Annotated in this window: 48 protein-coding genes, 1 tRNA gene and 1 pseudogene; 30 read left to right on the top strand and 20 right to left on the bottom strand. The window is 66.5% G+C overall.

The window, feature by feature from the left end; translation table 11 throughout:
• Positions 1 to 82: 82 nt before the first annotated feature.
• Entirely contained in the window at positions 83 to 511 is a 429-nt protein-coding gene (locus tag ACR652_RS12165; protein ID WP_434506751.1) for a Rieske (2Fe-2S) protein, read from the top strand.
• Positions 512 to 534: 23 nt separating this feature from the next.
• Here the strand turns inward: ACR652_RS12165 and ACR652_RS12170 are convergent, their stop codons facing one another.
• Entirely contained in the window at positions 535 to 2793 is a 2259-nt protein-coding gene (locus tag ACR652_RS12170; protein WP_434506752.1) for a transglycosylase domain-containing protein, read from the bottom strand.
• 216 nt (positions 2794 to 3009) lie between these two features.
• Between ACR652_RS12170 and dnaN the strand changes: the two genes are divergently transcribed.
• Positions 3010 to 4128: a DNA polymerase III subunit beta gene (gene dnaN / locus ACR652_RS12175; protein ID WP_434506753.1), complete on the top strand. Its 1119-nt coding sequence runs from the start codon at positions 3010 to 3012 to the stop codon at positions 4126 to 4128.
• A 49-nt stretch (positions 4129 to 4177) separates the two neighbouring features.
• Here the strand turns inward: dnaN and ACR652_RS12180 are convergent, their stop codons facing one another.
• A complete protein-coding gene (locus ACR652_RS12180) occupies positions 4178 to 5692 on the bottom strand; it encodes a rhomboid family intramembrane serine protease (protein ID WP_434506754.1) in 1515 nt (504 codons plus the stop codon).
• 157 nt (positions 5693 to 5849) lie between these two features.
• Here ACR652_RS12180 and ACR652_RS12185 point away from each other — a divergent pair, with 157 nt between their 5' ends.
• Positions 5850 to 6815: an OmpA family protein gene (locus ACR652_RS12185; RefSeq protein WP_434506755.1), complete on the top strand. Its 966-nt coding sequence runs from the start codon at positions 5850 to 5852 to the stop codon at positions 6813 to 6815.
• 157 nt (positions 6816 to 6972) lie between these two features.
• On the top strand, positions 6973 to 9423 hold the full coding sequence (locus ACR652_RS12190) for a glycogen/starch/alpha-glucan phosphorylase (RefSeq protein WP_434506756.1): 2451 nt from the start codon (positions 6973 to 6975) through the stop codon (positions 9421 to 9423).
• 87 nt (positions 9424 to 9510) lie between these two features.
• Here the strand turns inward: ACR652_RS12190 and ACR652_RS12195 are convergent, their stop codons facing one another.
• The 4 genes from ACR652_RS12195 to ACR652_RS12210 form a co-directional block, all read right to left on the bottom strand.
• On the bottom strand, positions 9511 to 10014 hold the full coding sequence (locus ACR652_RS12195) for a bactofilin family protein (protein WP_434506757.1): 504 nt from the start codon (positions 10012 to 10014) through the stop codon (positions 9511 to 9513).
• A gap of 95 nt (positions 10015 to 10109) precedes the next feature.
• Positions 10110 to 11906, bottom strand: a complete 1797-nt coding sequence (locus ACR652_RS12200; protein ID WP_434506758.1) for a PHA/PHB synthase family protein — start codon at positions 11904 to 11906, stop codon at positions 10110 to 10112.
• Positions 11907 to 11976: 70 nt separating this feature from the next.
• Positions 11977 to 12963: a ribose-phosphate diphosphokinase gene (locus ACR652_RS12205; RefSeq protein ID WP_434506759.1), complete on the bottom strand. Its 987-nt coding sequence runs from the start codon at positions 12961 to 12963 to the stop codon at positions 11977 to 11979.
• On the bottom strand, positions 12960 to 14009 hold the full coding sequence (locus ACR652_RS12210) for an alpha/beta fold hydrolase (RefSeq protein ID WP_434506760.1): 1050 nt from the start codon (positions 14007 to 14009) through the stop codon (positions 12960 to 12962). Before ACR652_RS12210 ends, ACR652_RS12205 begins: the two co-directional genes overlap by 4 nt.
• 86 nt (positions 14010 to 14095) lie before the next feature.
• On the opposite strand from ACR652_RS12210, the gene ACR652_RS12215 reads away from it, so the two are divergent.
• The 5 genes from ACR652_RS12215 (at position 14096) to ACR652_RS12235 (ending at position 20269) form a co-directional block, all read left to right on the top strand.
• Positions 14096 to 15124, top strand: coding sequence for a hypothetical protein (locus ACR652_RS12215; RefSeq protein ID WP_434506761.1), 1029 nt, complete (start codon positions 14096 to 14098; stop codon positions 15122 to 15124).
• Positions 15112 to 15768, top strand: a complete 657-nt coding sequence (locus tag ACR652_RS12220; RefSeq protein ID WP_434506762.1) for a phosphoribosyltransferase — start codon at positions 15112 to 15114, stop codon at positions 15766 to 15768. The genes ACR652_RS12215 and ACR652_RS12220 overlap by 13 nt, the downstream gene beginning before the upstream one ends.
• A 103-nt stretch (positions 15769 to 15871) precedes the next feature.
• Complete coding sequence (gene ppsA / locus ACR652_RS12225) at positions 15872 to 18322, top strand: phosphoenolpyruvate synthase (protein WP_434506763.1); 2451 nt, start codon at positions 15872 to 15874, stop codon at positions 18320 to 18322.
• 125 nt (positions 18323 to 18447) lie between these two features.
• Positions 18448 to 18732, top strand: a complete 285-nt coding sequence (locus tag ACR652_RS12230) for a hypothetical protein (RefSeq protein WP_434506764.1) — start codon at positions 18448 to 18450, stop codon at positions 18730 to 18732.
• A 226-nt stretch (positions 18733 to 18958) separates the two neighbouring features.
• Positions 18959 to 20269: a carbohydrate porin gene (locus tag ACR652_RS12235; RefSeq protein ID WP_434506765.1), complete on the top strand. Its 1311-nt coding sequence runs from the start codon at positions 18959 to 18961 to the stop codon at positions 20267 to 20269.
• Between the two features lie 57 nt (positions 20270 to 20326).
• On the opposite strand, the gene ACR652_RS12240 is transcribed toward ACR652_RS12235, so the two are convergent.
• On the bottom strand, positions 20327 to 21895 hold the full coding sequence (locus tag ACR652_RS12240; RefSeq protein WP_434506766.1) for a 2-isopropylmalate synthase: 1569 nt from the start codon (positions 21893 to 21895) through the stop codon (positions 20327 to 20329).
• A gap of 416 nt (positions 21896 to 22311) precedes the next feature.
• On the opposite strand from ACR652_RS12240, the gene ACR652_RS12245 reads away from it, so the two are divergent.
• A complete protein-coding gene (locus ACR652_RS12245) occupies positions 22312 to 22833 on the top strand; it encodes a GNAT family N-acetyltransferase (protein WP_434506767.1) in 522 nt (173 codons plus the stop codon).
• Positions 22834 to 22901: 68 nt separating this feature from the next.
• On the opposite strand, the gene ACR652_RS12250 is transcribed toward ACR652_RS12245, so the two are convergent.
• Positions 22902 to 23462, bottom strand: coding sequence for a hypothetical protein (locus ACR652_RS12250; RefSeq protein WP_434506768.1), 561 nt, complete (start codon positions 23460 to 23462; stop codon positions 22902 to 22904).
• A 342-nt stretch (positions 23463 to 23804) separates the two neighbouring features.
• Between ACR652_RS12250 and ACR652_RS12255 the strand changes: the two genes are divergently transcribed.
• The 8 genes and pseudogenes from ACR652_RS12255 (at position 23805) to ACR652_RS12290 (ending at position 29003) form a co-directional block, all read left to right on the top strand.
• Positions 23805 to 24821 carry an FAD-dependent oxidoreductase gene (locus tag ACR652_RS12255; RefSeq protein ID WP_434506769.1) on the top strand — a complete coding sequence of 339 codons (1017 nt, stop codon included), beginning with the start codon at positions 23805 to 23807 and terminating at the stop codon, positions 24819 to 24821.
• The gene (gene thiS / locus ACR652_RS12260; RefSeq protein ID WP_434506770.1) at positions 24784 to 24981 is read left to right on the top strand and encodes a sulfur carrier protein ThiS; all 198 of its coding nucleotides are present in this window, start codon (positions 24784 to 24786) and stop codon (positions 24979 to 24981) included. Before ACR652_RS12255 ends, thiS begins: the two co-directional genes overlap by 38 nt.
• Positions 24982 to 24992: 11 nt before the next feature.
• On the top strand, positions 24993 to 25787 hold the full coding sequence (locus ACR652_RS12265) for a thiazole synthase (protein WP_434506771.1): 795 nt from the start codon (positions 24993 to 24995) through the stop codon (positions 25785 to 25787).
• An 80-nt stretch (positions 25788 to 25867) separates the two neighbouring features.
• A pseudogene (locus ACR652_RS12270) lies at positions 25868 to 26467 on the top strand (thiamine phosphate synthase); the annotation flags it as partial.
• 24 nt (positions 26468 to 26491) lie between these two features.
• Positions 26492 to 27244, top strand: a complete 753-nt coding sequence (locus tag ACR652_RS12275; RefSeq protein WP_434506812.1) for an N-acetylmuramoyl-L-alanine amidase — start codon at positions 26492 to 26494, stop codon at positions 27242 to 27244.
• Positions 27241 to 28131, top strand: a complete 891-nt coding sequence (locus ACR652_RS12280) for an SDR family oxidoreductase (protein ID WP_434506772.1) — start codon at positions 27241 to 27243, stop codon at positions 28129 to 28131. The genes ACR652_RS12275 and ACR652_RS12280 overlap by 4 nt, the downstream gene beginning before the upstream one ends.
• A 102-nt stretch (positions 28132 to 28233) precedes the next feature.
• On the top strand, positions 28234 to 28626 hold the full coding sequence (locus ACR652_RS12285) for a VOC family protein (RefSeq protein WP_434506773.1): 393 nt from the start codon (positions 28234 to 28236) through the stop codon (positions 28624 to 28626).
• Between the two features lie 98 nt (positions 28627 to 28724).
• Positions 28725 to 29003 carry a hypothetical protein gene (locus ACR652_RS12290; RefSeq protein WP_434506774.1) on the top strand — a complete coding sequence of 93 codons (279 nt, stop codon included), beginning with the start codon at positions 28725 to 28727 and terminating at the stop codon, positions 29001 to 29003.
• A 1-nt stretch (position 29004) separates the two neighbouring features.
• Here the strand turns inward: ACR652_RS12290 and ACR652_RS12295 are convergent, their stop codons facing one another.
• Positions 29005 to 29409, bottom strand: a complete 405-nt coding sequence (locus tag ACR652_RS12295; protein WP_434506775.1) for a surface-adhesin E family protein — start codon at positions 29407 to 29409, stop codon at positions 29005 to 29007.
• Positions 29410 to 29495: 86 nt separating this feature from the next.
• On the opposite strand from ACR652_RS12295, the gene ACR652_RS12300 reads away from it, so the two are divergent.
• The 7 genes from ACR652_RS12300 (at position 29496) to ACR652_RS12330 (ending at position 35734) form a co-directional block, all read left to right on the top strand.
• Positions 29496 to 29771 carry a hypothetical protein gene (locus ACR652_RS12300; protein WP_434506776.1) on the top strand — a complete coding sequence of 92 codons (276 nt, stop codon included), beginning with the start codon at positions 29496 to 29498 and terminating at the stop codon, positions 29769 to 29771.
• A 168-nt stretch (positions 29772 to 29939) separates the two neighbouring features.
• Positions 29940 to 30419, top strand: coding sequence for a Csu type fimbrial protein (locus ACR652_RS12305; RefSeq protein WP_434506777.1), 480 nt, complete (start codon positions 29940 to 29942; stop codon positions 30417 to 30419).
• Positions 30420 to 30605: 186 nt separating this feature from the next.
• On the top strand, positions 30606 to 31040 hold the full coding sequence (locus ACR652_RS12310; protein ID WP_434506778.1) for a Csu type fimbrial protein: 435 nt from the start codon (positions 30606 to 30608) through the stop codon (positions 31038 to 31040).
• A 339-nt stretch (positions 31041 to 31379) separates the two neighbouring features.
• Positions 31380 to 32096, top strand: coding sequence for a fimbrial biogenesis chaperone (locus ACR652_RS12315; protein WP_434506779.1), 717 nt, complete (start codon positions 31380 to 31382; stop codon positions 32094 to 32096).
• A complete protein-coding gene (locus ACR652_RS12320; protein ID WP_434506780.1) occupies positions 32071 to 34578 on the top strand; it encodes a fimbria/pilus outer membrane usher protein in 2508 nt (835 codons plus the stop codon). Before ACR652_RS12315 ends, ACR652_RS12320 begins: the two co-directional genes overlap by 26 nt.
• Before the next feature lie 118 nt (positions 34579 to 34696).
• Complete coding sequence (locus ACR652_RS12325) at positions 34697 to 34969, top strand: hypothetical protein (RefSeq protein ID WP_434506781.1); 273 nt, start codon at positions 34697 to 34699, stop codon at positions 34967 to 34969.
• A gap of 363 nt (positions 34970 to 35332) precedes the next feature.
• Positions 35333 to 35734, top strand: coding sequence for a helix-turn-helix domain-containing protein (locus tag ACR652_RS12330; RefSeq protein ID WP_434506782.1), 402 nt, complete (start codon positions 35333 to 35335; stop codon positions 35732 to 35734).
• A 494-nt stretch (positions 35735 to 36228) separates the two neighbouring features.
• On the opposite strand, the gene ACR652_RS12335 is transcribed toward ACR652_RS12330, so the two are convergent.
• A tRNA-Thr gene (locus ACR652_RS12335) sits at positions 36229 to 36303 on the bottom strand.
• 319 nt (positions 36304 to 36622) lie between these two features.
• Here ACR652_RS12335 and ACR652_RS12340 point away from each other — a divergent pair.
• Positions 36623 to 36991: a transposase gene (locus tag ACR652_RS12340; RefSeq protein WP_434506783.1), complete on the top strand. Its 369-nt coding sequence runs from the start codon at positions 36623 to 36625 to the stop codon at positions 36989 to 36991.
• Positions 36992 to 37058: 67 nt separating this feature from the next.
• Here ACR652_RS12340 and ACR652_RS12345 read toward each other — a convergent pair whose 3' ends face one another.
• The 3 genes from ACR652_RS12345 to ACR652_RS12355 form a co-directional block, all read right to left on the bottom strand.
• Positions 37059 to 37883: a transglutaminase family protein gene (locus ACR652_RS12345; protein ID WP_434506784.1), complete on the bottom strand. Its 825-nt coding sequence runs from the start codon at positions 37881 to 37883 to the stop codon at positions 37059 to 37061.
• 94 nt (positions 37884 to 37977) lie between these two features.
• On the bottom strand, positions 37978 to 38925 hold the full coding sequence (locus ACR652_RS12350) for an alpha-E domain-containing protein (RefSeq protein ID WP_434506813.1): 948 nt from the start codon (positions 38923 to 38925) through the stop codon (positions 37978 to 37980).
• Between the two features lie 134 nt (positions 38926 to 39059).
• Positions 39060 to 40505 carry a circularly permuted type 2 ATP-grasp protein gene (locus tag ACR652_RS12355; RefSeq protein ID WP_434506785.1) on the bottom strand — a complete coding sequence of 482 codons (1446 nt, stop codon included), beginning with the start codon at positions 40503 to 40505 and terminating at the stop codon, positions 39060 to 39062.
• 214 nt (positions 40506 to 40719) lie between these two features.
• Between ACR652_RS12355 and ACR652_RS12360 the strand changes: the two genes are divergently transcribed.
• On the top strand, positions 40720 to 42849 hold the full coding sequence (locus tag ACR652_RS12360; RefSeq protein WP_434506786.1) for a carbohydrate porin: 2130 nt from the start codon (positions 40720 to 40722) through the stop codon (positions 42847 to 42849).
• Between the two features lie 9 nt (positions 42850 to 42858).
• Here ACR652_RS12360 and ACR652_RS12365 read toward each other — a convergent pair whose 3' ends face one another.
• Genes ACR652_RS12365 through ACR652_RS12375 form a run of 3 tightly spaced genes read right to left on the bottom strand, consistent with a single transcriptional unit; the run spans position 42859 to position 45169 of the window.
• Positions 42859 to 43152, bottom strand: coding sequence for a hypothetical protein (locus ACR652_RS12365; RefSeq protein WP_434506787.1), 294 nt, complete (start codon positions 43150 to 43152; stop codon positions 42859 to 42861).
• Positions 43149 to 43625, bottom strand: coding sequence for a glutathione peroxidase (locus tag ACR652_RS12370; protein WP_434506788.1), 477 nt, complete (start codon positions 43623 to 43625; stop codon positions 43149 to 43151). Before ACR652_RS12370 ends, ACR652_RS12365 begins: the two co-directional genes overlap by 4 nt.
• 44 nt (positions 43626 to 43669) lie before the next feature.
• Positions 43670 to 45169, bottom strand: coding sequence for a sigma-54-dependent transcriptional regulator (locus ACR652_RS12375; RefSeq protein ID WP_434506789.1), 1500 nt, complete (start codon positions 45167 to 45169; stop codon positions 43670 to 43672).
• A gap of 275 nt (positions 45170 to 45444) precedes the next feature.
• On the opposite strand from ACR652_RS12375, the gene ACR652_RS12380 reads away from it, so the two are divergent.
• Positions 45445 to 47280 carry a M3 family oligoendopeptidase gene (locus ACR652_RS12380; protein ID WP_434506790.1) on the top strand — a complete coding sequence of 612 codons (1836 nt, stop codon included), beginning with the start codon at positions 45445 to 45447 and terminating at the stop codon, positions 47278 to 47280.
• 113 nt (positions 47281 to 47393) lie between these two features.
• Complete coding sequence (locus tag ACR652_RS12385; protein ID WP_434506791.1) at positions 47394 to 49640, top strand: SulP family inorganic anion transporter; 2247 nt, start codon at positions 47394 to 47396, stop codon at positions 49638 to 49640.
• A 23-nt stretch (positions 49641 to 49663) separates the two neighbouring features.
• Here ACR652_RS12385 and ACR652_RS12390 read toward each other — a convergent pair whose 3' ends face one another.
• From ACR652_RS12390 to ACR652_RS12405, 4 genes are all read right to left on the bottom strand, one after another.
• Positions 49664 to 50935 carry a dicarboxylate/amino acid:cation symporter gene (locus ACR652_RS12390; RefSeq protein ID WP_434506792.1) on the bottom strand — a complete coding sequence of 424 codons (1272 nt, stop codon included), beginning with the start codon at positions 50933 to 50935 and terminating at the stop codon, positions 49664 to 49666.
• Between the two features lie 179 nt (positions 50936 to 51114).
• Entirely contained in the window at positions 51115 to 53076 is a 1962-nt protein-coding gene (locus ACR652_RS12395; protein WP_434506793.1) for a methyl-accepting chemotaxis protein, read from the bottom strand.
• A gap of 275 nt (positions 53077 to 53351) precedes the next feature.
• Complete coding sequence (locus ACR652_RS12400) at positions 53352 to 54215, bottom strand: dimethylarginine dimethylaminohydrolase family protein (RefSeq protein ID WP_434506794.1); 864 nt, start codon at positions 54213 to 54215, stop codon at positions 53352 to 53354.
• A gap of 28 nt (positions 54216 to 54243) precedes the next feature.
• Entirely contained in the window at positions 54244 to 55311 is a 1068-nt protein-coding gene (locus tag ACR652_RS12405) for an ornithine cyclodeaminase (RefSeq protein ID WP_434506795.1), read from the bottom strand.
• A gap of 138 nt (positions 55312 to 55449) precedes the next feature.
• Between ACR652_RS12405 and ACR652_RS12410 the strand changes: the two genes are divergently transcribed.
• Complete coding sequence (locus ACR652_RS12410; RefSeq protein WP_434506814.1) at positions 55450 to 55866, top strand: Lrp/AsnC family transcriptional regulator; 417 nt, start codon at positions 55450 to 55452, stop codon at positions 55864 to 55866.
• Positions 55867 to 55939: the final 73 nt, after the last annotated feature.

Raw genomic sequence — 55939 nt, forward strand, 5'->3', positions numbered from 1 at the left:
AGCAGAGCGAACACCGAATACCGTAAAGGCAAGAAAATTGCTTCCCGCCGTGGAGACACCGAACTCCGCGCGGGAGGCGCCGATGGCCGAGGAAATCTTTGCGGTTTGCCATGTGAACGATGTCGCCAAGCGGGGCGCGATCGGCTTCGTGCTCGCCCGGCGCGAGGGCGGCAAGACAATTCCCTTCCCGATCATGCTGGTTCGGCAGGGCAAGAGCTTCCACGCCTATGTGAACCGCTGCCCGCACCAGGGATCGCGGATCGACTTCCAGCCCGGGCATTTCCTCGATCAGGGGCATCGCGCCATCGTCTGCGGCAAGCATGGCGCGCTGTTCGAGATCGCGACCGGCGCGTGCACGGACGGACCCTGCGCGGGCGCGACTCTTGAGAAGGTCCCGGTGATCGTCGATGGCGAGGACGTCTGCATCGTCGGCGTCGACCTCGCCGAGGAGGACGGGCTCGACCGTCCGGAAAACGACGAAACGCCGCAGATCATGATCACCTCGGACTGAGGTTCTCCCGCCTCGCGCAGGCTTTACGGTTCGCCGAAGAGCTGCTCGAAAACATTCCGGTCACGGCCGGCCTGCTTGCGTCCGCGCGGCGGGGGCGGCGGCGCGCCCGCGTCGGGAATGTCCTCGGGCGGCAGCAGATCGTCGATGTCCCTGGGCGCGGCGGCGCGCGGGCGCGCGGCCGGGGGAGCCGTGATCGTCGCGGTCTGGTCGTCTCCTGCGCTCTGGGCGGCTCTCGCGGGCTCCTCTGGCGGAAGCGGCGGGGCCTGGCGCTGCCGGGGCGGCGGCGGCGGGGGCGCGGCGGCGCCGGTGAAGAGGCCAATCAGATCGTCGAGCGGCTTGGCGACAACCTCGTCGACGCCGCCGCCCTCGGAGCGCCAGCCGTTGGTCGACAGGCCCGCGACTGGCAGGCCCTTGTGGGCGATCGACATGTAGCGGCTCCAGATCTCGACCGGGAGATTGCCGCCCGAAGCCTTTTTCGTGGGCGAACTGTCGTCGTTGCCGAGCCACACGCCCGTGATCAGCCGGCTCGTGTAGCCGATGAACCAGGCGTCGCGGAAATCCTGGCTGGTGCCGGTCTTGCCCGCCGCCTGCCAGCCGGGAAGCTCCGCCTTGCGGGCCGTGCCGGTGAGCAGCGTCTCCTGCATCATGTCGTTCATCATGCCCACATATTGCGGGTCGACGACGCGGCCGAGGGAGGCCGGCTTGCGGGTGTAGAGCGTCTTGCCCGCGCCGGTTTTCACGCGCGAGATGATGTAGGGCTGCACGCCGATCCCGCCGTTGGCGAAAGGCGCGTAGGCCGCGACCAGCTCCAGCGGCGTCACTTCGGAAGTGCCGAGCGCGATGGAGGCGTTGGGCTGAAGCTCCGACTGAACGCCCAGCCGATGGGCGGTCTTCACCACCGTCTTCGGCCCCACTTCCATGCCGACGCGCACAGCCACGGTATTGAGCGACAGCGCCAGCGCCCTGGTGAGCGTCACCGGTCCGAAATATTCGTGGCTGTAGTTTTCCGGCGTCCAGCCCTTGATGTTGAGCGGGCCGTCCTCGCGCACCGTCTCCGGCGTCAGCCCATGTTCCACGCCCGCGAGATAGACGAAGGGCTTGAAGGCCGAGCCGGGCTGGCGCCGGGCCGAGACGGCGCGGTTGAACTGGCTTTCCGAATAGTCCCGGCCGCCGACGAGCGCGCGAACGGCGCCGGTCGGATCGAGCGAGACGATCGCGCCCTGGCTGACGCCGAATTTCGCGCCCTTTTTATCGAGCTCCTCCTTGAGCGCGCCCTCAGCCACGGCCTGCAGACGCGGGTCGATCGTCGTCGTCACGACGATGTCCTGATCGATCGCGCCCACCGTGTCGTCGAGCACGTCCATCACGTAATCGGCGGCGTAATTGATCGACCCGGCGCCGTTCTCCCTTTGCGTGCGGGCGGGACTGGCGAGCGCGCCTTTCGCCATCTTGTCGGAGATGAAACCTTCCTGGGCCATGGCGGCGACGACCTGCGCCGCGCGCTCGGTGGCGCCCTCCGGATTGCGGTCGGGCGCAAGCTTGCTCGGCGCCTTCATCAGCCCCGCCAGCACGGCGGCTTCCGAGAGCGTGGCGGTGCTGGCGCCGTGGCCGAAATAGCGCTGGGTCGCCGCCTCGACGCCATAGGCGCCGGAGCCGAAATAGACGCGATTGAGATAGAGCTCGAGAATCTGGTCCTTGGTGTATTTGTGCTCCAGCCAGATGGCGAGGATCGCCTCCTGAATCTTGCGCGAGAGCGTGCGCTCCTGCGTGAGAAACAGGTTCTTGGCGAGCTGCTGGGTCAGGGTCGAGCCGCCCTGCATGCCGCCGCGTCCCGCGACATTGCGCACCAGCGCGCGGGCGATGCCCTGCGGATCGACGCCCCAGTGCGAATAGAAACGTCTGTCCTCGATGGCGACGAAGGCCTTGGGCAGATAGGGCGGCAGATCGGCGATGCGGATCGCGGCGCCTCCCGTGTCGCCGCGATTGGCGAGAAGCGACCCGTCCGCGCCCATGATGGCGATGTTGGGCGGCCGCTTGGGCACGGAGAGCTGATCGATGGGCGGCAATTGCGAGCCGTAATAGACCGCGAGCGCGCCGCCGCCGATCGCGCCCCAGACGGAAAGCGTCAGGCTCCAGTAGATCAGGGCGCCGATCAGCGATCCCGAGCGGCGCCGTCGCTGCGGCGCGGCGCGCGCGCGCGCCGCCGGGCGGGCCTCGGCCCGGAGGTCGTCGTCCTCGTCGTCGTTGAACCTGGGTTCCCGGCGATTGCCGTTGCGCGCCATAGCACTCCCGCCCCGAGGCGTCCGCCGAGCCTCGCCTCTCGCATTCACCTTAAGAAAGGCCGTTTAAAGGCCGGTTAAGGAATCATTTCTCCACAAGGGCGGAACCGCGCCACTTGCGCATCCGCGCCTGGCTTGTCAAAGTCTCCGCCCCCGGCGCCGAGGCGCCCAAGGCCCCCGGCGCGGCGCGCCCAAGAACACGCGGACGGTATTCCGGCGATGAAGGTCACGATCGAGAGAGCGGCCCTGCTGCGGGCGCTCGGCCATGTTCACCGGGTTGTTGAGCGCCGCACGACGATCCCGATCCTCGCCAATGTCCTCATCGACGCGCGGGACGGCGCCTTGACGCTCAAGGCGACCGACCTCGATCTCGAAATCACGGAAAAGGCCGTGGCCGACGTGGGCCAGCCGGGCGGAACCACCCTGCCGGCGCATACGCTCTACGACATCGTGCGCAAGCTTCCCGAGGGCGCGCAGGTCTCGCTCGACGAGACGGGCGAGGCGGGTCAGCTCACCCTGCGCTCGGGCCGTTCGCGCTTCAATCTCTCGACTTTGCCGGAGAGCGATTTCCCCGACGTGACCTCAGGGGAGTTCAGCCATGGCTTCTCCCTGCCGCCGGGCGACCTCAAGCGGCTGATCGAGAAGACCCAGTTCGCGATCTCCAGCGAAGAGACGCGCTATTATCTCAACGGCATCTATTTCCACGCCATGGAGGTCGAGGGCCAGATGATGCTGCGCGCCGTCGCCACCGACGGCCATCGTCTCGCCCGCCTCGAACTGCCGGCCCCCGAGGGCGCCGCCGGCATGCCGGGCGTCATTCTGCCGCGCAAGGCGGTGCAGGAGGTCCTGCGCCTGATCGAGGACGCGCAGGGCGAGGTGCGCATCGAGCTGTCGGCGAACAAGATGCGCTTCTCCTTTGGCGACGCGCTGCTGACGACGAAGCTGATCGACGGCACCTTCCCGGATTACGCGCGCGTCATCCCTTCGGGCAATGACAAGCGCCTCACCGTCGAACGCGACGTGTTCGCCAAGGCGGTCGACCGCGTGTCGACCATTTCCTCCGAACGCGGCCGCGCCGTGAAACTCGCGCTCACCGAGGGCAAGCTGGTGCTCTCCGTCACCAATCCGGATCAGGGATCGGCGGTGGAGGAGATCGAGGCGGATTACGATGGCCCGCCGCTCGATGTCGGCTTCAACGCCCGTTACCTTCTCGACATCACGCAGCAGCTCGACAGCGACACGGCGCTTTTCAAGCTCGCCGACCCCGGTTCGCCGACATTGATCCAGGACCGCGACGGGGCGAGCGCGCTCTACGTGCTGATGCCGATGCGGGTCTGAGAAGACTCCGCCGCGTTCGGGGCTGCCGGAGGCGGCGGGGCGCCTGCGGTCAACCGCGCCGGGGCTTGATGAAAAGCCCCATGAACAGCCCGATGCAGAAGCCCGACAGATGCGCGGCGAGGCTCGACATGGGCAGCAGGAAATCCGCGGCGATCTGAACCAGCATGGCGACGCCGAGCGCCGTGGCGCGAAAGGCGTCGAGGCTGGCGCGGTGATGGCGCCAATCCCTGAGCCGCAGCGCGGCGGCGACGCCAAAGACGCCGAAGATGGCGCCCGACGCGCCGACATAAAGCCCGTAGCCCGCGCCGATGATCATGACCGCCAGCACGACGAAGGAAGAGAACAGCGCGGCGCCAAAATAGGCGATGAGCGTGCGCAGCGCTCCCGTCTCGTGTTCGATCTCCCGGCCGATCAGCGCCAGCATCATCATGTTGAGCGCGAAATGCAGCGGGCCGTAATGGAGAAAGGTCGCCGTGAGAATGCGCCAGCCCTCTCCCTGCAGGACGAGCGGCGCCCAGAGCGCGCCGAGCCGGATCAGGGTCGACACGTCCTGCGACCCGCCGAGCGCGACTTCCGCGGCAAACATCGCCGAATTGACGATGATGAGGGTCAGTGTGACGGGCGGCAGGCGCCAGCCGCGCGCCTGCCGGGCGCTTTCCGCCGCGACGCGCGCCGCGACGCCTTCGACGATTTCCTGCGCGCGCGGCGAGAGCGGCGGCGGCGGAGACCAGTCGCTCGCGAGCTGCCGGCGCGCGGCGATGGCCGATGGCGTCTCCCTGAGGCTCACCGCGAGCCGCTCGAAAGTCGCGCGGGCGGGCGCCGCCGCGCCGGCCTGTCGCTCGGCGACCGCGACCCAATAGGCCGTCGAGTCGGCGTCGAGGCGCATGATCCTCGTGGCGAGGTCCTCGACCTCGCGCGGGCGCCCGCCGAAGGCGAGCACGAACAGCCAGGAAAAGCCGGTCTGTTCGAGCGGCGTCGAATCCACCGAACGCGCGTAATCGCGCATCAGCTCCTCGATGCGGCCGGTTTCGCCAAGGGCGCGGAAACGGTAGCCCGCGAGCTGGCGGGCGTTTTCAGGGTTCTGCGCGAGAACGAGGGCCTTCGCCCAGTCGCCGCGCTCGGCAAGGAGACGCGTCTCGATGGCCGCCGCCTGTTCGGGGGGCGCTTCGGCCGCGAGCGCGGCGAAGGCGCGGGCCTTCTCGCGCGGATCCTCGATCGCGGCGGCGCGGGCGTAGGCGGCGGACAGGCGCATCATGGCGGTCGGATGGAAGAGGGCGGCGAGGTCGGCGCAGCGCGCGGCGGTCTCCAGACGACCCGCGCGGGTGTAGCGCGACTGGAGCGCGCCGAACGCCGCCGGCGCCGCGACCAGCGGAAAGAACACCAGCGAGGCGAGCCAGCCCGCTTCCTGCGGCCGCGCCCACAGGCCAAAGCCGCCGACGACCAGCACCAGCGCATTGACGAACGCGAAACTTCCGGGCCTTCCACGTCCCCGCCACAGCTCGAGCAGCAGGGCCAGGGCGGACAGCGCCATCAGATTGACGGCGAGGATGGTCTGAAACGTCATCTGCGGCTCGCTTTTTGAAACCTGCGGGCGAGGATGTGCGCGCTCCCCGCGCAAAGTCAACGCAAGGCCTGTTCCCCGCGGCGGCGCGAGGCTTGCGATCCCTTTTTGGGCGCCGCATTGTCTTCAAAGCGCGGCTTTTGCCCGCGACAAGGTCGCCATGCTCGATTTTCTCAGCTTTCTCTGGCCCTGGCTCGCGGCCTGCCTCGCGCTCGGCGCGGCGACCGGAGCCTTCGCGCGCGGCGGCGCGCCGCGCAGGCGGCCGGCGCGCTGGCTGATGTGGTTCGCCGCGGCCTTTGTCGCGGCCGCGATCGCCCTCTCCTTCGGCGCGGTCGAGGGGGCCGTCGCGGCGGCGATGGAAAGCGCGCTGGCCTGCTTCACGGCCTTTCTCGCCGGAGCCGCCGCCGTCGCGGCGATGCGCGGGACGCTGCCCACCCATGAGCGCTGGGCGCTGGGCCTGCCGGCCGCCGCGCTCCTATGGTTGGGCGCCGTCGCAATCGCCGGACCCGCCTATGACGCGCAGGTGCAAAAACGCATCGCCGCCCTCGCCGGGGCGGCTGGCGCCGATCCCGCCGCAGTCGCGGTCGCGGGGCGCGACGTGACGGTTCCACCCGCCATGGGCGACGCCCGGGAGCTGATCGCCCAAATCGCCGCCGCGCCCGGCGTGCGGCGGGTGAGCGTCGCGCGGGCGGCGGCCTCCGGCCCGACCGAAAAGCCAACCGATGAGGCGCCCGCGCCGTCTCCCACGCCCGCCCCGGCGGAGGCGCCCGCGCCCTCGGGCGGTCTCGACGCCGCCGCCTGCCAGCGCGCCCTCGACGCCGTCGCCGTCGCCGAGCCGGTCGCCTTCCCCCGCGCGCGCGAAATCATCGACCGCCGCGCGGCGGCGGCGCTCGACAAGGCCGTCGACGTGATCCGCCGCTGCCCCGAGGCGCGCGCCATCGAGGTGCGCGGCCACGCCGGCCAGGGCGCCGCCAATGAGGCGCTGGCGCAGCGTCGCGCGCGCGCCGTCGAGCGCTATTTGCGCCGCGAGGGCGTCGCGGGCCGCAAGCTCACGGCGGTGGGCTGTTGCGCCGGCGCGCAGGAGGCGCGGCGCGGCGACAGCGCGATCGATTACATCCTGCGCTGACCGGGCGCCTCGGACGGCTTTTGTTTACCCGCGCGAGCGCCTTGTCTAATGTCTCGCGACGCGCCCCGGCACAACTCTTGCCGTGACGAGAGCCGCGCCCTGGAGCGCTGGCCCCGCAGTCTGAGCGCGCGCCGCGTCCTGCCTGGAAAGACGAGCCTTGAACGCCATCGACCCGACCACCTCCCACGCCGCCGCCGTCGCCGCGCTGAAAAGCGAGGTGCAACGGCGCCTCACCTATACGATCGGCAAGGACAATGCGGCCGCCAGCCCGCGCGACTGGTTCGTCGCGACGGCGCTCGCCGCCCGCGACCGCCTCGTCGAAAGCTGGCTCGCCGCGACCCGGCGCAATTACGCCGAGGACCGGCGGCGCGTGTATTACCTCTCGCTCGAATTTCTCGTCGGGCGCCTGCTGATCGACACGTTGACCAATCTCGGCCTGACCGCCGCGATGCGCGACGCGCTCGCCGAACTCGGCGTCGATCTTGAGAAGCTGCGCGAGGTCGAGCCCGACGCGGCGCTCGGCAATGGCGGGCTCGGCCGCCTCGCCGCCTGCTTCATGGACAGCATGGCGACGCTCGACATCGCCGCCATGGGCTATGGCATCCGCTACGACCACGGGCTGTTCCGGCAGACCCTCAAGGACGGCTGGCAGCAGGAATATCCGGAGGACTGGCTCTCCTTCGGCAACGCCTGGCAGTTCCCGCGTCCCGAAATCACCTATGACGTCGGCTTCGGCGGGCATGTGGAAAGCGCGCGGCTGGCGGATGGGGTGCTGGCGCATGTGTGGGTTCCGGCGGAAACCATCGTCGCCGTCGCCTATGACACGCCCGTCGTGGGCTGGCGCGGCCGGCATGTGAACACGCTGCGGCTGTGGTCCGCGCGCGCGCCCGATCCCTTGCGCCTCGACGCCTTCAATCAGGGCGATCATGTCGGCGCGCTCACGGAGCAGGTGCGCGCCGAGGCGATCTCCAAGGTGCTCTATCCCAGCGACTCCACGCCCGCGGGACAGGAGCTGCGGCTGCGGCAGGAGTATTTCTTCGCATCGGCGTCCCTGCAGGATCTCATCCGCCGTCACATGAAGCAGAACGGCGACATCCGCCGGCTCGCCGACAAGGTCGCCATCCAGCTCAACGACACCCATCCGGCGATCGGCGTCGCCGAACTCATGCGGCTGCTCGTCGACGTGCACGGCGTCGGCTGGAAAGAGGCGTGGCGGATCACGCAGGCGACCTTCTCCTATACGAACCACACGCTCCTGCCGGAGGCGCTGGAGACGTGGCCGGTGTGGCTGATGGAGAAGCTGCTGCCGCGGCACATGCAGATCATCTATCTGATCAACGCGATTCATCTCGACGGGCTGCGCGCGCAGGGCGTGAGCGAGTCCAATGTGCTCGCCTCGGTCTCGCTCATCGACGAACACAATGGCCGTCACGTGCGCATGGGCCATCTCGCCTTTCTCGGCTCGCACAAGGTCAATGGCGTCTCGGCGCTGCACAGCGAGCTGGTGAAGGAGACGGTGTTCAAGGAGTTTCACCGCCTCTATCCCGACCGCATCGTCAACAAGACGAATGGCGTCACCTTCCGGCGCTGGCTGATCGAAGCCAATCCGGCCCTGTCGTCGCTTCTCGCCGAAACGATCGGTCCGGCCGTCTTCGACGATCCGACACGGCTCGCGGGACTTGAAGCCTATGCGGACGACGCGTCCTTCCAGGAGCGCTTCGCCGCCGCCAAGCGCGTCAACAAGGAACGCCTGGCCGCGACGATCTTCGACAGCGTCGGCGTGCGCGTCGAGTCCTGCGCGCTATTTGATGCGCAGATCAAGCGCATCCACGAATACAAGCGCCAGTTGCTCAATGTGCTGGAGGCGGCGGCGCTCTATCTCGACATCGTCTCGCAGCCGTCACGCGACTTCGCGCCCCGCGTGAAGATTTTCGCCGGCAAGGCGGCGGCGAGCTATCATCAGGCCAAGCTCATCATCAAGCTCGCCAATGACGTCGCGCAGGTCGTCAACGCCGATCCCGCCGCGCGCGGTCTGCTGAAGATCGTCTTCCTGCCCAATTACAATGTCAGTCTCGCCGAGAAGATCATTCCGGCGGCCGATCTCTCCGAGCAGATTTCGACGGCCGGCATGGAGGCGTCGGGCACCGGCAACATGAAATTCGCCCTCAATGGCGCCTTGACCATCGGCACGCTCGACGGCGCCAATGTGGAAATTCGCGAGCGGGTGGGCGACGACAACATCTTCATTTTCGGATTGACCGCGCAGCAGGTGGAGGCCAGTCGCGCGCAGGGCATCGACGCACGCGAGGCCATCGCCGCCAGCCCGCGCCTCGCGGCGGCGCTCGACGCCATCGCGCGCGGCCTGTTCTCGCCGGACGACAGACATCGCTACGCCCAGCTCGTCGATACGCTGACCTACTATGATCACTTCCTGGTGACGAAGGATTTCGACAGCTATTGCGCGGCGCAGCGCAGCGCGGACGCGCGCTGGGGCGACCAGACGGCGTGGCGTCGCTCCGCGATCCTCAATACGGCGCGGGTGGCGTGGTTCTCGTCGGATCGAACGATCCGGGAATATGCCGAGGAGATCTGGAAGGTCGAGGTTTAGATCGCGCAGAGGCGGAATGTCCCCTCCCCAGCCCTCCCCCGCTTCGCGGGAGAGGGGGCGCATCCGGGCCTTCACCCAAGCGCGGGATCAGCCGGCCGAGCGCCGCGGCGAGCGCAGGGCAAGGCGGGTCAGGCGGCGCGGGCCGGTGAGCGCCGGCACGGCGGCGACCGTCGCCTCCTCTTCCTCCTCGTCCTCGACTTCGACATAGGCCGGCTCGGGCAGGCGCTTTTGCGCTTCGCCGCGCTGCGCCGGGGTCGATTCCGCGACATTGGCCGAGCCGCTGAGCACGGCCCCGCGCGCGACTTCGATCGCGCCGCAGTCCCAACTGCCCTCGACGCGGCCGGTGCTGCGCACGGCCATGAGCTGCTTTGTCGTGATCTCCGCGCTGACATGGCCGGAAATTTCGGCGCTCGTCGCCGTGATCTTGCCCTTGACCGTCCCGGTTGGGCCGACGACGAGGTGGCTGCAAACGATCTCGCCGTCATAGTCGCCGTCGATCACGATGACGTCGCGCGCCCGGATCTCCCCGGTGAGCTCGACGCCCTGTCCGATATAGACCGAATTTTCCTGGTCAGGCCTGAACGTCGCCATTTCGAAATCCCTTGTCGTGCGAATCGCCTTGCCGCGAAGGTAAACATTTTTTCCTCCCCGCGCGGCGAAATTCAGACATGTCCCGCCCCGCCCGCTCAGCGCTGCCGGACATAGCGTCCCGGCGCCGGCTCCAGCGGCACATGGCCCTTTTGCTGGGAGCCCATGGGGGGCGGCGGCGTCCGCTCCGTCGCGCTGCGCTGTTCCAGCCAGGCGGCCCAGGCCGGCCACCAGGAGCCTTCGATCAGCCGTGCGCGCTCGCGCCAGTGATCCGCGCCGACATAGGGCTCACGCCGCGCCCGCACCCCGATGTGATAGCGCCGCCCGGGATGGCCGGGCTCGGAGACGACGCCGGCGTTGTGGCCGCCGTTGGTGAGCACGAAGGTCATGTCCGTGTCGGTGAACAGATGCGCCTTGTAGACCGAGCGCCAGGGCGAGATGTGATCGGTCTCCGTGCCCACGACGAACATGGGCGCGGCGATGTCCTTGAGCGTGATGACTTCATTCTCGACGGCGAAGCGCCCGGCGGTGAGCCGGTTCTCGAGAAACAGGCCGCGCAGATATTCGGCGTGCATGCGGTAGGGCATGCGCGTCTGGTCCTCGCTCCAGGCCATGAGGTCGGTCGGAGGGTCGCGTTCGCCGAGCAGATATTCCTTCACCGCCCGCGCCCAGAACAGTTCGTTGGAGCGCAGCGCCATGAAGACGCCGGCCATCTGATGCGTGTCGAGATAGCCCTGATCCCACATCATGTCTTCGAGAAAGGCGACCTGCGCCCAGTCGACGAAGAGCATCAGATCGCCCGGCTCGCTGAAATCCGTCTGTGAGGCCAGCAGCGTGATGGAGGCGAGCCGGTCGTCGCCGTCGCGGGCCATGGTCGCGGCGGCGATGGACAGCAGCGTGCCGCCGAGACAATAGCCGGTGGCGTGAACCTTGCGGCCGGGAACGACGGCGTTGATCACGTCGAGCGCCGCCATCACGCCCTGCGTGCGATAGTCGTCGAGCGCAGTGTCGCGGTCCCGCGCGTCGGGATTGCGCCAGGAGATCATGAAGACGGTGAATCCGCGCTCCACCAGATAGCGCGCCAGCGAGTGATGCGCGGCGAGATCGAGCACGTAATATTTCATGATCCACGCCGGAACGATCAGCAGCGGCTCGGCGTAAACCGTCTCCGTCGCCGGGCTGTACTGGATCAGCTCCATGAGATGATTGCGATAGATCACCTCGCCCGGCGTCGCGGCGACGTCCTTGCCGAGGACGAAGCCATTACCGTTGCCGTTCGACTGCGTGGCGGCGTCGAGAAGGTCGTCGATGAAATATTCCAGCCCGCGCACGAGATTGGCGCCGCCCTCGCGCTGCGTGCGGTCGAGCACGACCGGATTGAACCAGAACAGATTGGACGGGGAGAAGGCGTCGAGATATTTGAGCGCGAGAAAGGAGACGCGCGCGGCGGTGTTCGGGCGCATGCCCCGCGTCTCGCGCGTCGCCTTGCGCCACCACTGGCGCTGCGCAAGAAACGCCTGTTCGATGAAGAGCCAGGGGAAGGCGCCCCAGGCCGGATCGTCGAAGCGATGATCGCCGGGCTCGGGGGCGAAGGGCCGCTCGGCGCGGTCGCTGACGAGATTGTGCAAACCGAAATGCGCGAGCCGCGCGGTCGCGGCGTACGCCTCCGCCGCAAGCTCCATCTGGCGTCCGGGAGACTGGGCCAGATGCGCGGCCCAGTCGATCCAGGCCGACAGTTGCGCATGCGGCGAAATGCCATGCGTGAAGCGGGCGGCGGTCGCCTGCGCGACGCGGTCCACGGTCTCGAAGGACTGTGGCCGCAGCAGCGGCGTCAGCAGCGGCGCAGCGCGACGCTCCAGCGGACCGCCGTCGCGGCGTTTCAGTGAATTGCTCATGGCGTTCCTGTGGCTGGATCGGCGCTGCCGCGAGTAAAGCGCCCAATTGTAGCGCTTCGACGACAGCAGCCTACGGCCCGTTCGCCAACAAATCGGAAATCGAGCCGTTCCCGTGTCGCCGCCCGATCGCCTGGGCGAACAGCTCCGCGAGCGGAAGCACGGCGAGTTGATCCTGAAGCGTCAGCGCCGCCGTATCGGTCAGCGGAACGGAGTCGGTGAGGAGAAGCGCGTCGAGCCCGGCGCCCATGAGGGTTGCGGGGGTTTTTTCGGTAAAGACGCCATGCGTCGCCACGGCGTGGACGGACGCGGCGCCATGCGCGCGGCAGGCCGCGGCGGTGCGCGCAATGGTGCCGCCGCCGGCGATGAGATCATCGAGAATGATCGCGGCGCGGCCGGCGACGTCGCCGGCGAAAAGCTCGCCGGTGACGCGCCCCTCGCTGCGGGTCTTGTCCATGAAGGCTTTGGCGACCGGGCGTCCGAGCCGGGATTCGAGCTTCTGGCGGAAAAGTTCCGCGCGCTTCTCGCCGCCCAGATCGGGCGAAACGACCGCGACAGGCGCGTCGCCGAGGCGCGGGGCCAGATGGCGCGCAAACAGCGCATGGGCGTCGAGAGGGATGGTTTCGCAGCGGAACGCATTCTCGAAGGCGGCAAGATTATGCACGTCGATGGTCATGACCGCGTCCGCGCGCATGGCGTCGAAAAGCTGCGCGACGTAACGCGTGGTGATCGGATCGCGCGGCTTGGTGCGGCGATCCTTGCGGGAAAAGGCAAGATAGGGGACGACGGCGGTGACGCGCGCGGCGCCCGAATCCTTCAGCGCGCCGATGAAGAAAAGAAGCTTCAGAAGCTTCTCGGCGCTGCTCGCGCCGGCTTCGCGGTACAGGCTGAAGATGAGGTATACATCGCCGCCGCGCACGCTCGCCAGCGGGCGCAGCTTGTATTCGCCGTCCTCGAACGCGCGCTCTTCATGCGGGGCGCAGGCCACGCCGAGCCGCCGCGCCACCTCCGCGCCAAAGGCGTGGCTCGATCCAAGCGCAAAAATCAGCAAGGACTTCATGACCCCTCCTCTCGCAGCCAGGCGGCGACGCGCGGCCATTGCCGCGCGAGCGTTCGGCGCCCCATGAACAATGCGAGATGGCCGCAGGGGGCGCGGGCGGTTTCGATGTCCGCCCCAATGAGCCGCCCCGCCGCCAGCGCCTGCGCCGGCGGCGCGATCGCGTCCGTCTCGCCGACGAGCAGAAACAGCGGCTTGTCGAGCCCGCGCAGGTCGACCATTCTGCCGAGCGCCGGAAATGCGCCTCTCGCCAGCGCGTTCTCGCGGTAGAGATGGCGCACGACCTCGCAGAAATAAGGGCCCGGCAGATCGACCGTGCGACGGTCCCACGCCTGAAAGGCGGCGGCGATCGGCGCCGTCAGGGGGTCGTCGAATGGCGGCGCGAGTTCGAGCGAGTCGGCCAGCCGCGCCTCCTCGTCGGCCTCGCGCGGCCAGACATGGGCCATATGCGCGCCGCGCATGCAGCCGCCGCCGGCGGCGATGAGATGACGCAGCGTCGCCTCGGATGTTTGCGCGACGGGCGCGGACAATGCGGAGGGCGCGGCCTCGACGTCGACAGGCGTCCCGACGGCGACAAGGCGCCGGGTCTTGGCCGGAAAACGGGCCGCGTAGACGAGCGACAGCCATCCGCCCTGACAGAGGCCGACGAGATCGACCGGCGCGCCGAGATCGTCGACCACGACATTGAGCGCGGCGAGCAGATCGTCGACGCCATGACGCTCCGTCGCGGGAGTCGCCGATTTCCATTCGATGAGATGAAGGCGGCGGCAACCATTGTCCCGCAGGGCCGCCATCAGACTGTGGCCCGGCGCGAGGTCCGCGATCCGCGCGTCGTGCAACGCGAAGGGCGACACGACCAGGACCGCCGCGCCAGCGTCGTCGCCAGGCGAAAAATCCCACAGGCGCAGCGCCGCGAGCTCGAGCGCGAGACGCGCGGGCGTCGTCCATTGCGGCGGCGCCCCGAGGTCGGGCGCCAGCGCCAGCCGCCACATGTCCAGCGACGCCAGCGGCCAGGCCCAGAATTGCCGCGTCCAACTGTCCCAGGGCATCGCCTTTTTCGTCCCGCTCCGAGGCGGCCTATCATATGTCATATTTGCGGGAAGGCGACGGCGCTGAGCGCCAGCGGAGCGGCTGCATGGTGACGATGACAAAACATGTCTCTCTCGCCGACAAGGTGCGTTTTCTCGGCGCGCCCGACGCCTACGTCCCGCGCCCGGCCTCGGTCGAGGTCGTCGAGACGCATATGTCTTATGTGTTTCTGGGCGGCGCGCGCGCCTACAAGCTCAAGAAGCCGGTTCGCTATCCCTTCCTCGATTTCTCCACCATCGAGGCCCGCGCGCAGGATTGCCGCGCCGAAGTCCGTCTCAACCGGCGTCTCGCGCCCGACGTCTATCTCGGCGTCTTGCCGTTGACCGCGGACGACGGCCGGCTCGCGCTCGGGGGGCGCGGCGAGGCGGTGGACTGGCTCGTGGAGATGCGCCGTCTGCCGCAGGAGCATATGCTCGACGATCTCATCGCCCGCGACGCCGTGACCGACGCGCAGCTCGACGGGCTTTGCGACACTCTGGGGCAATTCTATCGCGGCGCCGGGCGCTCGACGATCACCGCCGCGGATTATGTCGCGAGATTCACGGGCGAGATGCGGCTCAACCGTGAGATTCTGGCGCAGGCCGAACGCCCCCTTCAGGCGCGGGCCGAGCTTTTGCTCGATCAGCTCGACGCGCGTCTGTACGCGTCGCGCGCCTCGCTCGAGGCGCGTGCGCTCGACGGTTGCGTCGTCGACGGCCATGGCGACCTGCGCCCGGAGCATGTCTGCCTCAACGCGCCCATCGTCATCTTCGATTGTCTCGAATTCAACGACGCGCTGCGTCAGGTCGACCCTTTCGACGAGATTGCGCTCCTGGGCGTCGAATGCGCGCAGCTTGGCGCGCCGCATCTGCTGGGCCGCTTGACGAGGGGCCTTGCGGCGCGTCTCGACAGGCCGGCGCCCATGGCGCTCGTCGTCCTGTACGGCGCGTGGCGCGCCGCGTTGCGCGCGAGGCTGTCCTTCGCGCATCTGCTCGAGCCCGCGCCGCGCACGCCGCAAAAATGGACGCCGCTCGCGCAGCGCTATCTTTCCATCGTTGACCGGCTGCTTGGAGGCGAGTCGTCATGGCTTTCCTGAATCGGGAAGAGGCGGGCGGGCGGCTCGCGGAGAAGCTCGCCCGGTTGCGGGGCGAGGACGTGGTCGTCTTCGCCCTGCCGCGCGGGGGCGTTCCCGTCGCGGCGCCGGTCGCGGCGGCGCTGGGCGCGCCGCTCGACCTTGTTCTGGTGCGCAAGATTGGCGCCCCCTATCAGCCGGAGCTGGCCATGGGCGCCGTCGCCGACGGCCGCGCGCCGGTCGTCGTCCGCAACGAGGACGTCATCGACGTGCTGGGCGTGAGCGACGCGCGCTTCGACGAGGCCTGCGCCCGCGAATGCGCCGAGATCGAGCGCCGCCGGGCCCTTTATCTGGGCGAGAGGCCGCGCGCGCAGGCGCAGGGCCGCGTCGCCGTGGTGGTGGATGACGGCGTCGCCACCGGGGCGACGACCCGCGCCGCCTTGCGGGCGGTGCGCGCGCAGGCGCCCAAGCGCCTGATCCTCGCCGTTCCCGTCGCCTCGACCGAAGCGCTCGACGCGCTGGCCGCCGAGGCGGATGAGATCGTCTGTCTCGAGGCGCACGACTGGTTTCGCGGCGTCGGCGGCTATTACGCCGATTTCCGCCAGACCGAGGACACGGAGGTCATCGCCCTGCTCGATCGCTACGGGTCCGGCGCCGCGCGCGGCTAAATGCCTCACGCCGTCGCGCCGGGCTTGCCAATCCCTGTCAAACTCGAGGTCTATTCAGGAACCCTGATTCAGCGCCACGCAGCTCGAACGAAGTGGTTTTCATATGACTGACACGATCCAGCCCGCTTGCACGAACCGCTATGTTCGCTTCTTTTCCGAAATCGGAATTGGGGACGTGCCGCTCGTCGGCGGCAAGAACGCCTCGCTCGGCGAAATGTATGGCGAGTTGACGGCGCGGGGGATTCTCGTTCCCAATGGTTTCGCGGTCACGGCCGAGGGGTATCGCCAGGCGCTCGACGCCGCCGGGGCCTGGTCCCCGCTGAAGGAGGCGCTCGACGGGCTCGATCCCGATAATGTCGATGACCTCGCCCGCCGCGCCAAGCGCGCGCGCGACATTGTCTACAGCGCCGGCCTGCCGGCGGAGGTCGAAGCCGACATACGCGCCGGGATGAAGCGGCTCGTCGCGGAATACGGGCCCGAATTGTCCGTCGCCGTGCGCTCCTCTGCGACGGCCGAGGATCTGCCCACGGCGAGTTTCGCCGGCCAGCACGACACCTATCTCAACATTCACGGGGAGGCGGCCGTCCTCGACGCCGTGCGCCATTGTTTCGCGAGCCTCTTCACCGACCGCGCGATCCGCTACCGGATCGACAATGGCTTCGATCACTTCAAGGTGTTCAATTCGGTCACGGTCATGAAGATGGTGCGCTCCGACCTCGCGGCCTCGGGCGTCATCTTCACCATCGACACGGAGACCGGCTTCGAGGACGTGGTGTTCATCACCGGCGCCTACGGGCTGGGCGAAAACGTCGTGCAGGGCGCGGTCGATCCCGACGAATTCTATGTGTTCAAGCCGACCTATGCGCAGGGCAAGCGGGCCATTCTGAAACGGTCGCTCGGGCCCAAGAAGATCAAGATGATCTTTTCCGATCGCGGCCGCGTGACGACGCGCAACATTCCGACGGACGACAGGGAAAGACAGAAATATTGCATCAGCGACGCCGAGGCGCTGACGCTCGCCGGACAGGCCATCGTCATCGAGGAGCATTACAGCGCCAGGGCCGGCCAGCATCGCCCCATGGATATCGAATGGGCGAAGGACGGCGTCGATGGGCGGCTCTACATCGTGCAGGCGCGGCCGGAGACGGTGGCCTCGCGCAGGAAGCGCAACGTCATTCAGGAATATCACGTCAAGTCGCACGGCGCTCTCAAGGTCGAGGGCCGGGCCGTGGGCGCGAAGATCGCCGTGGGGACGGCGCGCGTCATCGAACATGTGCGCGAACTGTCGAGCTTCGTTCCCGGTGAAATCCTCGTCGCCGACACGACGTCGCCCGATTGGGGCACGGTGATGAAATCCGCCGCCGGCATCGTCACCAATCGCGGCGGGCGCACCTGCCATGCCGCCATCGTCGCGCGCGAACTCGGCATCCCGGCAATCGTCGGCACGGATTGCGCCACCCGCGTCATCCGTACAGGCGACATCATCTCGGTGTGCTGCGCGGAAGGCGACGTCGGCAGGGTCTATGAGGGGCGCATCGCCTTCGACGTCGTCGAGACGGATCTGACCAGCCTGCAAAAGCCCGCCACCCATGTCATGATGAATGTGGGCAATCCGGAGCTTGCCTTCGGACTCGCGGCGCTGCCGAACGATGGCGTCGGCCTGGCGCGCATGGAGTTCATCATCAACGAATCCATCGGCGTGCATCCGATGGCGCTCATTCACCCCGAGGCCGTCAGGAGCGACGCGGACCGGGAAAAGATCGCGCGGCTGACGGCGCAGTACGAGAGCCCGAGCGCTTATTTCATCGAGCGCCTGTCGGAAGGCGTCGGAACCATCGCGGCGGCGTTCTATCCCAAGCCCGTCGTCGTCCGCATGTCGGATTTCAAGACGAATGAATATCGCTCGCTCATCGGCGGCGAAGCGTTCGAGGATGTGGAAGACAATCCGATGATCGGCTTTCGCGGCGCCTCGCGCTATGCGCATCCCAAATATCGGGAGGGCTTCGCGCTCGAATGCGCGGCGATGAAGCGGGTGCGTGAAGAGATGGGTCTCACCAATGTGAGGCTGATGATCCCCTTCTGCCGGCGCGTGGAGGAAGCCGGAAAGGTGCTCGCGCTCATGGCGGAGCTCGGTCTCGAACGCGGCCGGGACGGGCTCGAGATCTATGTGATGTGCGAGATTCCCAACAATGTGCTTCTGATCGACGCTTTTGCGCGAGAGTTCGACGGCTTCTCGATCGGTTCGAACGATCTCACCCAGCTCACGCTTGGCGTGGATCGCGACTCCGAAGTCGTGGCCTTTGATTTCGACGAGCGCGACGAGGGCGTGAAGACGATCCTGCGCATGGCCATCGAGGGCGCGAAGCGCAATGGTCGGCACATCGGCATCTGCGGCCAGGCGCCGTCCGATTACCCGGAGATGGCGGAGTTTCTGGTGCGTCTCGGCATCGACTCCATGAGTCTCAATCCGGACACGATCCTCAAGACCACCATGCGCATCGTCGAACTGGAGAAGACGCTCGGGCGTGTGGGAGGCGGCCGCGCTGGCGCATGAGGGCTTGAAAGACCGGCAGGCGGCGACAGTTTCCGTTGAACCGCGCACTCGTGCCGAAAGCGCGGTCTCAACGCCCGCCGCTGCGCATGCGGCTGACAGCGCAGCCCGGAAAAAGGACGATTGCCATGAGCACGACTGTCATGAGCATGCCTGTCAAACTGGCGCTTTCAACCTTGTTCGCCGTCGGCTTCGCGGCGCTTGCCGGAGGCGCCGCGTCCGCCATGCCGGTCGCGAAGGTCGGCATGGAGCCGCCCCCGATCACCGAGGACGTTCACGCCGTGCGCGTCTGCAACCGCTGGGGCCGCTGCGTCTGGTCCTATGCGGGCCATGTGCATGGCCCGCGCTACGGCTGGCGGCATCCCTATCATCGCCATTACGGCTACGGCTGGCGCCGCTATCGCCATTGGTAGGGCGCCAGAAAGTGAAAAACGGCCCGGCGGTACATCCGCGCTCGGGCCGTTTTTCTCCAGCGGATTGAACCGCCGGCTCCTTGAAGAGGTAGGCGCGGGTCGTCACATTGCAAGCGGCGCCGTCGCCCTGCTCATTTGCCTCGAAGTTGTTGCGCTGGCGCTCTTGTGGCGGGCGCAAGAAACATGCAGTCTCGCTTGCACTTACTGAAGTGCAGGGGGAGAGGTCTTGAAAAAGCGGCTGCTTGGAGCTCTGGCGACGCTCGCGGCGGCTCTTCTCCCCGCCCACGCCGACGAGCCCCAGAAGCCACAGAAACCAAAGTCCGTCTCGTTTCTCAAACAGAAATCCATCGCCGATACGCCGGGAGGCCCGAAGGAGCAGCTTCGGCGCTACGGGATCGACGCGGATGTGTGGGTGACGCAATTCTTCCAGGGGATAGCCGCGGGCGGCAACAGCGGCGTCTCGCGCTATGGCGGAAAGCTCGACGCCTTTCTCAAGATCGACGCCGAGAAGCTCGGCCTGTGGCAGGGCCTGCGCGTCAGCGCGCAATATGAGCAGTATTTCGGCCGCAACATAAACAACAAGGACTACGCGCTGCTCCCGGTGAACGCGGCCCAGGCGTTTATCGCGAATGATAATTACCATTCGGCGCTGTCGCTGGTGGTCAGCCAGCAGCTCAGCAAGGAGCTTTCGATCAGCGCCGGCAAGTTCAACCTGATGACCGTCGCCGCGCAGACGCCGCTCATCGGCGGCGGCGGGCTCGAAACCTTCATGAACCGCGCCTTCGCCCTGCCGTCGACCGGCATCGGCGTGGCCTCGCCGGGCACATTGGCGGATCGGCTGATCGTCTCGCCGCCCTATATTCTCGGCGGGGTCGCGACGCTGAAAACGCAACTTGCGACCTTCACGCTGATTGTCGCCGATCCCCGCAACGCCCAGAATCCCCGGGTGCTGGAACGGCCCTTCGAGCGCGGCGTCGGCGTTGTCGGCGGCGTCACCGCGCCCGTGCAGATCCTCGGATTGCACGGCTTTCATACGCTGCGGGGCGGCTACAGCAATGCGCGCGGTTTCGATCTCGACGACAGCGACGATCTGCGCGCGCGTCTCGCCTCGCGTCAGCCGGTGACGAAGAAGGGGTTCTGGCTCGCCTCCTACGCCGTGCAGCAATATCTCGTGCAGGACCCGGACAATCCCGACGTCGGCTGGGGCCTGTTCGGACTCGCCACGCTTTCGGACGGCAATCCCAATCCGGTCAGATGGAGCATGCTGGCGGGTCTTGCCGGCAACAATCTTCTGCCGGGCCGCGCCGACGACAAATGGGGCGTCGGCTTTTTCCACTATGGGCTGACGCAGCCGCTTCTCTCGGGGCTGGCGCAGCGCGGTCTGTACCGGCGCAGCGAAGGCGGCGTTGAGGCCTTTTACAACTGGGCCGTCACGCCGTGGCTCAGGCTCACCGGTGATTTGCAGGTGGTGGAGCCCTGGAACGCGCTGAGGCCGCGCGAGACGGTCATGGCGCTGCGGTTGCAGACAAAGTTTTGAGCCGCCGACCGGACCGCCTCTCTCCGCTGCGCGGGGAGAGGCGAGACGCGCGGAGATTTACACCGCCTGCATGGCTTCCGGCTTGGCGCGGCCGCGCTTCACCATCAGCTTGTTCAAGGCCGACACATAGGCGCGCGCCGAGGCGACGAGCGTGTCCGGATCGGCGCCGCGGCCGGTGACCGACTTTCCGTCCTCGGACAGACGCACAGAGACTTCCGCCTGCGCGTCCGTGCCTTCCGTCACGGCGTGGACCTGATAGAGTTCCAGCGTGGCCTCATGCGGCGCCAGCGCCTTGATGGCGTTGAAGATGGCGTCGACGGGGCCGTTGCCGGTGGCCTGATGCGTGACCTTGTCGCCTTCGATGTCGAGCGTCAGCGCCGCCGATTGCGGGCCATGCGTGCCGGCCATCACCATCAGCGCCAGAACCTTGATGTGATCATGCGCGGTCACGATCTCGTCGTCGACGAGCGCGATCAGATCCTCGTCGTAGACGAACTTCTTGCGGTCGGCGAGATCCTTGAAGCGGTTGAAGGCGTCGTTGAGCTGGTTCTCGCCCAGATCATAGCCCAGCTCTTTCAGCTTCTCGCGGAAGGCGTGGCGACCCGAATGCTTGCCCATGACCAGCGAGGTCTTGGACACGCCGACGCTCTCGGGCGTCATGATCTCATAGGTGTTCGCATTCTTGAGCATGCCGTCCTGATGGATGCCGCTCTCATGCGCGAAGGCGTTCCGGCCGACGATCGCCTTGTTGTACTGCACCGGGAAGGACGTCACCGCCGACACGAGCTTCGAGGCGCGCGTCAGCAGCTTCGCGTCGATGTTCGTGTGATAGGGCAGGAAGTCGTGACGCGTCTTCAGCGCCATGACGACTTCCTCCATCGCGGCGTTGCCGGCGCGTTCGCCCAGACCATTGATCGTGCATTCCACCTGACGCGCGCCGCCGCGCACGCCCGCCAGCGAATTCGCGACGGCGAGGCCCAGATCGTCGTGGCAATGCACCGAGAAGATCGCCTTGTCGGCGTTGGGCACGCGCTCGCGCACGGCGCGGAAGAGCTGTTCATACTCCTGCGGCGTCGTATAGCCGACGGTGTCGGGAATATTGATCGTCGTCGCGCCGGCCTTGATCGCGGTCTCGACGCAACGGCACAAAAAATCGAGTTCCGTGCGCGTGCCGTCCTCCGCCGACCATTCGACGTCCGCGACATGATTGCGGGCGCGGGTCACGGAGGAGGCGACCAGCTCCAGCACCCGCTCGGGCTCCATCTGGAGCTTGTATTTCATGTGCACGGGCGAGGTGGAGATGAAGGTGTGGATGCGCGGGCGCTTGGCGTCGCGCAGCGCCTCGGCGCAGCGGTCGATGTCCTTTTCGGATGCGCGGGCGAGGCCGGCGACGGACGCGTTCTTCACGCGCCGCGCGACCTCGGCGACGCTCTCGAAATCGCCGGGGCTGGCGATGGGAAAGCCCGCCTCGATGATGTCGACGCCCAACTGGTCCAGGAGGTCGGCGACCTCCAGCTTTTCTTCCAGCGTCATGGAGGCGCCGGGCGATTGTTCGCCGTCGCGCAGGGTCGTGTCGAAAATGACGACGCGCTCGCTGTCCTTGGAGCCGTTCGCGGGATGGGTCATGTCGGAAACTTCCTGAAAGCTGCTTGCGCCCGTCTCGGGCGTGATCGTGGTTGCGTCTGATCCCCTGACGGCCTGGGCGCGAACCCTGCGGGCGGTCAGGGGCGACGAAGCAGCAGCAGGCCCGCGCGCAAGCGCGTCTCGAGCGTCGCGACGCGCAACGCGGACGCAGTGTCGGCTCTGTCTGTGGCGGCGGCGACGGCCACGATTCGAAGTCCTCGCAAGACGGCGGAAAGCCGGATCGCCCAAGGATAGGCAAAGCCGCCCGCTCAGGCAAGCCGCAAGGCCGCCCAATCGCACGGCGCCAGGAAGGCTCTTCGGACATTAAGAAAAGTTAAGCCTTACCGCATTTGTTTTTTATCGTTTTTGGCCGATGGGGGCTCTTGCCCTGGCGCCGACATGAGCCCTAACATCCCTCCATGGTCAAAACCGCTTTCTCCATTCGCCACGCCCGACCCGGCGACGCCGAGGAAATCGCCCGCGTCCATGACGCGTCCTGGCGCGACGCCTATCGCGGCGTGATTCCGGGAGTCGAACTCGAAAAGATGATCGCGCGGCGGGGTCCGGCGTGGTGGCTGTCGGCCATCGAGCGAGGGACGGGCCTGCTGGTGCTCGACTTCGACAACAGGATCGCGGGCTATTCGACCTATGGGCGCAACCGCGTGCCGTCCATGCCCTATTCAGGCGAAATCTTCGAAATCTACCTCTCGCCGCAATATCAGGGGGTCGGCCTCGGACAGCGTCTGTTCGGCGCGGCGCGGCGGGAGCTGGCCGAGCACGGCTATCTGTCGACCATTGTCTGGGCGCTCGCCGACAATGAGAAGGCGCTGGCCTTCTATCGCAGCCTCGGCGGCCAGACCGTGCGCCGCGCGGAAGAGCGCTTCGGCAATGACATGCTCACCCGCGTCGCCTTCGGATTCGTCTCCGCCCCGGTGCGCTGACCTCTCGGCGCGTCAGGCGGCGGAGCCCGCCCTCCCGGAGGAGGACGGGTCTGCGTTGAAGCCTGGCGTCACTTGCCCCAGTTTTCGACGCTCGGATCGCGCTTGGCGTGCTGAAGATCGTCGGCGAACTGGGAATATTGCTGGTTCATCTTCTCCGCGGTCATGGCCGCGCCGCCATCGGACATGATGGCGATTTTCATCTGCTCCGTGGCCATGTGATCGAGCTCGTTGATCCACTGATTGACGTTCGTCAGGAGCTTGTCCTTGCGCGCCTTCTGGGACTCGCCGGGCGTCGTGTCGGAGGCGACGGCGATCTCGGCCCTGGTCTCCTCGATCTGCTTGTCGAGATCCTTGACCTTGGCCTCCGTCGCCGGGCTCTTGTCCTTCTCGAAGGCGGCCTCGGCCTCTTTCTTCGCCTTTTCGAGATTGTCCAGGCCGTTCCTGAGCCAGCTCGCCTGAATGTTCAACAGCGCGTCGCGGGCGACCCCGTTCAGGTTGAAGCCATTCGGGATCGGGAAATAGGGGCCGAGCTTGGCGGCCTGGGCCGGCGCGGAAAGGCTGAGCCCGCCGGCGACGAGCGCCGACGCCAGCGCGAGGCGGAGGCCGCCCGTCCTGATGGCAAAAAACATCTGTTTTCTCTCCCCTATGTGCGCGCCTGCCTGTTGTTTATGGCGCGCGTTCTGCCGGAAGGTGGGCCATCCCTCTCTTTCTTGCAAGGGCGCAGGCGGCCACAGACGCGCCAATCTCCGCCGCCGGGCCGTCCGACGCGGCGCTTGACGGGACGGGGCGTTTCGCGCGACTCTTGCGCCCGCCGGGGGAGCCCCTCCCGGCGGCGTGCGACGCCGCCACGGGGCTGAGAGGCTGCGGGGGCGTCGCACAGGGGCGCCGGGCGTCGCGACCCTTAGAACCTGATCCAGTTCAAATGCTGGCGGAGGGATGGTGTTTCGCTTTTCACGCTTCAGGGGCGGGCCATGCGCGCGCGGGTGATCGGTGCCGGCGTCGCCGGACTCTGCGCCGCCTTCATGCTCGCGCGTGAGGGCGTCGCGGTCGAACTCGTCGAGCGCCAGACGGCGGCCGGGCTGGGCTGCTCGCGCTTCGCGGGCGGCATGATCGCGCCATGGTGCGAACTCGAAAGCGCCGAGCCGATCGTCGCCGAGCTTGGCCGCGAGGCGCTGGAGTTCTGGACACGCGACGCGCCGGCCGCCACGGTGGCGGGCAGCCTGGTCGTCGCTCCGCCGCGCGAGCGCGCCGAGCTTTTCGATTTCGCCCGCCGCACGGATCATTACGAGCGGCTCGACGCGGCCGGGATCGCGGCGCTCGAGCCCGACCTCGAAGGACGCTTCGACGACGCCCTGTTCTTCCCGCAGGAGGCCCATCTCGATCCGCGCGCCACCATGGCCGCGCTCGCGGCGCGTCTGGCCGAAATGGAGAATGTGACGCTGCGGTTCGGGCAGGAGCCCGAGGCGCTGACGACCCGCCCGGACTGGACAATCGACTGCCGCGGCTTTTTCGCCCGCGACGCGCTGCCCAAACTGCGGGGCGTGAAGGGCGAGATGATCCTGCTGCGCAGCGCGGAGATTTCGCTCGCGCGGCCGGTGCGCATGCTGCATCCGCGCCGCCCGGTCTATGTCGTGCCGCGCGGGGAGGGGCTGTTCATGGTCGGCGCGACCATGATCGAGAATGAGGAGCGCGCGCGGGTGACGGCGCGCTCGGTGGTGGAGCTGGTCAACTCGGCCTTCGCCATTCACCCCGCCTTCGCCGAGGCGGAAATCGTCGAAACGGGCTCGGACGTGCGGCCGGCCTTTCCAGACAATCTCCCCCGCCTTATCCGGCGCGGCCGGACGGTCTATATCAATGGGCTCTACCGGCACGGCTTCCTGCTCGCTCCGGCGCTGGCGCGCCGCGCTGCGGAAGCAGTGGTGCGCGGGGCCTATTTTCCGGAGGTCATGGATGCGGATTCAGGTGAACGGGCGCCCGCGGGAGGTTAACGCCACCACGCTGGAGGCGCTGCTGCGCGAACTGGGCTACGAGAACCAGAAAATCGGCACGGCGGTGAACCAGGAATTCGTGCGCGACAGGGATCGTGAACAGACCCTGCTGCAGGAAGGCGACGCCGTCGAGATCGTCACGCCCCGGCAGGGCGGCTGAGGGTCGAGCCGATGCCGCCAACCGACCTGCTGACGCTCTACGACGTCGCATCGCGCTCCCGCCTCCTGCTCGGCACGGCGCGCTTCCCGTCGCCCGCGATTCTCGGCGACGCCATTCACGCGTCGGGCTGCGAGATCGTCACCGTCTCGCTGCGCCGCGAGGCGGGCGGCTCGCGCGCCGGGGAGAGCTTCTGGAGCCTGATCCGCGCGGCCGGCGTGCGGGTGCTCCCCAATACGGCCGGCTGCCGCACGGCGAAGGAAGCGATCGCCACGGCGCAAATGGCGCGCGAGGTGTTCGAAACCGACTGGATCAAGCTCGAGGTCATTGGCGAGGAGGACACGCTGCAACCCGACGTCTTCGGCCTCGTCGAGGCGGCGAAGACGCTGGCGGCGGACGGTTTCAGGGTCTTCCCCTACACGACGGACGATCTGGTCGTGGCCGAAAAGCTCCTCGACGCCGGCTGCGGCCTGCTCATGCCCTGGGCGGCGCCGATCGGCTCGGGGCGGGGCGTCAACAACCCCTTCGCGCTGCGGGCGCTGCGGGCGCATTTTCCCGGCGTTCCCCTCGTCGTCGACGCGGGGCTGGGGGCGCCCTCCCATGCGGCCGCGGTGATGGAGATGGGCTATGACGCCGTGCTGCTCAATACGGCGGTGTCGCGCGCCGGCGATCCCGTGACGATGGCCCGAGCCTTTGGCCAGGCCGTCGAGGCCGGACGGCTGGCGTTTCGCGCCGGCGCCATGACGCCCCGCGACATGGCCGAGCCCTCGACGCCGGTGATCGGCCGTCCCTTCGGGGGCGCCGCCTGAACGAGGCTTCGGGGGGCATCCCCCTCAACCCGCCATTCCCGGCCGAACGCCTGTCCGCGCCCGCGCTCCAGGAGCCCCCTTTGATCGCACAGAGCCTCGATCCCTTCTATCTGATCGTCGATGATTCGGACTGGCTGCCGCGCCTGCTGCCGCTCGGGGTGAAGCTCGTGCAGTTGCGGGTGAAGGATCGCCCGGAGGCGGAGGTCCGCGCCCAAATCCAGCGCGCGCGCGATCTGTGCCGCGCGGCGGGCGCGCACCTTGTCGTCAATGACTACTGGCGGCTCGCGATCGACGAAGGCTGCGACTTCGTTCATCTGGGGCAGGAGGATCTCGACGCCGCCGACCTTCCGGCCCTGCGCCGTCACGGCGTCCGTCTCGGCGTCTCCACCCATGACGAGGCGGAGCTCGAGCGGGCCCTGTCCGTTTCGCCCGATTACGTGGCGCTCGGACCTGTGTGGCCGACGCTGCTGAAGCAGATGAGATTTGCGCCGCAGGGGCTGGGAAGGCTTTCGGTCTGGAAGCAGCGCATGGGCGACATCCCCCTCGTCGCCATCGGGGGCCTGACGCCGGGGCGCGCCTGTCTCGCGCTCGCGGCAGGGGCGGATAGCGCCTGCGTCGTCACCGACGTCCTGCGCGCCGCCGACCCCCCGTCACGCGCCGTCGAATGGGTCGCGGCGACCGCCCCCTGGCGCGACGCGCCGGAGCTGACGCGGCGGTTTCGTCCCGATTACGCCCGGGCGGAGGTTCTCGCCTCGCCCAACCACGGCCCGCGCACGCGCCCGATTTCCGCGCTGGTGCTGCATTATACGGGCATGCCGACGTCGCAAGGGGCGCTCGAACTCCTCTGTTCGCCGATCCATGAAGTCTCGGCCCATTATGTCGTCGAGGACGACGGGCGCGTGTTGCAGCTCGTGCCGGAGGAGCGGCGCGCCTGGCACGCCGGCCAAAGCTACTGGGCCGGGGAAATCGATCTGAATTCGGCGTCCATTGGAATCGAGATTGTGCATCCGGGCCACATTGATCCGCGTCCCTACCCGCAGCCGCAGATTGACGCGGTGATCGCGCTGGCGCGGGATGTCTGCCAGCGGCGCGGGATCGCGCCCGAGCGCGTGCTGGCCCATTCGGACATTGCGCCGCGCCGCAAGACCGACCCCGGAGAGTTTTTCCCCTGGACCACGCTGGCCCGCGCCGGGATCGGCGTCTGCGTCGAGACCGCGCCCGTCGGCGGCGCGGCGATGGAGCGGGACATGTCGGGCGAGGCTGTCGCGCGGCTGCAACGGCGGCTTAACCGGTTCGGCTACAAGCTCATCGAAACCGGGATCTATGACGAGGACACGGTCACCGCCGTCGCGGCGTTTCAGCGCCACTACCGGCCGCAATGCGTCGACGGACGGGCCGACGCCTCGACGGTCGAGGCGCTGACGCGCCTTCTCGAACGCAGGGGGAATGTCGAATGAGCGAGGACGTGAAACAGGCGGTGGTCGTCACCGGCGCGTCGACGGGGATTGGCGAGGCCTGCGCCAGGCTGCTCGTTGAAAGGGGCTTCTTCGTCTTCGGCTCCGTTCGCAAGGAGGCCGACGCGAAGCGTCACGCCGCGCAATTCGGCGAAAATTTTGCTCCGCTGCTGTTCGACGTGACCGACGGCGCGGCCGTGGCGCGCGCCGCGCAGGAGGTCGAGGCCTGGCTCGGCGGCCGGACGCTCGCCGGACTGGTCAACAACGCCGGCGTCGCCGTGCCGGGACCGCTGCTGCATGTGCCGATCAGCGAGCTGCGACGCCAGCTCGAAGTCAATGTCGTCGCCCAGATGCAGGTCATCCAGGCCTTCGCGCCGCTCCTCGGCGCCCGGGCGCCGCAGGGCGGGCCGCCCGGGCGCATCGTGAACATGAGCTCGGTCGCGGGCCGCGTCGCGCAGCCGTTCTTCGGCTCCTACAACGCCTCCAAATTCGCTCTCGAAGGCCTGTCCGACGCGCTGCGCCGCGAACTCATGGCCTACGGGATCAAGGTGATCGTCATACAGCCGGGCATGATCTCGACGCCGATCTGGGACAAGGCCGAGGACGCCGGCTTCGGCGCCTTCGACGACACGATCTACGGCCCGGCGGCGCGGCGCGTCCAGAAATGGGCCGTGGAGAACGGCCGCGCCGCCGTCGGCCCGGAACATGTCGCGGAAGCCGTCTATCGCGCGCTGACCGCGCCGCGCCCGCCCTTGCGGATCTCCGTGCTGGGGAAGCGCGCTTTCGGTTCGATCGTGCAGCGCCTGCTGCCCGCGCGCGTCCTCGATTGGCTGGTGGCGCGCCGCCTGGGATTCGACGAGATCCGCAAGAGCCTCTCGAACGCGCCCTGACGCGCGTTGCTCCGAACCGGCCACGCCCTTTCGAAAGGCGCAATCGACAGTGCGCCGCCAATGGCTAAACTGCCTGCGAGAGGGCGGCGCGGGGAGGGAAAGATGGCCGATCAAACGCCGGCGACGCATGGCGTCGTGTGCTGGAGCGAGCTCAACGTCCACGATGTGGCGCGCGCCCAGCAATTCTATGCGGAAACACTGGGCTGGCGCTATGAAGCGATGACCATGCCCGACATGACCTACTGGATCATCCTGTCGGACGCGGCGCGCGTCGGCGGCATGTTTGAAATGAAGGGCGCCGCCTTCGAGGGCGCGCCCGAGCACTGGATGACCTATATCGCCGTCGACGACGTCGACGCGCGTCTGCGCAAGGCCGTCACGGCCGGCGCGCGCATCTGCAAGGATGCGTTCGATATCCCCGGCGTCGGCCGCATGGCGGTGCTCGCCGAGCCCGGCGGCGCCATTGTCGCCTGGATGACGCCCCGCCCGGCCTGATGGGCTCCTGGCGAATTTTGGCGGGATCGCGGCCACGGCGGCGCTATGCCGCCGCGCCGCTTCCTCCTACAGTCGCCGCCGGGAGGACAGCCCGACGCATGTTCGACAAGATTCCGCAGCACCTGCAAAAGCCGATCGGCATGGCGCTCGGCGCCGCCTTTTTTCTGCTCTCGCTGCTCGCCATCCCCTTGAGCGTGGTCACGCTCATGCGCTGGTTCGGCCTGTCCTGGTGGCTGGCGCTGATCGGCGTCTTTCTGGCGACGCTCATCCCTTACGCCGGGCGCTTCGCCTATCTCGGGCTCGCGGTCATCGGAGCCTATTACGTCATTGACGCGGGCTTCAGCCTGCCCGACGCCGCCGGCCGTTTCATCGACTGATTCATTCGCCTGCGCAGGCTCTCGCGAGGAGGCTTGCATAGAAGGACGGAACTTTCGACCACCCGGGCTTTCCGGGATAGTCGCTTCTGACGGAGCCCGTCGCCATATGCCCCGCAAACCAGCTTCCGCCCTCCGAGCGATAGGCGCCCTTGGCGCAATCGAAGACGGCCGTCTCGATTTCGGAGAGGCCTTTCTCCGAAAGCCCGAACGGCGTCGCCTGCGCCGATGCGGGATCGTAATCGGTGAGCGCGCGCAGGACGATCACGCCACCGGCGAGCAGGCGACGCGAGGCGGGATCATAATAGATCGTCGAGAAGTCGTCCTGTCCGGCAAGGCGCCATTCGGCCAGCGCGGGCGACGCGCACAGCAGAAACGCGACAAGCGGAGAGAGGGGGTGTGCACGCATGCCATGATGTCCCGGCTCAATCATCGCAGTTTGTCATGCGGCGCCGAAAAGACAAGCCTGTGTGACGAAGCGGGGAGCGGCCGCCCGTGAGAGCTTCGCTCAAGGACCTGGTCGTCGCGATCTTCAACGGCGCGCCATCGGCGGAAGCGGCGCAAGCCTACAGCGCGCAGGCAACCGCGCTGATCTCCCTCTACATCTGCTTCGTCGCCGTCTTTCTCATTGCCATTTATATCCGCGCGACAAAAAGGAACGCCGCGCTGCCCGCCGCAGTGCAACTGTTCAGGGTGTGGATCGCCGCCGCGCTGATGATGGCGGTTGTGATGATCGCGGCTGTTGTGACCTGGTTTTATCTGTCGCTGTGACAGGGGCGCCGCCGCGCGGCCCTTCTCTAAAAATGATGTGTCAAGGCCTGACGGGAGACGGCGACGGCGCGCCCGCCTGAAATTTTCTTTTTGGGTTAACCCTGCCTTAAATGCTTCAGCTTAACTGTAAACACGACGCTTCGAGAGCGCGGTTGACAGGAGTGAAACATGCACAAAACATTGCGTATTATTCTGGCGGCGGGAATCTTTGCGGGCAGTTGCGACGTCGCTGGGGCGGTCACCACGGTGACGGGTCAGTTCAACGTCACCATGACGATCAACGCCGCTTGCGCGATCTCGGCCGCCACCGATCTGGCGTTTGGTTCGTCGGGCATCATGAGCGCCGACGTCACGCAGAATTCGTCGCTGACCGTCAAATGCACGCAGGGCACGGCGTATCAGATTGGCCTTGGGGACGGCAATAATTTCCTCAGCCCCACCCGCCGTATGGTCAATGCCGCGGACAACACGAAATTCATCACCTACGAGCTTCTCAAGCCCGACAACTCTCCCTGGACGTCGACCAGCACGGTGAGCAGCACCGGTACGGGCGTCGACCAGACGTTCACCGTGAAGGGCCGCGTGCCGCAGCAGTCGGTTGCGCCCGGCAGCTATTCGGACGTCGTCCAGGTGGTCGTCACCTATTGACGCAGTCGACCTCAAACGCCGGGCGCGGCCCCAAGTCCGCGCCTGGCGCTTCTCGCGCGATCAGATGCGCTCGCGTTGAAGCCCTGTAAAAGATGTTCTCTCCTCACAAGCCGTGATCGCCCATCGGCGCGCTCAAAACGGAGCGAAAGAATGCGCGGCGGCCTTCGATGTTTTCTGACATCCGTGATGTTCGCCGGCTCTTGCAACGCCGCCATCGCGCTGCAATCCATCACGCGGCCGTTCAATGTGAGCATGGACATCATCACCTCCTGCGTCGCCTCGGCGCAAGGCAATCTCGCATTCGGCGCCTTCACCATCATATCTGCCCAGATTTCCCGGACGCTTCAGATCGCCGTCAAATGCACGCGCGGCGTCCCCTATCGCGTCGGTCTGGGGGACGGCTCTCATTTCGCCGGCGGAACCCGCAGGATGCAGTCGGCCGCGGGCAATTACGTTACTTACACTTTGACCTATCAGAATGCCCCCTGGGATCTCGCCAACACCGTCTCCGGCGTCGGCGCCGGGGGCAACCAGATTTTCCGGGGCGCCGGCGTCGTGCCGTTGCAGAATTACCGGCCTGGCGTGTTTTCCGACGTCGTCCAGATCGTCGTCTCGTATTGACCCATTCACACTGAAGTCTCGCCTCACGGATCGCGACGACGCGTCGCGCCCGCAGGCGTCTCCTTGGATGGATGCAGCAGGACCGCCGCCTCGCGCGGATCGTTGTCAAGCGCCGCGCGCGCAAAAATGATCAACATGCTTAACCCGGCCTTAAAAACTTGAGCTTAACTGTCAACAGGAATCTTCGGGAGCGTCCTGTTGCAGGAAACTGAAGATGAAGCGGGGAAGTCAATCGGCGCGGCCGGCGACAGCGCCGGCGGTTGCGGCCGTCGCGGTGGGGGCCGGACGGCGATGCGGCTGCGAGGCGCCGTCAAAAGAAACCATCCCAATGGAGGCGATATGAAATATGCGACGTTAGTCTATTCGGGACTGCTGGGTCTTGCCGTGATGGGCGATGCGTCGGGCGCGGCGTTGCAGGTCTCGCCCGTGTCGGTGACGGTGGCGGCGCCGGGCACGACGTCGTCCGTCACCTTGCAAAACATCGACGAGCGCCCTCTGTCGGCGCAATTGCGCATCTACAGGTGGCGTCAGGTCGATGGTCATGACGTCTACGAAGAGACCGACGCCGTCGTGGCGAGCCCGCCGCTCGCGGAGCTGTCCTCCAGACAGAATTACACTGTGCGCATCGTGCGCACCGATCCGACGCCCGTGACGCAGGAAGAAGCGTATCGCCTGATCGTGGATGAATTGCCGGCGCCCAACTCCAGGCCGTCCAGCAACATCACGCTCGCGATGCGTTATTCGATCCCGGTCTTTTTCAGCAACGCCGACTGCGCGCCGCCGAATCTCGTCTGGAGCTTCCACAAGAACAATGGCCGCATTGTTCTCAAACTGCGTAACGACGGGGATCAGCACGTGCGCATCTCGTCGCTCAAGTTGAGAGACGCCAAGGGCGCGACCGTGTCTTTCGGGGGAGGGCTCATCGGCTATGCGCTCGGGCATTCCGAGGTCGAGTTCACCTCGCCCCCGACGAAAGGGTTTTCGGGCGGCTCGGCGACGGTGATCGCCGAGAGCGATCAGGGTCCGATCGATGCCGCGACGGTTGCAGATCACTGACGCGCCCGCCAGGACCCGTTTTTTCCTGTCGCTCCTGATAGGTCTGCTGACGGCCGCGCCCATTGCGGCCGCGGCGCAGGAGGGGCAGGCGCCTCTCGCGGCTGCCGGGAGGTCGCTGCAACTCGAGGTCATCCTGAACGGCCGCCCGCGCAATCTTATTGCTGAATTCGTGCTGGGCGGCGATGGGCGCCTCGCCTCGACGCGCGCCGAACTCGAGGGAATCGGCGTGCGCGCGCCGGGGCAGGGCGATCCGCAAGAGGAGATCGCGCTCGCGGACATCGACGGCCTGACCTATGACTATGACGAACCGGCGCAGAAAATTCGGCGGACTCTCGCGCAGGGCGCCCTGGCCGAGCGCGTGTATGAGGGGCTCCCGAGTCATGAGGCGGCGCAACCATCGTCGCTCGAGGCCTCACTGGGCGGCGTGCTCAACTATCATCTGCGCACATCGGTGATGAAGGACCCGCGCGGGGGCATTGATTATCAGGGCGGGTCGATCCTTCTCGACGGCCGTGTGTTCTCCGAATATGGCACCGTGAAATCGGGCGCGATCGTGGGCTCCACCCTCGCGAACCGATTCACGCAGGTGCGTCTGGACACCAACTGGACGTACGCCGACCCCGAGCGGATGATCAACTATGTCGTCGGCGACACGATCACGTCGGGACCGGCCTGGGCGCGGCCGGCGCGATTGGGCGGCGTGCAGGCGCAGCGCAATTTCGGCCTGCGGCCGGATTTGATCACGGCGGCGCTCCCGTCCATCAGCGGCTCCGCGGCGGCGCCGACTACGGTCGACGTCTACGTCAGCAATACGCTCGCGCTGTCGCAACCGGTCGACGAGGGCCCGTACCGCATCAGCGGCATTCCCGTCTCGGGCAATGGGACGACGCGCATCGTGACCCGCGACGCCACCGGCCGGATCATCGAGACCGCGACGCCTTTCGTCGTGAGCAGCAAAATTCTGAGGAAAGGGTTGTGGGACTGGTCCTTCGAGGCCGGCTTCCCGCGGCAGTATTACGCGCTTCAGTCCGATCATTACGCACGCACGGCGGTCGCGTCGGGCTCCTTGCGCGGCGGCGTCGCGGACTGGGCGACGCTCGAGGCGCATGGCGAAACCTCGTCCTCGGGGCTCGGCAATGCGAGCGCGGGCGCAAATCTGCGCATCCTCGATCGCGCGGTGATGACTCTCGCTGGCGGCGCGAGCTACTGGCGCGGCGACATCGGCGCCCTTGTCTACGGCAGTCTCGAAACGCGTCTCTTCGGAGTGACCGTGTCGCTGTCGTCGCAGCGCTCGTTCGGCCTTTACAACGATCTCGTTTCCGTCACCTCGCCCAACACCAACGTATACGGGCAGTTTCTCTCCCTGAGCTTCCCCTATAATTATTATCCATATTACCCGACCAACGCCTTTTCGGGGGGCTCTTTCCAGGGCTACGCGCGCGCCTTCTACAATAGTCAGCGGCCCGCCCGGGCGCTGGACCGCGCCTCTGTCAGCTTTCCCTTGCCCCTGGACGACAAGACCATGATCAATATCGCGCTGGCCAATGTGTCCCAGGGGCCAGGCGCGCTCAACTCGCAGATGGTCAGCGTCGGCGCGACGCGCACCTTCTTCGACTCGATCACGGGCTATGTCGCGGTCACCTATGATTTCAAGAATCCCTGGCAGCGCAGCGTCTTTGCCGGATTTTCCATGCCGCTCGGCAAGACGGACGGGAGCTCGATCTCCTCGTCCTTCGCCATGCGCGACAAGAATCCGCTGCTGATGGTCGACGCCGGGCGGACGATTGGACAGGAGCCGGGCGCCTGGGGGTGGCGCGTGCGCAACGCGGGGCCTCAGGGCTCGGGCGCCTATCGTGAGGCCTCGCTCGGATACCGTCATGAATATGGTCGGGTCGAGGCCGGGGCGTCCCAGATGGGTCGGCGGCTGGGCGGCTACGCCGAAGCGGAAGGCGCGCTGGCCGCCATTTGGGGCGCCGGCGTTGGTCTCGGCAATCGCATCAGCGACGCTTTCGCGCTGGTGAACGCGGGCGCGCCGGACGTTCTGGTGCTGTCCGAGAACCGGCCGGTCGGGCGGACGAACATGCTGGGCACGCTGCTGGTGCCCAATCTGCGCGCCTTCGAGCAGAATCGGCTGGCGATCGACGTGAAGACCCTGCCCATCGATCGCATGGTCGCCGAGTCGGAACATGTCGTTCGACCCGCGCGCGGCGCCGGCGTCGCCGTGGATTTCGCCGGCAAGCGCCGCCAATCCGGCGTCGTCGTGATCGTCCGGGACGAGAAGGGCGCCTTTCTTCCGGCCGGAACGCGCGTGACCGTCGCCAATTCCGGAGAAGCGCTGATCGTTGGCTATGACGGCCGCCTGTGGGCGCCGAACCCGGAGCCGGACAATGAACTCGTCGCGTCTCTGGGCATGAACGAGTGCCGTGCGCAATTTTCCTATCCGCCGGAGGGTGGCAAGAGCATCCCCGTGGTGTGTCGGTGAAGCCGCGCGCCGCGCATGGGCCGAGGCGCGCGGACCAAAGCTTGTCGGTGCGAAATTATTCAAATACGATATGAACTTGTGCGATGTTCGCGCCTCCCGCAGCTCGACTGGAGCCATCATGCAGGCCTATCTGAAACTGTTTCTCTGTGCGGGGCTCGTCACCGCCCTTGCGAGCGAGGCGGCCGCCGAAGCGGTCTTTGTGCGCAGGCCAATCAAGCCGGGTCCGACAGCGGTGGCTGTGCCCGACGCGGGCGCGCCGGGCGTCGGCGTTCGCCCCGGCCTCGGCGCAGGCGCGCCGGGCGTCGGACTTCAGCGTGGCGTTGGCGTCGGCGCGCGCGGAGTTGGCGTTCGGCCGGGCCTGGGCGCGGGCGCGCCGGGCCCCGGTCTCTGAAGCGATTCCCGGTCTGATGGACTGAGACCGGGCATGACCGCCGCATGTCGGGTCGGTTTGCCGAAGCGCGCCGGAGGGCGTTACATTCTCAGCCTCCCGCGACGCTGAGCCAATAGCGAAGGTCAAGATTGAAAGGCTAGAGCTTTGCCTTGCAATCTTGATCTTGACCATTATCAGCGCCCAAATTGGGCTCCCACAGTTTGGCTGATTCTTGGGAAAGCCTCGACCGACTATGTGCTTATGCTGACTTTTCGCGAGACCGGACAGCTCCAGATAATTCAACGGCCAAGCTTTTCGGCCCGCGTGCGCCTGACATAACCTCGCCCATGACCATCATTCTCTGGGCAAGAGGGGAATTGTAACATGGCCGCGCTTGATCTTACCGCTCTCTCGCTCGTGAAACTGCGAGAGCTCAGTCATCGGGGACCGGAGTCGGGCGCGTGCGGCGTTATAGACTTTAACGCGGTGCTTCTTCTTGTCTCCATGCTGTCGGAGTTTTGCGAACTCTTCGACAACGATATTCAGGAAACGCTCATCCTCGCCCTCATGCAGCGCCAATATTTGCGAGACGCGCTTTCCTACGCCGGCGACGCGCCCGAGCCGAAGACCTTCAAGCTCTCTGATTTGGCGCACAAGCTGGATATTCCGAAGGAAACCGTTCGTCGAAAGCTCGAGTCGCTTGAGGAGCGGGGCTGGATCCGGAAGCAGGGAAGCGCGGGCTGGCAGGTTCAGGAGATCAATGGAAAGCCGGCGATCTGTCTGTGACCGGGTCGCTTGTTCGAGCCTGCGCCCGGCTGGTCATCAAGAAAACCTGCGAGTCGTCGGGCGACTGCATTGCGGCGCTGTCGGTTGCAGTATGCGCAAGCAACGCCGTCCAGTCGACCTGATCGGACGCCGTCAGACCCGGCCCAAAACAGCAGGACGATGCGTCCCAACGCCGTTGGCGCGCGCCGTGGATCAAGCGGCGATGAGTGAGAAAAGCCTCGCATGCTGTGCGAGGCTCTAACGGCAGGGACTGATTTATAGCCTTATTGCGAATGGTGCGCCGAGGAACGAAGAAGCGCAAATATCCATCGAGGCAGGGCAGAGCGGAACTCTGCATCGAATCCGCTCCGAAACCTTTCGACGTCTGCGAAAACGCGACGCGAACATGATCCCCCAGGTTTCCCGCGATTTGTTGGGGCGTTTCCTCGTCTGTCCACGTATGAGGGGCAAAGGGACGGGGGGGGGTCCCGCTGGTTGAAAAATAGCGGGAAGAATGGTGCTGCAAGAGAGGATTGAACTCTCGACCTCTCCCTTACCAAGGGAGTGCTCTACCACTGAGCTACTGCAGCGCTGGTTTCCGCTTGCGGCCCGAGGCCGCGCGGACGAGCGCCTTGTGCCACAGCCCGGCGCGAGTCGCAAGCGGCCGTCGCCTCCAAGCGCCCTTCTTCTTCGCAAGAGGAGATTTTACGAGCTTTCCTCTACGGGTTAACCAAATTTTTACGGCAAAGCTTATGTTGACAAGAACACAACCTAGGGTAGCATTAGCTCAGGATTGATTTGCGAAAGGTTGCACGCCGACCGCGCCCAAATGGATTTTTTCCACGCGGGCGGATCGCAACATCCTGGACCAGGGGGCTGGTCCGACAGGACGATCAAATGGAGGGCTGAGTGGCTGACAAAATTTTGACCGACGAACTTTGGAGCGCCGTAGCGCCGCTTCTCCCCGGAAAAGAGGGAGATCCGGGATGCCACGGACGGGACAACCGCCTGTTTCTCGAAGGCGTGTTCTGGATCGCGCGCACGGGCTCGCCCTGGCGCGATCTGCCGGCGGAATTCGGCAAGTGGTATACAACCTATACGCGATATCACCGATGGGAGAAAAAGGGCGTCTGGCCCCGCGTCATCGAGGCGCTTCAGCGGCATGGGGCCGCGAGCCTGAGCTATGGCGACATGGGCCTGCGCTGGACCGATGCGTCCGCCGGCGCCTCGCCGTCGACCGCCGAGCCTTCGGTCGAGGAGGATCGGGTGGCGGCCTGAGGGCTTCGAGCCGCGATCCGGTCTCTCCGGACCGCGGCTCGCATGATCATTTCGGACCAATGGCGGCCTATTGCGACTGGCTCTGGCTCTGCGTCCCCGCGACGCGGACCCGGACGTCCATCACTTCGCCGCCGCCGCCAGCTCGCGCGCCGCGGATCGGGGCCGCGCTCAGATAGTCCAGCGCGACGGCGAGACGCACATGGCGTTCCCCGGGGGAGACGCCATGCGCCGGATCGAAGCCGACCCAACCCAGGTCCGGCACATGGGCCTCGGCCCAGGCGTGTCCCGCGACCTGCTCGTCCCCGTCGCTGCGCAGATAATAGCCGCTGACATAGCGCGCGGGCGCGCCGATGGCGCGGGCGCAGGCGATGAACAGATGCGCGAAATCCTGACAGACGCCCTTGCCCTGAGCGAAGGACTGGGCCGCTGTCGTGGCCGCGTGGGTCGCGTCCGTATCAAAGGTCATTTTCTCGTGGATGGCCGCGAGCAACGCATGCAGCGCCCCCAGCGCGCTGGTCTCGCGCGCGGTGGCGGCGCGGGCGAACGCGACGATCTCGGGGCCAGGCTCCGTCAGCGGCGTCTGCCGGAGATAGAGCGCCGGCGGAAAGCGCTCCAGCGCGCCGGAGGCGACGCCGGCCGTATCGAACGTGTCGATCTCGCCTTCCACCATGGTCGTGATCGACTCGAGCGGGCCATCGGCCGTGAAACGATGCACGAGATTGCCGAAGGCGTCTTCGGAACCGATCAGCCGACAATCGCGGTCGACGTCGATTCGCCACTGTTTCACATGTTGTCCGTCGAAATTGCGGGGCGTCAGCCGCACATGCTGGATCGCCGATTTCGCGGGCTCCAGGTAGCGGTAGCGTGTTTCGTGCCGGATACGGATGCGCATGATTGGAAGGCCTGACGGAAAAATCGTGAGCGCCGGCGCGACATTCGCCAGGCGCGCCGGAAGCTGTCTGGATGAAACGCGCGGACCGCGCGCGTCAGAAGAGATATTGCTCCGAAATCAGCGCGCCGAGACGGTTGTTCTCGCTGATGAAGCTCTGCACGAATTCATGCAGCCCACCCTGGAAGACGCTTTCCATGGTGAGCGTTTCGAGCTTCCCGTACATGCTGCGCGCTTGACGCTGCGAAACGCCCTGGCGGCCATGCGCGCGCGCGAGATTGTCGAGGTTGCGGACGATGCTCTCGTAGCAGGAGATCAGCGAGCGCGGCATTTCCGGGCGCAGAATCAAGAGGTCGGCGACGAGCCACGGCTTCATGCTGGTGCGATAGACCCAGTGATAGGCGGTGTGCGCCGACACCGCGCGCAAGATCGCCGACCACTGGAAATAATCGAGCGAACCGCCGATGAGCTCCTTCTCCGGCAACAGCACGTGATATTTCACATCGAGCAGGCGCGCCGTATTGTCGGCGCGTTCGACAAAAAGGCCGACGCGCGAAAACCAGTAGGCGTCGTTGCGCAGCATGGTGCGATAGGCGCCGCCGTCATAGGTGAGCGAGGTCTGCTTGACGAATTCGAGGAAGCGCCCGAGCTCGTCGCCGGAACAGGCGCCGCGTCGCGCCTCCATCGCCTTCATCTCCAGATAGGCGCCGTTGATCGCCTCCCACATCTCCACCGTCAGCGCGGTGCGCACGGCGCGCGCGTTGGTGCGCGCAAATTCGATGCAGTTGCGAATCGAGCCCGGGTTTTCGCGCGCGAAGGTGAGGAACTCGACCACATTGGCTTCATTGACCGGCTTGCCGGTCTGTTCGAAGGCCGCCGCCGCCCCGGAGGAGAGCAGCACGCTTTCCCATTCGGTGTCGGCGCCGCCATAGGCTTTCGGCAAGGCCGCGAGCCGGCGCGACGCCTCTATGGCGCGGGCCAGGAAATCCGCGCGTTCCATATAACGCGCGAGCCAGTAGAGATTGTCGGCGGTGCTCGAGAGCATGTGACGTTCCGTTTGCGCGCGCTCGCGCTTGATGTCCTTGCTGATGGTCGCCAGCGGCGCCGGGAGGCGGGGCGCGGCGTCTGCGTCGTGGCTGCGCCGCTCGACGTCGTCGAACCCGTTGAGAGCGTCGAGCATCATGCGGCTCCCATGATGGCGTCGTCGATCACCCATGTGTCCTTGGTGCCGCCGCCCTGGCTGGAGTTCACGACGAGTGACCGCTCGGTCATGGCGACCCGGGTCAGGCCCCCGGGAACGACGCGCACGCCATTGGCGCCCTGCAGCACGAAGGGCCGCAGATCGACATGCCGCGGCGCGATTCCCTGCGCGACGGAAATCGGGCAGGTCGAAAGCGCGAGGGTCGGCTGCGCGATGAAATTGTCGGGCTGCGCTTTGAGCTTGGCGCGGAACTCCTCGATCTGCGCCTTCGAGGCGTGCGGTCCGACGAGCATCCCGTAGCCACCCGAGCCGTTCACCTCCTTCACGACAAGCTCGTCCAGGCGGTCGAGAACATAGGCCAGCGCCTCGGGCTCGCGGCAGCGCCAGGTCGGGACGTTCTGCAGCAGCGGCTCCTCGCCGAGATAGAATCGGATGATGTCGGGCATGTAGGTGTACATCGCCTTGTCGTCGGCGACCCCGGTGCCGACTGCATTGGCGAGCGTCACATTGCCTGCGTGATAGGCGCCGATCAGCCCGGCGACCCCCAGCGCGGAATCCGGGCGGAAGGTCAGCGGATCGAGGAAGTCGTCGTCGATGCGGCGGTAGATGACGTCGACGCGTCGCGGACCTTCCGTCGTGCGCATGTAGACGATGTCGTCCTTGACGAAGAGGTCGCGCCCTTCGACAAGCTCCACGCCCAGCTTGTCGGCGAGGAAGGAGTGCTCGTAATAGGCTGAATTATATTGGCCCGGCGTCATCAGCGCGATGGTCGGCTCATTGCCCGCGCGGAGCGGCGCGACGGAGCGCAGAGTCGCGAGCAGTTCGTCGGGATAGTCCTCGATTGGCGCCACGCGATGCAAGGCGAAGAGGTCCGGGAACAGCCGCATCATGACTTCGCGGTTCTCCAGCATGTAGGAGACGCCGGACGGCGTGCGGGCGTTGTCTTCCAGAACATAGAAGCCGTGATCGTCGGTCCGCACGATGTCGACGCCGGCGATATGGACATAGACGTTGTGCGGCACGCGCCGCCCCGCCATTTCCGGGCAATAGCCCGGATTGCGGTAGACCAGTTCGGCCGGAACCTTGCCGGCCTTGAGAATCTCGCCTGCCCCGTAGATGTCCGCGAGAAACATGTTGAGCGCCGTGACGCGTTGCACCAGGCCGCGCTCCAGCATCGTCCATTCGCTGCGCGCGATGATGCGCGGCAGAATGTCGAAGGGGATGAGCCGCTCGGTGGCCTCCTGGGCGCCATAGACGGCGAAGGTGATGCCGATGCGCCGGAAGAGCAGTTCGGCCTGTTCGCGGCGCGAGGCGAGAAGTTCGGGCGGCGCGCTGGCCAGCCAATGCGCAAGTTTCTGATAGGGAACGCGGGTTGCGCCGTCGGCGCCGCCCATTTCATCGAATTGCGCCACGCGAAGGTCCACGGATCGACGCTCCTCTTATGGCCGGCCGCCGACTGATTTCGGGCGATCCGGCGTCACGCTATGGGAAGAGGAGACAAGAAGCGTGCCAGTTGCGCGCCGCGCTGTTGATCACAGGCTGTCACAGGCGTCACACAAAGGCGTTTTATTGAGGACAGCGAGGGCTTGACCGACCATGTGATTGACCGGACGCCCGTTGCTGCGCGAGACGTCTGACATGAAAGCGATGCGACGAGCGGCTCTCGTTCCGCAGGCGCGGCGCGTCATGCGCGGCGCGTCGCTCTGCGTCCTGATGGCGCCGGCCGCGGCGCCCGCCGCGGATGCGCCGCCGGCCTACGACTGGGCGGGACTCTACCTCGGCACGAGCCTGGGGGCGGGCTTTCCGCTGCGCGGCCAGGAGCGCCTGCAAGCGATCAGCGGCTCAAACGGGCCGGCCCATGATCTTTATCCCCCCTCGCTGACGCGGCCGGGCGTCGCCGTCGGCGCGCAGGCAGGCTATAACTGGCAAAGCGGGCGGCTCGTCTGGGGGGTGGAGACGGATTTCAGTCTCCTTGACGGCCGCCGCCCGCCGGTCGGCGCGTTTCCAGCTTCTCCGGCCAATCCTCAATCACCGTTTTTTTCCTTGAATTTCTGGCCGAGCGCCACGTTCTTCGCCAGTCTTCGCGGCCGCGCCGGCGTCGCCTTTGATCGCGCGCTGGTCTATCTGACGGGCGGCGTGGCGGCCGGCGGCGCGCGCGGCCCCGGCGCGCTCTCGATCGCGGGAACGGACTTTGTCGCTGGTTCCTCGCAATCTTCACGCATGAAATATGCATTGGGCGGCGGGTTCGAATATGCCTTCGCGCGCGACTGGTCAGCGCGCGCTGAATATCTGTTCCTCAGCCAGTCGCTCAACACGCAGATCTTCGACGATGGGGCGGGCGACGCCTATGCGTCGCGGATCAGGAACGAGAACCATATCGCCCGATTCGGCCTCAATTATCATTTCGGCGAGGAAAACAGGATCCAGGGCGCCATCCAATACGGCTCGCAGCAGCACAACGGCCATAATGGCGGGGCCGACGAAGGTGACAAGGAGGAGCAGTACAGCGTCCACGGCCAGACGACCGGCGTCGCGCAGGCCTATCCCAAATTTCCGGCGGCCTATGATGGTCCCAACAGCTTTCCCTCGCGCGGAAAGGCCGATGTTGGCTCGACCTCCAACATCTTCATGGGGCTCAGGCTTTGGGACGGCGGCGCGGTCTATCTCAATCCGGAGATCGACCTTGGTTACGGCCTCGCCAATTCGGTCGGCGCGGCCTCCTATGTGGACGGGGCGGTCGCCAAGGTGGGGCGCGCGGCGCCCTATATGCGCTTCCAGCGCTATTTCCTGCGCCAGATCATCGGTCTTGACGGCTCGGCCACGGAAGCCTCGTCGGATGAAGGCGGGCGCAACGAAGTTCTGGAGTCGACGCAAAACCAGATTTCGGGCCGTGTGGACCGGGATCGCATCATCGTCACGCTGGGAAAATTCGCCGTGGGCGACGTCTTCGACGACAATGTCTATGCGCACGATCCCACGACCGGCTTTCTCAATTTCGCCTTCAACACGATGGGCGCCTTCGATTACGCCGCCGATTCCTGGGGCTATACACATGGGCTGGCGGTGGAATGGAAACAGGACTGGTGGACGGCGCGCGGCGGCGTATTCCAGCTCTCGACCGTGCCCAACGGCGAGGATATCGAGCCCGTGCTGTTTCGGCAGTCTATGGGTGTCGCCGAATTCGAGGCGCGCTATAATATTCTCGGCCAGCCGGGCGCGATCAAATTTCTGACCTTCGCCGACAACGGCTATCTGAGCAAGGTGGGAGACGACATCCGCTACGCCTTCGCGACCGGCGAATTTCCGCCGACAGTGGAGGCGGTGCGCAAACGGTCGACGAAGACGGGCGGCGGCGTCAACATCAAGCAGCAACTGGCGCCCAATCTCGGGTTTTTCCTGCGCGCCAGCATGGCCGACGGGCGCTTCGAGACCGTCGATTACACCGATATTGACCGCAGCGTGGCCTTTGGTCTGGTGGCCGGGGGCGCCCTCTGGGGACGCGACGACGACGAAATCGGAGCAGCGGCGGCCTTCAGCGGCCTGAGCGGCCCGCGCGTCAATTACTTCTCGCTTGGCGGACTGAGCGTCTATATCGGCGACGGAGCTCTCGCCTATGGCGGCGAGAAGAATCTGGAGACCTATTACAAACTAGGCTTCGGCAAGAACCTCGACGCGACCTTTGATTATCAGCTGATCGTCAATCCGGCGCACAACAGCGCGCGCGGGCCGGTCAATGTGTTCGGCCTGAGATTGCGGGCGGCGTTCTAGCCGGGGCCATCATTTCGCTGAGCGCAAATAATCTCGAAGCCTGTCGTCGAACTCGGGGAAATAGTGGGAAATCACGGGCAGATCGAAGCGGGCGAGGATCGACTCCTTGGGCTCGCGGTCGAGCAGGAAACGAAAGGCCGCCACGACCAGGGCCTCGGGAGCCGCGCCTTTGGCGAGCCGCGCATGGTCTTTCTCGGACAGCGTCACGCGATGGCGCGTCTCGCCCGTCGCCTCACGCAGGATCACGTCGAACACAAGCGGATCGCCCTCGCCCGCGCGCGTCGCCTCGATCGTCGCGGTCACAACAGCGCCTCGATGTCCGTCTCGATGGCTTGCGGCGTGTCGGTGGGGGCATAGCGCTTCCTGACCTTGCCAGCGCGGTCGACGAGAAACTTGGTGAAATTCCACTTGATGGCTTCGGATCCCAAAAGCCCCGGCGCCTCGTGCTTCAGCAGCTTGTAGAGGGGATGCGCCGTCTCGCCGTTGACGTCGATCCTGGCGAACATGGGGAAACGCACGCCATATGTCGCGTCGCAGAAAGCGGCGATCTCGCTGTCCGAGCCGGGCTCCTGCGCGCCAAACTGGTTGCAGGGGAATCCGAGGACGGCGAAGCCCCTGTCAGCGAATTTTTCGTAAAGCGCTTCGAGGCCCTTGTATTGGGGCGTGAAACCGCATTTGCTGGCGACATTGACGATCAGCAGAACCTTCCCCGCGAAGTCGCGCAGGGGTCTCGTCTCGCCCGTGATGGTTTTCGCTTCGATGTTGTAAAGCGTCATGCGCGCCACTCCTGTTGGCGGAGAGGCTCGCATATTTTCGCGTGTCAGGCCACAAGAGTGTCCGTCGCGGGCTGTTCGGCTGCGCCCTCCTCCAGCCCATATTCCTTCATCTTGCGATAGAGTGTCGAGCGGCCGATGCCGAGTCGGCGCGCAATTTCCGACATCTGCCCCCGGTAATGGGCGAGGGCGAAGCGGATCGTTTCCTTCTCGAGCTCGTCGAGCTTGCGCATGTCCCCGCCGGGGGCGAGCAGCGGCAGCACATGGGGGTCGCGAATCTCGACGCGCACGATCTCGCGCTCGCGGGGCATGTCCGCAACGGGCGCCAGCGCCGGCACGGGCGGCACGCGCACGTCGAAGCCTTCGACATGGGCCGCGATCTGCGGAAATTCGGCGACGGTCAGCTCGTCGCCCTCCGCGAGGACCACCGCGCGGAAGACGGTGTTCTCGAGCTGACGCACATTGCCAGGCCAGTGATAACTCGCCAGCAGCGCCAGCGTCTCGGCGGTGAGACCGCGAATATTGCGGCCTTCCTCGGCGGCGAAACGCGCCGTGAAGCGGCGCGCCAGATCGGCGATGTCCTCGCGGCGCGAGCGCAGCGGCGGCACGCTGATCGGAAAGACGTTGAGACGATAGAAGAGGTCTTCCCGAAACTGGCCTTTCTTGACCAGCTCGATGAGATTCTGATTGGTCGCCGAGACGATGCGGATGTCGACGCGCACGGGGCGCCTCGCTCCGACCGGATCGATTTCCCCCTCCTGCAGCGCGCGCAGCAGCTTCACCTGAATGTCGAGCGGCAATTCTCCGATCTCGTCGAGAAAGAGCGTGCCGCCGTTGGCTTCGAGAAATTTGCCGGCGTGCTTCTCCGTGGCGCCGGTGAACGCGCCTTTCTCGTGGCCGAAGAGAATGGATTCCACGAGATTCGCGGGCAGCGCGCCGCAATTCACCGTGACGAAGGGCTTGCCCTTGCGGTCCGAGGCGCCCTGAATGGCGCGCGCGATCAGCTCCTTGCCGACGCCGGATTCGCCTTCGATCAGCACCGGAATGCTGGAATGGGCCGCGCGCTCGCCGAGGCGGATGACGCGCGCCATGTCGGCGCTGCGCGAGACCAGATCCTTGAAGGTGAGGCTTCCCTGCGCGCGCCGGCTGATGCGGCGGATTTCGCCCGCGAGCGCGTGCGCCGAAAGGGCGTTCTTGATCGAAATCTGCAAGCGCTCGGCGCCGACCGGCTTGACCACGAAGTCATGGGCGCCGGCGCGCATCGCGGAGATCACCGCCTCGATCGATCCATGCGCGGTCTGCACGATGACCGGCGTCGCATGACGTGCGTCACGCAGACGGGTCAGAATGCCCATCCCGTCCAGATCGGGCATGACGAGATCGAGGATGAGCAGCGCAACGGGCGCCGCGCCCGGCCGCGTGAGCCGCGCCAACGCCTCTTCGCCGCCGTCCACTGTCTCCGCTTCGTAACCGAAGCGCCTGACCATGGCCTCCAGAAGGCGGCGTTGCACCGGATCGTCGTCGGCAATCAAGATCGTGGAGGTCATGGCGTCCCTGGGCCCGGTTGGAAGCGCTCCGTCCGGGTCGATGTGTCAGCAACCCATCGTTGCTAATCAGGGTAAAGGGCGCGTTAACCGCGCGAAATTTTTTGCCTCACTATGAGGCGTAAGGCTTTTTGCGAACTGAAGAAATTTAAACGCGACCTTAACCATTCGCCTTTCCCCCCGGACGGCCGTCTCCGCGCGCCTTGATCGCACTTGGCCTTTGCCCATATGAAAACCCATTGGCCGCACGGGCCTTGAGCAACGCTTTGGACATCGCCATGCGCTTTTTTCCACGCCCCGTCCTGTCGCCGGCCGAAGCCGCCGCGGGGTTCTCCGAGACTCTCCCCGAATGGAATCTGGCCGATCTCTATGAAGGGACGGACAGCCCGAAGCTCAAAGCCGATCTTTCCCGCATGGGACAGGAGGTCGCGGCCTTCTCGGGCGACTATCGCGGCAAGCTCGCGGCGCTCGCGCAAGCCGACGACGCCAGCGCGACGCTGGGCGCGGCGGTGGCGCGCTATGAGGCGCTTCAGGACCTGCTGGGCCGGCTGATGTCCTACGCCGGGCTTCTCTACAGCGGCGACACGACCGATCCGGCGCGCGCCAAATTCTACGGCGACGTGCAGGAGAAGGTGACCAACGCCTCGGCGCAGCTTCTCTTCTTCCAGCTTGAACTCAATCGGCTCGACGACGCGACGCTGGAGGCCGTCGCCGCCAAGGCACCGCTCTCGCGCTGGAAGCCCTGGCTCGAAGACATTCGCAAGGAAAAGCCCTATGAGCTCGACGACCGGCTCGAGGAGCTGTTCCACGAAAAATACATATCCGGCGCCGCCGCCTGGAACCGGCTCTTCGACGAAACCATCGCCTCGCTGCGCTTCAAGGTTGGCGGAGAGGAACTCGCGATCGAGCCCGTCCTCAATCTCATGCAGGACCCAAGGGAGGACAGGCGGCGCGAAGCCGCCCAGGCGATCGGCGCGACGCTGAAGACGAATCTGCGGACCTTCTCGCTCATCACCAACACGCTGGCCAAGGACAAGGAAATCTCGGACCGCTGGCGGGGCTTCAAGGACGTGGCGGATTCGCGCCATCTCTCCAATCGCGTCGAGCCCGAGGTGGTCGAGGCGCTGGCGACGGCCGTCGCCGACGCCCATCCGCGCCTGTCGCACCGCTACTACAAACTGAAGGCCAAATGGTTCGGCAAGGACGCGCTCGATTACTGGGATCGCAGCGCGCCGCTCCCGCAGACGCCCTCGAAGCGCTACTCCTGGGACGAAGCGCGCACGATCGTGCTCTCCGCCTATGACCGCTTCGCGCCGCGCATGGCTCAGATCGCCGGGGACTTCTTCGACAAGCGCTGGATCGACGCGCCGGTGCGGCCGGGCAAGGCGCCGGGCGCCTTCTCGCATCCGACCGTGCCCTCCGCGCACCCTTATGTTCTGCTCAATTATCAGGGCAAGACGCGGGACGTGATGACGCTGGCCCATGAGCTTGGCCACGGCGTGCATCAGGTGCTCGCCGCGCGGCAGGGCGCGCTGATGGCGCCGACTCCGCTGACGCTGGCGGAAACCGCCTCGGTCTTCGGCGAGATGCTGACCTTCCGCGCCCTGCTCGCGCAGGCCCCGGACAAGGCCCAGCGCCGGGCGCTGCTCGCCTCCAAGGTCGAGGACATGATCAATACGGTGGTGCGGCAGATGGCGTTCTACGCCTTCGAGCGCAAGGTGCACACGGAACGCCGCAACGGCGAACTCACCGCCGACCAGATCTGCGACATCTGGATGAGCGTGCAGGGCGACAGCCTCGGGCCGTCGATCCGGCTGGGGCCGGGATATGAGACCTTCTGGGCCTATATCCCGCATTTCATCCATTCGCCCTTCTATGTCTACGCCTACGCCTTCGGCGACTGTCTGGTGAACTCGCTCTACGGCGTCTATCAGAAGGCGCATGAAGGTTTCGCGGAGCGTTACTTCGCCCTGCTCGAAGCGGGCGGCGCCAAGCCTTACGACGAACTCCTCAAGCCCTTCGGACTCGACGCCCGCGACCCGGCCTTCTGGAGCATCGGGCTCGACATGATCGACGGGCTGATCACCGAACTGGAGGCGATGGAGGAGGCGTAAGGCCGAACGCCGCCCCGACGACGGCCACGCCCCTTTTCTCAAAAAAGGGGGCGTGGCGCCGCGCTGCGATTCTCGGGCGCGACGGCGGCGGTCAAATCGCTTAATACCAAGGCATGAACCGCCTTTTCAGACCGCCGACGTCTTCGGCATCGACCCGACTGCGCGGCCTTGCCGGGCGCCGCGGCGTCCTGACGGCGCAGGATGTCGTCTCCGGCGTGGTCGCGCCGGTCGTGATCATCGCGACGTCCCTGAGCTATTCGGCGCTGATCTTCTCCGGCCCGCTCGCGGCCTATCTTCCCATCGGCATCGGCTCTGGCCTGATCGGCGCGGGGCTGGGCGCGATCCTCTTCGCGACGCTCAGCGGCCTGCCCTTCGCCGTCGCCGCGCCCGACTCCAAGGCGATCGCCGTGCTGGCCTCCATGGCCGCGCTGATCGCCACGCATCTCCTGTCGCAGGGGCGCCCCGAACAAGTCGGCCCCACGGCCCTCGCCGCCGTGATCGCGGGATCGCTCGTCGTCGGCGTCACCTCCTACGCCTTCGGCGTGCTGAAGCTCGGCCGCTGGATTCGCTTCCTGCCCTATCCTGTGATCGGCGGCTTCATGGCCGCCTCGGGCTGGTTCCTGACCAGCGGCGCGATCCGCATTCTCACCCGCGAGCCCCTGTCGCTGAAGCTTCTATCCGACGTCGCCTCGGGGCGCCATATGGGGCCGCTCGCCGTCGGCGCGCTGCTCGCGGCGGCGCTGGCGCGGGCCCAGCGCGCCCGCCATCCGCTCGCCTTTCCGGCCCTGCTGGTTCTGGGGACCTCGGCCATTCCGCTGGCGCTCTTCGTTCTTGGCGTGCCCGCTCCGCAGGCGCGGGAGGCCGGCTGGCTGCTGCATTTGCCCGAATCGTCCTCGGTGTCATCGCCCGCCGTGTGGCTCTATGGCGCGGCCGGGCTGATCGACTGGCGCGAAATCCTTCGTTACAGCGGCGATTATCTCGCCCTGATCACCGTGACCGTGGCCACTCTGTTGCTGAGCATCATGGCGATCGAGGTGGAGGCCAACGCCGAAGTCGATCTCGACCAGGAGCTTAAGGTCAACGGCGCCGCAAACGCGGTCGCGGGCCTTGCGGGCGGCACGGTGGGAACGCTCTCGGTCAGTCGGACGCTGTTCGGCTACAAGACAGGCGCCCGCTCGCGCGGCGGCGGGCTGATTGCGGGGCTGTTGTGCCTCTTGCCGCTCGCCTTCGGCCCCGCCCCGCTCGGCTATGTTCCCGTCCCCATGCTGGGCGCGCTCCTGCTTCAGCTCGGCGTCGCCATGCTCGACGAATGGCTGATCAGGGGCTGGCGCAGCATGCAGCGCGCCGACTATCTGCAACTCATCGCCATCTTCCTCACCATCGCCTGTTTCGATTTCGTGGCGGGCGTGGGGGTGGGCGTGATCGCCGCCTGCCTCACCTTCGCCGTCAACACCAGCCGCGTGCGGCTGGTGAAACTCGGCATGGACCGCAGCAATTTCGCCAGCCGCGTTGATCGGCCCAACTATCACGCCGAGACGCTGCGCCGTCAGGGCGCGGGCATTCAGATCATGTGGCTGCACGGATTCATCTTCTTCGGCAGCGCCCACAACCTCTTGATGCATATCAAGGAGACGGTGCGCGGCGAAAAGGGGGGCTGCCGCAGCCTGATCCTCGATTTCCGGCAGGTGCTCGGGATCGATTATTCGGCGGTGATGACCCTGCTGAAGCTGCGTCATTTCGCCGAGCGCGAGGGCTTCGAGCTGGTCTTTTCGGACTTGCCCGCCAATGTCGCGCATTCGCTGCTGAAAGGCGGCCTGCTCGCCCGGGCGAATTTCCTCCATGTCTTCCCCAACCTCGACGCAGCGCTGGAATGGTGTGAGGACAGGCTGCTCGCCGCTTCCACCGATCTGGAGGAGGGCCGGCGCTCCACCGAGGAATGGCTCAAGGCGGAGCTTGGCGCGCCGGAGCTGCTCGCGGGGCTGAAGCGCTATTATACGGCCATCGATCTTCAGCCGGGCGACTACGTCTTCCGGCAGGGCGATCCCGGCGACAGCCTGTTTCTGCTGTCGTCGGGTCGCGTGACCATTCTGTTCCACGCGCCGGACGGGCACGACGTGCGTCTGCGCAGCATGCTGAGCCACACGCTGCTGGGCGAGATGGGGCTTTATCGGGACATGCCGCGCGGCGCCTCAGTTCTCGTCGACGAGCCGACCGTGGTGTATCGCTTCACCAATGAGGCGATGGCGCGCATGGAGCGGGAGGCGCCGGCGCTGGCCCACGCCTTCCACCGTTTCGTGGTGCGCACGCTGGCCTCGCGCCTCGATTTCGCCAATCGTGAAGTGGCCGGCCTCCAGCGCTGAAGACGGGAGTCGCGCCGCGCGCGTCAGACGCGCTCGAGCTCGCGGACCTCTTCCGCATGTTCGGGCGTCTGGCCGTCGAGCAGACAGCTCACCGTCACGTCGCCCATGACGTTGATCGCCGTGCGGCAACGGTCGAGAAACCAGTCCACGGTCAGCAGCATGGCGATATATTCGGTGGGCAGGCCGACGGATTTGAAGACCAGCGTCATGGTGACGAGGCCGGCTTCGGGAATGCCGGCCGCGCCCACCGAGGCCACGATCGAGGTCAGCACGACGGTGATCTGCTGGCCGAGCGTGAGATTGAGGCCGATGAGCTGCGCGACGAACAGCGCCGACATGGCCTCGTACAGCGCGGTGCCGTCATTGTTGAAATTCGAGCCGACCAGCGCGCCGAGACTGGCCGAATGCTCCCTGAGCTTCACGTTCTGGCGCAGGCAGCGGTAGGTGACGGGCATGGTCGCGGTGGAGCTTGCCGTTGAAAACGCCATGGTCAGCGCGTCACGCACGCCGATCAGCAGCGCCGCCGGACGAACCCAGGACCCGAGCCGCACCCGCAGCAGGTAATAGCACGCCTGCAACAGCAGCCCGACAAGCACGGCCACGACGAAGCCGCCGAGCGCGGCGAAATCGCTGAAGCCCTTGGCGCCGACGATGCTCGCGACCACTCCGAAGACGGCGAACGGCACGACTTCCACCACCGCTTCGAGGATGACGACCAGGCTCCGCAGCCCGACGTGCACCAGATCCTCCACCGTGCGGATCGGATGGTGCTTCAGCTGACGCAGCGCCACGCCGAAGGCGAGCGCGATCATGATCACGGCGATGACTTTGCCGTCGTCGCCGAAGGGGCCGCCGAGACTGCGCGGCACGCTGTCGAGAAACTGGCTGACTGGATCGGACGCGACGGCGGCGGCTTTGGCCATCTCCGGCGGCGGCCCGGCCTTCACCCATGTTCCCGGCTGAAGGACATTGGCGACGCTGAGGCCGATGCCGATCGCCGCGAGCGTGTTGACGAGCAGCAGCGTGATCAGGCGAAAGGTTTGTCCGCCGCCGAGCGGCGCGCTCATCAGTGCATGGACGATCGCGAGAAGAATCAACGGCGGCGCGAGGGCGCCGAGGACGCGCAGCACCAGTTTCGCCGGCGTTGCGAGGGGCAGGGCGCTGGCGCCAAGCGCTGTCCCGGCGAGGACGCCCAGCAGGACGGCGGCGAGGATGCGCGCGTAAAGGGGCGTCGCGCGCCACCAGACGAGCCAGCGCGGCCCGGTCTCGATGCGCTTCTCTTGCGATGACGACAAGGGGAAATGTCCTTCTCAGCGCGGGGAGGGGGTGCGCCCAGGCGCATGCGGCGCCGTGGGCGTGGCTTTGGATGTTGACCAACAACCAATAGCCGAGGCGGCCGCTGATGAAAATGGCCGGCCCGTACCCTCGCGTTGAATGGAAAGCGGCGCCGTTGGACGGACGGCGCCGCTCGCAGTCAGAACTCCACCCAGTCATTGTCGGCGGGGGCGTCCTGAATCTTCCTGGCGGCGGCGCGGCCGGCGCCGGCGACCGCCTTCAGCGCCGGCTGGGCGCGCGCCGCCTCGCGCGCCGGCCGCTCGTCCATCGCCTCGGCGAGCCTGAAGCTCGCGATGGAGGAAATGAGCGCCTCGGTTTCGCGCCTGAGATTATGCGTCGCGGCCGTGGTCTCCTCGACCATGGCGGCGTTTTTCTGCACGTCCTGATCCATCTGCGCGACGGCGGTGTTGACCTGCTGCAGGGAGGTCGCCTGCTCGCTGGCGCCGACGGCGATTTCGGAGACGATCTTGTCGATCTGGGCGACGGCGGCGACGATCCGCTCCAGCGCCCGTCCGGCTTCGACGACGAGCGTCACGCCTTCGCCGACCTCCTGCGTCGAGGATGAGATCAGGCTCTTGATCTCCTTCGCCGCTTCGGCGCTGCGCTGCGCCAGCGCGCGCACTTCGGAGGCGACGACGGCGAAGCCCTTGCCGGCTTCGCCGGCGCGCGCCGCCTCGACGCCCGCATTGAGGGCGAGCAGGTTGGTCTGGAACGCGATCTCGTCGATGACGCCAATGATCTGCGCGATATTTTGCGAGGATCGGTCGATGCGATTGATGGCCTCCACCGCCTGCCGGACGACCTCGCCGCTTTTTTCGGCGTCGGCCTTGGTGGAGGAGACGACTTCGCTCGCATGCTGCGCGCCGTTGGCGGTCTTCCCGACCGTCGTCGTGATCTCCGAGATCGCCGCGACGGTCTCCTCGATGCTGGCGGCCTGTTGCTCGGTCCGGCGGGACAGATCATCCGCGGCGCTGGTGATTTCCATGGTGGCGCGGCCGATGAGGCTGGCGCCGCCCGCCACATGGCGAATCGCGCGTTCGAGCTGCGCCATCGCCGCGTTGAAATCCTCCTGCAGGCGGGTGTAGGCCTTCGGGAGCTGATCCCTCATGCGGTGCGTGAGATCCCGTTGCGAGAGGCTCTTGAGTCCGCGGCCGATCGATTGCGCCACGGCGTCGCGCTCATTCTGGAGCAGACGGCCTTCGGAGGCGCGATGTTCGGTCTCGACACGCTCCCGCTCCTCGGCGGCGCGATCTTCGGCGGCCCTGTGCGCGAGGCTGCTCTGTCGCAGGCTGTGCAGGGCGCGCGCCATGTCCCCGACTTCATCGCCGCGATGCAGCCCGGCCACCCCGACGATCAGATTTTCGTTGGCCACCTGCTTCATCTGATCGGCCAGCGCGAGAATGGGGGCGACAATCGCCGTTCTCGTGAGCCAGAGCGACGAGGCGACGCCGACGACAATGGCGACGAGCGCGGCGGCGATCATCAGCCAGATGGCGGCGCTCGCGCCGCCGCGCAGATCGACCGCCTCCTGGCGCAGCGCGGCGAGCTGCTGATCGCAGAAGGCCGACATGTCCGCGTCGAGCCTCTGGAGCTTCGCGTCCACCGCGTCCAGCAGGCGCGCGGCCTTCGCCAGCTGATCCAGTTCGACGGGCTTGAGGCTGGTGCCGGCGTTCAGGCCGGGCGCGGCGATGCCCATCGACGCGGGCCGCGCGGCCTCATCCGCGATGGCGCGGATCCGCTCCGAGAACTCCGTCAGCTCGGTCGCATGCTCCGGCCAGATGGCCGCGACTTCCGTGAGCAGCGCCTGCGCGAGCGCCGGCGATTTGTGGAAGGACTCCTGCGCGGCGACGGATTGCGGATTGTCCGCCTGAAAGTCGAGGACCACATGCGTCGCATAGCCGATCTCGGCGGCGAGCCGACTTGCCCGCGCCACCTTGAACAGACCTTCGTTGGAACGCTCCACCAGAGAGGCGTATTCGCCCTTCATCGCGTGCAGACGATGGGTCCCAAGACCGAGAACCATCATGAACAGCAGCGTGAGCACGCCGATCGGGATGAGCGTTTTAACGCCGAGCTTCATATTGTCGAGATCGACTCTCATCTGAGCTTCCGTGCAGCAACCGGCAAATAAGCGAAGAGATCGGCGCGCGAAAACGGCTTCGCGCGCTAGGGATGTCTTCGTTTTGTGTGGAGCGACGTAATGTCAGGCCGATCTGGCGGCGTCATGCCTCTGCGCGCGGCCATCCCGATGGCGCAGCAAATCAGTTTAGCCATCCATGAATAACGCAGGCTGCTTTAAATTGCATTAACAACTGTGGCGGCGCAAATGCAAACGGCCCCGGCGCAAGGCCGGGGCCGCTTTCTCGATTCATCCGATCACGCGTCGCGCGTGACGTCGAGCGTCAGACATTTGGCCGCGCCGCCCGCCTTGAGAAACTCGGTGAGCGGGGTGACGACGGCGATGAAGCCCGCCGCCGACAGATGCGCGCGCAACGCCGCGGAGGCTTCATTCATGAACACGCGGCCCTCCACTTCGACGGCGTTGCAGGCGAAGGCCAGGGCGTCGGCCTCGCCAACCTCGATGCGCCGCCCGGGCGGAACCAGCGCGCGAATCGTCGCAAGCGACTCTTCGTCGAAGGCGGCCCGATAGTACATGACCCATCCGCCCGGAAGCGGGCAGAAGCAGGTGTCGAGGTGGTAGAAGCGCGGATCGACGAGCTTCAGGCCGATCGTTTCCCAGCCGAAGACAGACGCGAGCAGCGCCGGCGCCTGCCGGCTCGAGCGCCAGCCATGACCGCACCAGATGAGCCGGCGGGCGCGATCGGGCAGGGCGTCGCCGGCGCCTTCGAATGGCACGTCTTCCGGCCAGGGCGCGATCGCAAAGCCCTGGCGCTCGAACCAGAGCCGGAACAGCGGCTCCTCCGCGCGCCTCTCGCGGGCCTGAAACCGCGAGACGACGACGCTGCCGTCGAGCGCGAGGCCGGCGTTGGCGGTGAAGACCATGTCCGGCAGGCCGGCTTCCGGCGTCACCAGGGAGACGTCCGCGCAGGCGGAGAGATGACCGCGCAGATTGTCCCATTGCTCGCGCGCGCGCGTGGTTTCCGTGCGGCCGATCTGGTTCTCCATCCACGGGTTGATGATGTAATCGACGCCGAAGTGATGGGGCGCGCACATCAGGATCGACGCGCCGGTACTCTGCAGGGGCGTGGCATGGGTGGGCGTGTCGAAGCGCACGGTCATCGTTTTTGTGTTCCTTTCGCGTTTGTCGTCAGTCGACGGCGAGCATTTCGCCGCGGCGGTCGGCGCGTTCCTCCATCGCCTCGAAGGGACGCAGGAGAGAGAAGAGATCCTTCGGGTTGTCCGGCGCGGCGACCAGCTCGATCTCTTCGCCAACGCCGGTTTCAATCGAGAGATCGCGCAACAGCCGCAGCACCGAGAAATCCTCGACCGCGAAGCCGACGCTGTCGAAGACGGTGATGGACGACGCCGAGCTGCGCCCCTTGCGTCGTCCCACGATGACGTCATGCAGCTCGGTGACGGGATGGTTCGCCGGAAGCTGCTGGATGTCGCCTTCGATACGCGTCTGAGGGGCGTATTCGACGAAGATCTCCGAGGCGAGCAGCAGATCTCGCGACAGCTCCGTCTTGCCGGGACAATCGCCGCCGACGCCGTTGACGTGCATGCCCGGCGCCGTCATGTCGCGGGTGAGGATGGTGGCGCGCGTCTTGTCGGCGGTGATGGTCGTCACGATGTCCGCCCCGGAGGCCGCCTCGCGCGCGTCCGCGCAGCGCGTGAGGACGAGGCCGGAGCCGGCCATGTTGCGCTCGAACTTCGCGGTCGCCGCGGGATCCACGTCGAAGACGCGCAGGCGATCGACGCCGAGAACCGCGTGAAAGGCGCTGGCCTGAAACTCCGACTGCGCGCCCAGCCCGATCAGCGCCAGGGTCCGGCTCTCGGGGCGCGCCAGATGCTGCGCGGCGAGCGCGGATGTCGCCGCCGTGCGAAAGGCGGTCGCGAGCGTCATGTCGGCGAGAAGAACGGGATAGCCCGTCGTCACATCGGAGAGCGCTCCGAAAGCGACGACCGTCTGCAGGCCGAGCCGCGTATTGCCGGGATGGCCGTTGACGTATTTGAAGGCGAAGGTGCGGCGGTCGCCGGCCGGCATCAGCTCGATCACGCCGCCGGGAGAATGGCTCGCAAAGCGCGGCGATTTCTCGAAGGCGCCCCAGGCGGCGAAGTCCTCGCGCAGATAATCGACAAGACGCAGCCAGAACCGTCGGGCTCCAACCCTACCTGCGATTCGGGCGACGTTATCCGCGCTCAGAAAGGTGACCATTTCCCGCTCCCCGGCTTGTTTGTCTCACCGAAAGCTAGGGTCGCGCGCCGCTGATCGAAATGGCGAAACTGCGCGAGATTCGATAGAAGTTTGTACAAACTGCTCCATCTCACTGGCGAAGCGGCAAAGGGCGGCGCCATGGACGACCTCGACCATCAGTTGATCGCGGCCCTGCGGCAGAACGCCCGCGCGTCGCTCTCCGAATTGTCGAAGCGGCTGGGCGTCTCGCGCGGCACGGTGCAAAATCGGCTGACGCGGCTCATCGAGTCGCAGACGATCCTGGGCTTCACGGTGCGGCTGAAGAGCGGCGCCGAGCGGAACCGCATTCGCGCCATCATGATGATCGAGGTCTCGGGCAAGAACACGCGCCGGGTCGTTCACGCGCTGCGCGGCCTGCCGCAAATCCACGCCCTGCACAGCACCAATGGCGCGTTCGATCTTGTCGCCGAAATCGAGGTGGCGGACCTTGCCGAGTTCGACGACGTGCTCTCGAGAGTGCGGCAGATCGAGGGAATCGAGCGCAGCGAGACAAGCCTTCTGCTCGCGCCGGCCTGAGCCGCACGCGCGCGCCGCCGCGCTTGATAACGTAATCGCGCGATCCAGTTGCAATTCGTCGTCTTGGCTCCCT

The sequence above is a fragment of the Methylocystis sp. genome, from assembly GCF_051061225.1.
GTDB lineage: Bacteria > Pseudomonadota > Alphaproteobacteria > Rhizobiales > Beijerinckiaceae > Methylocystis.

Bases quoted from the DNA above. Each gene is read 5' to 3' on its own strand.
- ACR652_RS12165 (WP_434506751.1), top strand. From the start codon at position 83: ATGGCCGAGGAAATCTTTGCGGTTTGCCATGTGAACGATGTCGCCAAG.
- ACR652_RS12170 (WP_434506752.1), bottom strand. From the start codon at position 2,793: ATGGCGCGCAACGGCAATCGCCGGGAACCCAGGTTCAACGACGACGAG.
- dnaN (WP_434506753.1), top strand. From the start codon at position 3,010: ATGAAGGTCACGATCGAGAGAGCGGCCCTGCTGCGGGCGCTCGGCCAT.
- ACR652_RS12180 (WP_434506754.1), bottom strand. From the start codon at position 5,692: ATGACGTTTCAGACCATCCTCGCCGTCAATCTGATGGCGCTGTCCGCC.
- ACR652_RS12185 (WP_434506755.1), top strand. From the start codon at position 5,850: ATGCTCGATTTTCTCAGCTTTCTCTGGCCCTGGCTCGCGGCCTGCCTC.
- ACR652_RS12195 (WP_434506757.1), bottom strand. From the start codon at position 10,014: ATGGCGACGTTCAGGCCTGACCAGGAAAATTCGGTCTATATCGGACAG.
- ACR652_RS12200 (WP_434506758.1), bottom strand. From the start codon at position 11,906: ATGAGCAATTCACTGAAACGCCGCGACGGCGGTCCGCTGGAGCGTCGC.
- ACR652_RS12205 (WP_434506759.1), bottom strand. From the start codon at position 12,963: ATGAAGTCCTTGCTGATTTTTGCGCTTGGATCGAGCCACGCCTTTGGC.
- ACR652_RS12210 (WP_434506760.1), bottom strand. From the start codon at position 14,009: ATGCCCTGGGACAGTTGGACGCGGCAATTCTGGGCCTGGCCGCTGGCG.
- ACR652_RS12215 (WP_434506761.1), top strand. From the start codon at position 14,096: ATGGTGACGATGACAAAACATGTCTCTCTCGCCGACAAGGTGCGTTTT.
- ACR652_RS12220 (WP_434506762.1), top strand. From the start codon at position 15,112: ATGGCTTTCCTGAATCGGGAAGAGGCGGGCGGGCGGCTCGCGGAGAAG.
- ppsA (WP_434506763.1), top strand. From the start codon at position 15,872: ATGACTGACACGATCCAGCCCGCTTGCACGAACCGCTATGTTCGCTTC.
- ACR652_RS12230 (WP_434506764.1), top strand. From the start codon at position 18,448: ATGAGCACGACTGTCATGAGCATGCCTGTCAAACTGGCGCTTTCAACC.
- ACR652_RS12240 (WP_434506766.1), bottom strand. From the start codon at position 21,895: ATGACCCATCCCGCGAACGGCTCCAAGGACAGCGAGCGCGTCGTCATT.
- ACR652_RS12245 (WP_434506767.1), top strand. From the start codon at position 22,312: ATGGTCAAAACCGCTTTCTCCATTCGCCACGCCCGACCCGGCGACGCC.
- ACR652_RS12250 (WP_434506768.1), bottom strand. From the start codon at position 23,462: ATGTTTTTTGCCATCAGGACGGGCGGCCTCCGCCTCGCGCTGGCGTCG.
- ACR652_RS12255 (WP_434506769.1), top strand. From the start codon at position 23,805: ATGCGCGCGCGGGTGATCGGTGCCGGCGTCGCCGGACTCTGCGCCGCC.
- thiS (WP_434506770.1), top strand. From the start codon at position 24,784: ATGCGGATTCAGGTGAACGGGCGCCCGCGGGAGGTTAACGCCACCACG.
- ACR652_RS12265 (WP_434506771.1), top strand. From the start codon at position 24,993: ATGCCGCCAACCGACCTGCTGACGCTCTACGACGTCGCATCGCGCTCC.
- ACR652_RS12280 (WP_434506772.1), top strand. From the start codon at position 27,241: ATGAGCGAGGACGTGAAACAGGCGGTGGTCGTCACCGGCGCGTCGACG.
- ACR652_RS12285 (WP_434506773.1), top strand. From the start codon at position 28,234: ATGGCCGATCAAACGCCGGCGACGCATGGCGTCGTGTGCTGGAGCGAG.
- ACR652_RS12290 (WP_434506774.1), top strand. From the start codon at position 28,725: ATGTTCGACAAGATTCCGCAGCACCTGCAAAAGCCGATCGGCATGGCG.
- ACR652_RS12295 (WP_434506775.1), bottom strand. From the start codon at position 29,409: ATGCGTGCACACCCCCTCTCTCCGCTTGTCGCGTTTCTGCTGTGCGCG.
- ACR652_RS12305 (WP_434506777.1), top strand. From the start codon at position 29,940: ATGCACAAAACATTGCGTATTATTCTGGCGGCGGGAATCTTTGCGGGC.
- ACR652_RS12310 (WP_434506778.1), top strand. From the start codon at position 30,606: ATGTTCGCCGGCTCTTGCAACGCCGCCATCGCGCTGCAATCCATCACG.
- ACR652_RS12315 (WP_434506779.1), top strand. From the start codon at position 31,380: ATGAAATATGCGACGTTAGTCTATTCGGGACTGCTGGGTCTTGCCGTG.
- ACR652_RS12320 (WP_434506780.1), top strand. From the start codon at position 32,071: ATGCCGCGACGGTTGCAGATCACTGACGCGCCCGCCAGGACCCGTTTT.
- ACR652_RS12325 (WP_434506781.1), top strand. From the start codon at position 34,697: ATGCAGGCCTATCTGAAACTGTTTCTCTGTGCGGGGCTCGTCACCGCC.
- ACR652_RS12330 (WP_434506782.1), top strand. From the start codon at position 35,333: ATGGCCGCGCTTGATCTTACCGCTCTCTCGCTCGTGAAACTGCGAGAG.
- ACR652_RS12345 (WP_434506784.1), bottom strand. From the start codon at position 37,883: ATGCGCATCCGTATCCGGCACGAAACACGCTACCGCTACCTGGAGCCC.
- ACR652_RS12350 (WP_434506813.1), bottom strand. From the start codon at position 38,925: ATGCTCTCGAGCACCGCCGACAATCTCTACTGGCTCGCGCGTTATATG.
- ACR652_RS12360 (WP_434506786.1), top strand. From the start codon at position 40,720: ATGAAAGCGATGCGACGAGCGGCTCTCGTTCCGCAGGCGCGGCGCGTC.
- ACR652_RS12370 (WP_434506788.1), bottom strand. From the start codon at position 43,625: ATGACGCTTTACAACATCGAAGCGAAAACCATCACGGGCGAGACGAGA.
- ACR652_RS12375 (WP_434506789.1), bottom strand. From the start codon at position 45,169: ATGACCTCCACGATCTTGATTGCCGACGACGATCCGGTGCAACGCCGC.
- ACR652_RS12380 (WP_434506790.1), top strand. From the start codon at position 45,445: ATGCGCTTTTTTCCACGCCCCGTCCTGTCGCCGGCCGAAGCCGCCGCG.
- ACR652_RS12385 (WP_434506791.1), top strand. From the start codon at position 47,394: ATGAACCGCCTTTTCAGACCGCCGACGTCTTCGGCATCGACCCGACTG.
- ACR652_RS12395 (WP_434506793.1), bottom strand. From the start codon at position 53,076: ATGAGAGTCGATCTCGACAATATGAAGCTCGGCGTTAAAACGCTCATC.
- ACR652_RS12400 (WP_434506794.1), bottom strand. From the start codon at position 54,215: ATGACCGTGCGCTTCGACACGCCCACCCATGCCACGCCCCTGCAGAGT.
- ACR652_RS12405 (WP_434506795.1), bottom strand. From the start codon at position 55,311: ATGGTCACCTTTCTGAGCGCGGATAACGTCGCCCGAATCGCAGGTAGG.
- ACR652_RS12410 (WP_434506814.1), top strand. From the start codon at position 55,450: ATGGACGACCTCGACCATCAGTTGATCGCGGCCCTGCGGCAGAACGCC.